Origin of the sequence: Actinoplanes sp. NPDC049265 (genome assembly GCF_043197135.1) — a bacterium.
Taxonomy (GTDB): domain Bacteria; phylum Actinomycetota; class Actinomycetes; order Mycobacteriales; family Micromonosporaceae; genus Actinoplanes.
Window position 1 is genome coordinate 698,051 of sequence record NZ_JBICSP010000001.1, and the last position, 53,020, is coordinate 751,070.

The 53,020-nt window shown below is 71.5% G+C and carries 59 protein-coding genes and 2 pseudogenes (2 of these 61 cut by a window edge); 24 read left to right on the plus strand and 37 right to left on the minus strand.

Going from position 1 to position 53,020, the window contains the following annotated elements:
• Positions 1-569, plus strand: partial view of a TetR/AcrR family transcriptional regulator gene (locus ACGFIO_RS03375; protein WP_392821383.1) — the 3' portion only. The gene continues 22 nt to the left of window position 1, outside the view; the window shows 569 of its 591 coding nt (coding positions 23-591); its start codon lies off the left edge, out of view; the stop codon is at positions 567-569.
• Between the two features lie 86 nt (positions 570-655).
• Here the strand turns inward: ACGFIO_RS03375 and ACGFIO_RS03380 are convergent, their stop codons facing one another.
• A complete protein-coding gene (locus ACGFIO_RS03380) occupies positions 656-1,051 on the minus strand; it encodes a hypothetical protein (RefSeq protein WP_392821386.1) in 396 nt (131 codons plus the stop codon).
• 153 nt (positions 1,052-1,204) lie between these two features.
• On the opposite strand from ACGFIO_RS03380, the gene ACGFIO_RS03385 reads away from it, so the two are divergent.
• Complete coding sequence (locus tag ACGFIO_RS03385; RefSeq protein WP_392821389.1) at positions 1,205-1,729, plus strand: hypothetical protein; 525 nt, start codon at positions 1,205-1,207, stop codon at positions 1,727-1,729.
• On the opposite strand, the gene ACGFIO_RS03390 is transcribed toward ACGFIO_RS03385, so the two are convergent.
• The 3 genes from ACGFIO_RS03390 to ACGFIO_RS03400 all read right to left on the minus strand — a co-directional run bounded on the left by ACGFIO_RS03390 (position 1,684) and on the right by ACGFIO_RS03400 (position 4,116).
• Complete coding sequence (locus tag ACGFIO_RS03390) at positions 1,684-2,553, minus strand: N-acyl homoserine lactonase family protein (RefSeq protein ID WP_392821391.1); 870 nt, start codon at positions 2,551-2,553, stop codon at positions 1,684-1,686. The two genes, ACGFIO_RS03385 and ACGFIO_RS03390, sit on opposite strands and share 46 nt — an antisense overlap.
• Complete coding sequence (locus ACGFIO_RS03395) at positions 2,550-3,122, minus strand: carboxymuconolactone decarboxylase family protein (RefSeq protein ID WP_392821393.1); 573 nt, start codon at positions 3,120-3,122, stop codon at positions 2,550-2,552. The genes ACGFIO_RS03390 and ACGFIO_RS03395 overlap by 4 nt, the downstream gene beginning before the upstream one ends.
• Positions 3,123-3,222: 100 nt before the next feature.
• Entirely contained in the window at positions 3,223-4,116 is an 894-nt protein-coding gene (locus ACGFIO_RS03400; protein ID WP_392821395.1) for a DUF6282 family protein, read from the minus strand.
• Positions 4,117-4,162: 46 nt separating this feature from the next.
• On the opposite strand from ACGFIO_RS03400, the gene ACGFIO_RS03405 reads away from it, so the two are divergent.
• Positions 4,163-4,885: an SDR family NAD(P)-dependent oxidoreductase gene (locus ACGFIO_RS03405; RefSeq protein WP_392821397.1), complete on the plus strand. Its 723-nt coding sequence runs from the start codon at positions 4,163-4,165 to the stop codon at positions 4,883-4,885.
• A 69-nt stretch (positions 4,886-4,954) separates the two neighbouring features.
• Here the strand turns inward: ACGFIO_RS03405 and ACGFIO_RS03410 are convergent, their stop codons facing one another.
• Together ACGFIO_RS03410 and ACGFIO_RS03415 are read right to left on the minus strand one after the other, a co-directional pair.
• Positions 4,955-5,431: a hypothetical protein gene (locus ACGFIO_RS03410; protein WP_392821400.1), complete on the minus strand. Its 477-nt coding sequence runs from the start codon at positions 5,429-5,431 to the stop codon at positions 4,955-4,957.
• Positions 5,432-5,600: 169 nt separating this feature from the next.
• Complete coding sequence (locus ACGFIO_RS03415) at positions 5,601-6,185, minus strand: TetR/AcrR family transcriptional regulator (protein WP_392821401.1); 585 nt, start codon at positions 6,183-6,185, stop codon at positions 5,601-5,603.
• Positions 6,186-6,217: 32 nt separating this feature from the next.
• Here ACGFIO_RS03415 and ACGFIO_RS03420 point away from each other — a divergent pair, with 32 nt between their 5' ends.
• Positions 6,218-7,105 carry an alpha/beta fold hydrolase gene (locus ACGFIO_RS03420; RefSeq protein ID WP_392821403.1) on the plus strand — a complete coding sequence of 296 codons (888 nt, stop codon included), beginning with the start codon at positions 6,218-6,220 and terminating at the stop codon, positions 7,103-7,105.
• 105 nt (positions 7,106-7,210) lie between these two features.
• Here the strand turns inward: ACGFIO_RS03420 and ACGFIO_RS03425 are convergent, their stop codons facing one another.
• The 3 genes from ACGFIO_RS03425 to ACGFIO_RS03435 are packed head-to-tail and all read right to left on the minus strand — an operon-like array spanning position 7,211 to position 9,585.
• Entirely contained in the window at positions 7,211-7,345 is a 135-nt protein-coding gene (locus ACGFIO_RS03425) for a hypothetical protein (protein ID WP_392821405.1), read from the minus strand.
• A 14-nt stretch (positions 7,346-7,359) separates the two neighbouring features.
• Positions 7,360-9,312 carry a beta-galactosidase gene (locus tag ACGFIO_RS03430; RefSeq protein ID WP_392821407.1) on the minus strand — a complete coding sequence of 651 codons (1,953 nt, stop codon included), beginning with the start codon at positions 9,310-9,312 and terminating at the stop codon, positions 7,360-7,362.
• Between the two features lie 9 nt (positions 9,313-9,321).
• Positions 9,322-9,585, minus strand: coding sequence for a hypothetical protein (locus ACGFIO_RS03435; RefSeq protein WP_392821408.1), 264 nt, complete (start codon positions 9,583-9,585; stop codon positions 9,322-9,324).
• A gap of 125 nt (positions 9,586-9,710) precedes the next feature.
• Here ACGFIO_RS03435 and ACGFIO_RS03440 point away from each other — a divergent pair, with 125 nt between their 5' ends.
• Positions 9,711-11,213 (plus strand): protein kinase, encoded by a 1,503-nt coding sequence (locus ACGFIO_RS03440; RefSeq protein WP_392821411.1) that lies wholly within the window; start codon positions 9,711-9,713, stop codon positions 11,211-11,213.
• Here ACGFIO_RS03440 and ACGFIO_RS03445 read toward each other — a convergent pair whose 3' ends face one another.
• Entirely contained in the window at positions 11,214-12,443 is a 1,230-nt protein-coding gene (locus ACGFIO_RS03445) for an MFS transporter (protein ID WP_392821413.1), read from the minus strand.
• 62 nt (positions 12,444-12,505) lie between these two features.
• Between ACGFIO_RS03445 and ACGFIO_RS03450 the strand changes: the two genes are divergently transcribed.
• Positions 12,506-13,540, plus strand: coding sequence for an ArsR/SmtB family transcription factor (locus ACGFIO_RS03450; RefSeq protein ID WP_392821416.1), 1,035 nt, complete (start codon positions 12,506-12,508; stop codon positions 13,538-13,540).
• Here ACGFIO_RS03450 and ACGFIO_RS03455 read toward each other — a convergent pair.
• Both ACGFIO_RS03455 and ACGFIO_RS03460 read right to left on the minus strand, forming a co-directional pair.
• Positions 13,528-14,754, minus strand: coding sequence for a LysM peptidoglycan-binding domain-containing protein (locus tag ACGFIO_RS03455; RefSeq protein ID WP_392821418.1), 1,227 nt, complete (start codon positions 14,752-14,754; stop codon positions 13,528-13,530). The two genes, ACGFIO_RS03450 and ACGFIO_RS03455, sit on opposite strands and share 13 nt — an antisense overlap.
• A 5-nt stretch (positions 14,755-14,759) precedes the next feature.
• Positions 14,760-15,440, minus strand: a complete 681-nt coding sequence (locus tag ACGFIO_RS03460) for an SDR family oxidoreductase (RefSeq protein WP_392821420.1) — start codon at positions 15,438-15,440, stop codon at positions 14,760-14,762.
• Positions 15,441-15,527: 87 nt separating this feature from the next.
• On the opposite strand from ACGFIO_RS03460, the gene ACGFIO_RS03465 reads away from it, so the two are divergent.
• The gene (locus tag ACGFIO_RS03465) at positions 15,528-16,070 is read left to right on the plus strand and encodes a TetR family transcriptional regulator (protein WP_392821422.1); all 543 of its coding nucleotides are present in this window, start codon (positions 15,528-15,530) and stop codon (positions 16,068-16,070) included.
• An 82-nt stretch (positions 16,071-16,152) separates the two neighbouring features.
• Positions 16,153-17,589 carry an MDR family MFS transporter gene (locus tag ACGFIO_RS03470; protein WP_392821425.1) on the plus strand — a complete coding sequence of 479 codons (1,437 nt, stop codon included), beginning with the start codon at positions 16,153-16,155 and terminating at the stop codon, positions 17,587-17,589.
• Positions 17,590-17,622: 33 nt separating this feature from the next.
• On the opposite strand, the gene ACGFIO_RS03475 is transcribed toward ACGFIO_RS03470, so the two are convergent.
• The 6 genes from ACGFIO_RS03475 to ACGFIO_RS03500 form a co-directional block, all read right to left on the minus strand.
• A complete protein-coding gene (locus ACGFIO_RS03475) occupies positions 17,623-18,351 on the minus strand; it encodes an SDR family oxidoreductase (protein ID WP_392821427.1) in 729 nt (242 codons plus the stop codon).
• Positions 18,352-18,393: 42 nt separating this feature from the next.
• Complete coding sequence (locus ACGFIO_RS03480) at positions 18,394-18,603, minus strand: hypothetical protein (protein WP_392821429.1); 210 nt, start codon at positions 18,601-18,603, stop codon at positions 18,394-18,396.
• Between the two features lie 112 nt (positions 18,604-18,715).
• The gene (locus ACGFIO_RS03485) at positions 18,716-19,693 is read right to left on the minus strand and encodes a LacI family DNA-binding transcriptional regulator (protein ID WP_392821432.1); all 978 of its coding nucleotides are present in this window, start codon (positions 19,691-19,693) and stop codon (positions 18,716-18,718) included.
• Between the two features lie 23 nt (positions 19,694-19,716).
• Entirely contained in the window at positions 19,717-20,607 is an 891-nt protein-coding gene (locus ACGFIO_RS03490; protein WP_392821434.1) for a tagatose-bisphosphate aldolase, read from the minus strand.
• Positions 20,604-21,914: an L-fuculokinase gene (locus tag ACGFIO_RS03495; RefSeq protein WP_392821437.1), complete on the minus strand. Its 1,311-nt coding sequence runs from the start codon at positions 21,912-21,914 to the stop codon at positions 20,604-20,606. Before ACGFIO_RS03495 ends, ACGFIO_RS03490 begins: the two co-directional genes overlap by 4 nt.
• Positions 21,915-22,230: 316 nt before the next feature.
• The gene (locus ACGFIO_RS03500; protein WP_392821439.1) at positions 22,231-22,455 is read right to left on the minus strand and encodes a hypothetical protein; all 225 of its coding nucleotides are present in this window, start codon (positions 22,453-22,455) and stop codon (positions 22,231-22,233) included.
• On the opposite strand from ACGFIO_RS03500, the gene ACGFIO_RS03505 reads away from it, so the two are divergent.
• Positions 22,444-22,824: a hypothetical protein gene (locus ACGFIO_RS03505; protein WP_392821442.1), complete on the plus strand. Its 381-nt coding sequence runs from the start codon at positions 22,444-22,446 to the stop codon at positions 22,822-22,824. The two genes, ACGFIO_RS03500 and ACGFIO_RS03505, sit on opposite strands and share 12 nt — an antisense overlap.
• 174 nt (positions 22,825-22,998) lie before the next feature.
• Here ACGFIO_RS03505 and ACGFIO_RS03510 read toward each other — a convergent pair whose 3' ends face one another.
• Positions 22,999-23,898 carry an alpha/beta hydrolase gene (locus ACGFIO_RS03510; RefSeq protein ID WP_392821445.1) on the minus strand — a complete coding sequence of 300 codons (900 nt, stop codon included), beginning with the start codon at positions 23,896-23,898 and terminating at the stop codon, positions 22,999-23,001.
• Positions 23,899-24,073: 175 nt separating this feature from the next.
• On the opposite strand from ACGFIO_RS03510, the gene ACGFIO_RS03515 reads away from it, so the two are divergent.
• Positions 24,074-25,231 carry an FAD-dependent oxidoreductase gene (locus ACGFIO_RS03515; protein WP_392821447.1) on the plus strand — a complete coding sequence of 386 codons (1,158 nt, stop codon included), beginning with the start codon at positions 24,074-24,076 and terminating at the stop codon, positions 25,229-25,231.
• Here ACGFIO_RS03515 and ACGFIO_RS03520 read toward each other — a convergent pair.
• Positions 25,207-25,941 (minus strand): SDR family oxidoreductase, encoded by a 735-nt coding sequence (locus tag ACGFIO_RS03520; RefSeq protein ID WP_392821450.1) that lies wholly within the window; start codon positions 25,939-25,941, stop codon positions 25,207-25,209. The genes ACGFIO_RS03515 and ACGFIO_RS03520 overlap by 25 nt on opposite strands.
• Before the next feature lie 246 nt (positions 25,942-26,187).
• On the opposite strand from ACGFIO_RS03520, the gene ACGFIO_RS03525 reads away from it, so the two are divergent.
• From ACGFIO_RS03525 to ACGFIO_RS03535, 3 genes are read left to right on the plus strand one after another with little or no spacing between them, the layout of a single operon-like run.
• Positions 26,188-26,808: an NAD(P)-dependent oxidoreductase gene (locus ACGFIO_RS03525; protein ID WP_392821452.1), complete on the plus strand. Its 621-nt coding sequence runs from the start codon at positions 26,188-26,190 to the stop codon at positions 26,806-26,808.
• Positions 26,809-26,817: 9 nt separating this feature from the next.
• The gene (locus ACGFIO_RS03530; protein WP_392821455.1) at positions 26,818-27,243 is read left to right on the plus strand and encodes a hypothetical protein; all 426 of its coding nucleotides are present in this window, start codon (positions 26,818-26,820) and stop codon (positions 27,241-27,243) included.
• Between the two features lie 33 nt (positions 27,244-27,276).
• The gene (locus ACGFIO_RS03535) at positions 27,277-28,152 is read left to right on the plus strand and encodes a DUF1963 domain-containing protein (protein ID WP_392821457.1); all 876 of its coding nucleotides are present in this window, start codon (positions 27,277-27,279) and stop codon (positions 28,150-28,152) included.
• 44 nt (positions 28,153-28,196) lie between these two features.
• Here ACGFIO_RS03535 and ACGFIO_RS03540 read toward each other — a convergent pair whose 3' ends face one another.
• From ACGFIO_RS03540 to ACGFIO_RS03555, 4 genes are all read right to left on the minus strand, one after another.
• Positions 28,197-28,763, minus strand: coding sequence for a TetR/AcrR family transcriptional regulator (locus ACGFIO_RS03540; RefSeq protein ID WP_392821460.1), 567 nt, complete (start codon positions 28,761-28,763; stop codon positions 28,197-28,199).
• A 156-nt stretch (positions 28,764-28,919) separates the two neighbouring features.
• Complete coding sequence (locus ACGFIO_RS03545; RefSeq protein ID WP_392821462.1) at positions 28,920-29,486, minus strand: hypothetical protein; 567 nt, start codon at positions 29,484-29,486, stop codon at positions 28,920-28,922.
• A complete protein-coding gene (locus ACGFIO_RS03550; protein ID WP_392821464.1) occupies positions 29,483-30,217 on the minus strand; it encodes a hypothetical protein in 735 nt (244 codons plus the stop codon). The genes ACGFIO_RS03545 and ACGFIO_RS03550 overlap by 4 nt, the downstream gene beginning before the upstream one ends.
• On the minus strand, positions 30,214-30,921 hold the full coding sequence (locus ACGFIO_RS03555; protein WP_392821466.1) for an ABC transporter ATP-binding protein: 708 nt from the start codon (positions 30,919-30,921) through the stop codon (positions 30,214-30,216). The genes ACGFIO_RS03550 and ACGFIO_RS03555 overlap by 4 nt, the downstream gene beginning before the upstream one ends.
• Before the next feature lie 98 nt (positions 30,922-31,019).
• Between ACGFIO_RS03555 and ACGFIO_RS03560 the strand changes: the two genes are divergently transcribed.
• Both ACGFIO_RS03560 and ACGFIO_RS03565 read left to right on the plus strand, forming a co-directional pair.
• Positions 31,020-31,898: a sensor histidine kinase gene (locus tag ACGFIO_RS03560; RefSeq protein WP_392821469.1), complete on the plus strand. Its 879-nt coding sequence runs from the start codon at positions 31,020-31,022 to the stop codon at positions 31,896-31,898.
• Complete coding sequence (locus ACGFIO_RS03565) at positions 31,895-32,593, plus strand: response regulator (protein WP_392821471.1); 699 nt, start codon at positions 31,895-31,897, stop codon at positions 32,591-32,593. Before ACGFIO_RS03560 ends, ACGFIO_RS03565 begins: the two co-directional genes overlap by 4 nt.
• Here ACGFIO_RS03565 and ACGFIO_RS03570 read toward each other — a convergent pair.
• The 3 genes from ACGFIO_RS03570 to ACGFIO_RS03580 form a co-directional block, all read right to left on the minus strand.
• Positions 32,554-33,768 (minus strand): serine/threonine protein kinase, encoded by a 1,215-nt coding sequence (locus ACGFIO_RS03570; protein WP_392821473.1) that lies wholly within the window; start codon positions 33,766-33,768, stop codon positions 32,554-32,556. The two genes, ACGFIO_RS03565 and ACGFIO_RS03570, sit on opposite strands and share 40 nt — an antisense overlap.
• 108 nt (positions 33,769-33,876) lie before the next feature.
• A complete protein-coding gene (locus ACGFIO_RS03575; protein WP_392821476.1) occupies positions 33,877-34,560 on the minus strand; it encodes a response regulator in 684 nt (227 codons plus the stop codon).
• Entirely contained in the window at positions 34,557-35,759 is a 1,203-nt protein-coding gene (locus ACGFIO_RS03580) for a sensor histidine kinase (protein WP_392821478.1), read from the minus strand. The genes ACGFIO_RS03575 and ACGFIO_RS03580 overlap by 4 nt, the downstream gene beginning before the upstream one ends.
• 110 nt (positions 35,760-35,869) lie before the next feature.
• On the opposite strand from ACGFIO_RS03580, the pseudogene ACGFIO_RS03585 reads away from it, so the two are divergent.
• From ACGFIO_RS03585 to ACGFIO_RS03600, 4 genes and pseudogenes are all read left to right on the plus strand, one after another.
• Positions 35,870-36,499, plus strand: a pseudogene (locus ACGFIO_RS03585) (ATP-binding cassette domain-containing protein); the annotation flags it as partial.
• Between the two features lie 74 nt (positions 36,500-36,573).
• Positions 36,574-37,356, plus strand: a complete 783-nt coding sequence (locus tag ACGFIO_RS03590) for an ABC transporter permease (RefSeq protein ID WP_392821481.1) — start codon at positions 36,574-36,576, stop codon at positions 37,354-37,356.
• Positions 37,357-37,530: 174 nt separating this feature from the next.
• Positions 37,531-37,821 carry a hypothetical protein gene (locus tag ACGFIO_RS03595; RefSeq protein WP_392821484.1) on the plus strand — a complete coding sequence of 97 codons (291 nt, stop codon included), beginning with the start codon at positions 37,531-37,533 and terminating at the stop codon, positions 37,819-37,821.
• Positions 37,779-38,462, plus strand: a complete 684-nt coding sequence (locus tag ACGFIO_RS03600) for a VTT domain-containing protein (protein ID WP_392821485.1) — start codon at positions 37,779-37,781, stop codon at positions 38,460-38,462. The genes ACGFIO_RS03595 and ACGFIO_RS03600 overlap by 43 nt, the downstream gene beginning before the upstream one ends.
• Positions 38,463-38,672: 210 nt before the next feature.
• On the opposite strand, the gene ACGFIO_RS03605 is transcribed toward ACGFIO_RS03600, so the two are convergent.
• Both ACGFIO_RS03605 and ACGFIO_RS03610 read right to left on the minus strand, forming a co-directional pair.
• The gene (locus ACGFIO_RS03605; protein ID WP_392821487.1) at positions 38,673-39,332 is read right to left on the minus strand and encodes a 4'-phosphopantetheinyl transferase; all 660 of its coding nucleotides are present in this window, start codon (positions 39,330-39,332) and stop codon (positions 38,673-38,675) included.
• The gene (locus ACGFIO_RS03610; protein WP_392821489.1) at positions 39,329-40,162 is read right to left on the minus strand and encodes a metallophosphoesterase family protein; all 834 of its coding nucleotides are present in this window, start codon (positions 40,160-40,162) and stop codon (positions 39,329-39,331) included. Before ACGFIO_RS03610 ends, ACGFIO_RS03605 begins: the two co-directional genes overlap by 4 nt.
• A 38-nt stretch (positions 40,163-40,200) precedes the next feature.
• Between ACGFIO_RS03610 and ACGFIO_RS03615 the strand changes: the two genes are divergently transcribed.
• Positions 40,201-40,566, plus strand: coding sequence for a hypothetical protein (locus ACGFIO_RS03615; protein ID WP_392821491.1), 366 nt, complete (start codon positions 40,201-40,203; stop codon positions 40,564-40,566).
• Positions 40,567-40,793: 227 nt separating this feature from the next.
• On the opposite strand, the gene ACGFIO_RS03620 is transcribed toward ACGFIO_RS03615, so the two are convergent.
• From ACGFIO_RS03620 to ACGFIO_RS03635, 4 genes are read right to left on the minus strand one after another with little or no spacing between them, the layout of a single operon-like run.
• Entirely contained in the window at positions 40,794-42,404 is a 1,611-nt protein-coding gene (locus ACGFIO_RS03620; RefSeq protein WP_392821494.1) for an AMP-binding protein, read from the minus strand.
• The gene (locus tag ACGFIO_RS03625; protein WP_392821496.1) at positions 42,404-43,615 is read right to left on the minus strand and encodes an acyl-CoA dehydrogenase family protein; all 1,212 of its coding nucleotides are present in this window, start codon (positions 43,613-43,615) and stop codon (positions 42,404-42,406) included. The genes ACGFIO_RS03620 and ACGFIO_RS03625 overlap by 1 nt, the downstream gene beginning before the upstream one ends.
• 40 nt (positions 43,616-43,655) lie before the next feature.
• The gene (locus ACGFIO_RS03630; RefSeq protein ID WP_392821498.1) at positions 43,656-44,417 is read right to left on the minus strand and encodes a MaoC family dehydratase; all 762 of its coding nucleotides are present in this window, start codon (positions 44,415-44,417) and stop codon (positions 43,656-43,658) included.
• Positions 44,417-45,715, minus strand: coding sequence for a 3-oxoacyl-ACP reductase (locus ACGFIO_RS03635; RefSeq protein WP_392821501.1), 1,299 nt, complete (start codon positions 45,713-45,715; stop codon positions 44,417-44,419). The genes ACGFIO_RS03630 and ACGFIO_RS03635 overlap by 1 nt, the downstream gene beginning before the upstream one ends.
• Before the next feature lie 44 nt (positions 45,716-45,759).
• On the opposite strand from ACGFIO_RS03635, the gene ACGFIO_RS03640 reads away from it, so the two are divergent.
• Positions 45,760-47,019 (plus strand): acetyl-CoA C-acetyltransferase, encoded by a 1,260-nt coding sequence (locus tag ACGFIO_RS03640; protein WP_392821504.1) that lies wholly within the window; start codon positions 45,760-45,762, stop codon positions 47,017-47,019.
• A 42-nt stretch (positions 47,020-47,061) separates the two neighbouring features.
• On the opposite strand, the pseudogene ACGFIO_RS03645 reads toward ACGFIO_RS03640, so the two are convergent.
• Together ACGFIO_RS03645 and ACGFIO_RS03650 are read right to left on the minus strand one after the other, a co-directional pair.
• Positions 47,062-47,397 (minus strand): annotated as a pseudogene (locus ACGFIO_RS03645) (DUF6114 domain-containing protein); the annotation flags it as partial.
• A gap of 1 nt (position 47,398) precedes the next feature.
• The gene (locus ACGFIO_RS03650; protein ID WP_392821506.1) at positions 47,399-48,079 is read right to left on the minus strand and encodes a DUF6230 family protein; all 681 of its coding nucleotides are present in this window, start codon (positions 48,077-48,079) and stop codon (positions 47,399-47,401) included.
• A 237-nt stretch (positions 48,080-48,316) separates the two neighbouring features.
• On the opposite strand from ACGFIO_RS03650, the gene ACGFIO_RS03655 reads away from it, so the two are divergent.
• Positions 48,317-48,985, plus strand: a complete 669-nt coding sequence (locus ACGFIO_RS03655) for a Tat pathway signal sequence domain protein (protein WP_392821508.1) — start codon at positions 48,317-48,319, stop codon at positions 48,983-48,985.
• Positions 48,986-49,100: 115 nt separating this feature from the next.
• Positions 49,101-50,525: a diguanylate cyclase domain-containing protein gene (locus tag ACGFIO_RS03660; protein WP_392821510.1), complete on the plus strand. Its 1,425-nt coding sequence runs from the start codon at positions 49,101-49,103 to the stop codon at positions 50,523-50,525.
• Between the two features lie 89 nt (positions 50,526-50,614).
• On the opposite strand, the gene ACGFIO_RS03665 is transcribed toward ACGFIO_RS03660, so the two are convergent.
• Positions 50,615-51,820 (minus strand): FAD-dependent monooxygenase, encoded by a 1,206-nt coding sequence (locus tag ACGFIO_RS03665; protein WP_392821513.1) that lies wholly within the window; start codon positions 51,818-51,820, stop codon positions 50,615-50,617.
• Between the two features lie 105 nt (positions 51,821-51,925).
• Between ACGFIO_RS03665 and ACGFIO_RS03670 the strand changes: the two genes are divergently transcribed.
• A complete protein-coding gene (locus ACGFIO_RS03670; RefSeq protein WP_392821515.1) occupies positions 51,926-52,819 on the plus strand; it encodes a TetR/AcrR family transcriptional regulator C-terminal domain-containing protein in 894 nt (297 codons plus the stop codon).
• An 18-nt stretch (positions 52,820-52,837) separates the two neighbouring features.
• Here the strand turns inward: ACGFIO_RS03670 and ACGFIO_RS03675 are convergent, their stop codons facing one another.
• A protein-coding gene (locus ACGFIO_RS03675) for a class I SAM-dependent DNA methyltransferase (RefSeq protein ID WP_392821517.1) crosses the window boundary here: on the minus strand, positions 52,838-53,020 show its end. It continues 426 nt past the right edge of the window; only the last 183 of its 609 coding nucleotides appear in the window; its start codon lies beyond the right edge, outside the window — the gene reads right to left on this strand; it ends in the stop codon at positions 52,838-52,840.

The window sequence follows — 53,020 nt, forward strand, 5'->3', positions numbered from 1 at the left end:
ATCTGACCGCCCGCCGGGAACAGATCCTGGCCGCGGCCCGCGCCTGCTTCCTGCGCAACGGGCTGCACGCCACGACCATGCAGGACCTGATCCGCGAGGCCGACCTGTCGATCGGGGCGGTCTACCGCTACTTCAAGTCCAAGAACGAGATCATCAGCGCCATCGCCGAGCAGGTCGCCGGGGGCATCACGGTGCGGATCCAGGAGATCGCCGCCCAGCAGCCGCCGGTGCCGCTGGCCGACGCCATGGATCAGGTCCTCGACCTGATCGAGGCCCAGGTCGGGCCGGGCGGCAACTTTCCGCTGGGCGTGCAGGTGTGGGGCGAGGCGACGATCGACCCGGCGATCGGTGACATCGTGCGCGAGCGCTACGCCGGGATGCACCGCGCCTTCGAGATCATGGCCGAGCGGGCCGCCGGTCGCGGCGAGCTCCCCGCCGGCAGTGACCCGGCGGCCGTGGGGGCGGTGCTGTTCAGCATGGTCCCCGGCTTCGCCCTGCAACGCATGATCATCGGTAAACCGGACAAGGAGACGTTCGCCGCCGGCGTGCGGACGATCCTCGCCCGCTGACTAGCGTGGGGTGGTGGGGGGGGGGGGGGGGGGGGGGGGGGGGGGGGCCCCCCCCCCCCCCCCCCGCCCCCCTTTCCGAGCGCTGGTCAGGCCTGGGTGCAGACCGACGGCGCGGTGAAGTCGGTGGTGCTCTGGTAGCTGCCGCCGGGGAAGTCGGTCCACACGGCGATGTACTGCAGGTGGGCGCCGGTGCTGTCGCCCGGGATGCGCTGGATGGCGTGCGCGGTGGCGCCCGCGGTCGGGGCCGGGACGCTGGTCAGGGCGTGGTCGGACGGGGTCGACGAGGTGAGGATCGTCAGGGCGTTGGTGTCCGAGTTGTTGGTGATGGCCCAGTCGACCACCCACTCGCCGGCGGTGGTGTCGCAGGTGCCGGAGACCGTCGTGGTGAACGTGCGGGGCGCGGCGGCCAGGGCGGGAGCGGCCGAGGCGGTCAGGGCCACGAGTCCACCGAGGACGGCTGCGGCGACGATGCGAGACTTCAAAATAGATACCTTTCTACAGGTACGGACGGAAAAGCTCGTGAATGCGAGCTGCGGGCCAATGTAGAGGATCCGGGCGAAGAGTGGCTCGTAACGCGTTCCTTGTCACATCATCACCAAACGTGATCTTGGCGCGGCGTCGCTACTCTCCGATGCATGGGGAATGCGCTGCGCGGGCTGATCGTGCTGACTCTCGCGCTCGCCGTCGCGGGGTGCGGCGGCTTCGACCCGGGCGAGCAACGGCCCTGCGACTTCGTGCCCAACAAGGAGCTGAAGGAATACCAACTGCATCGCGCCGTCAACCAGGACGACAGATGTGTGTGGAACAAACCCTCCGGGTCTGAGGACACCCTCGACGGGATGGAGATCGTCTATCTCGACGAGAAGCCGGGGGCGGTCGCCCAGCGGATGGGCCTGCAGCCGGTGACGCTGGTCCCCGCCGACGACACCCGCATCGAGTTCCAAGGGTCCAAGATGGACAACGGGCCGGACGGCAAGCCCGACCCCAGCCGCGGCCACTGCTGGCTCGTCGTCCCGCGCGGCGACGACCGCACCATGCTGCTCGACCTGGCCATCGACACCAGCTGGGTCCGCTTCTACGTCGAGCGGGTCACCGAGCCGTGCGCGTACATCGCCTACGACAAGTTCCACCTGGGCAAGCTGCTGGAGAAACTGGAGTGACCGCCGGCCAGTGACACCTCGGCCACGTGCAGGCCGTCCTCGAACGCGATCGACGGGAAGCGTTCCCACACGGCGGCCTCGTGGAACGGCAGGATTCGGCGCGTGTCGCCACCGACGCTGGTGAGCATCTCGTCGGCGAAGTCCAGCCACCGGGTGGCGCTGCCGGTGCTCATCGCGATCGGGGCGAGCACGCCGTCGCCGCGCAGGCCCTCCAGGTTCTCGTAGCTGTAGACGTTGTCGCCGGCGAACACCCACGTCCCGTCGGTGTCGTTGGTGACCGCGACCAGTTGCGAGCCGGCGGTGTGGGTGTCGTGCGCGGGGCGCAGCTGCAGGCCCGGCGCCACCTCGGCGAAGCCGTCGGCCAGGGTGGCCGGGCGAGCGGCGAGCTGGGCCGGCAGGTCGGCCTGGCACGAGCGGGTGAGGAACTCGAAGCGGGACGGCCGGTCCACGGCGGCGACGTACGAGGAGATCTCGCGCTGTTGGATCCAGACGTGCGCGTCCGGGAACGCGTCGACGCAGCCGGCGTGGTCGAAATGATTGTGGGTCAACAGGATCGTGTCGACGTCGGTGGCCCGCACGCCGACCCGGGACAGTACGTCGACCGGGGCCAGCCAGCGCGTTTCGCCGTACTTGGCGGTCAGCCGCTCGTACACCGAAGGATCGGCGAAGCCGGTGTCGACGAGCACGCAGCGGTCGGCCGAACGAACCAGCCCGAAACAGTAGGGCATGCGGCGGTGGCCCTCGTTGGGCTGGGCGGCGAACAGGTTGCTGGCCGGGAAGCGGTCGACGTAGCCGTACTCGAGGATCCAGATCGACCAGTTCACGCGTCCTCCGCCGGCGGCTGGACGTCGAACACCGCGAGCTGCCAGGCCACCATGTTGTAGTAGCCGACGATGGTCACCAGCTCCAGGAGGCCCGGCTCACCGAGCGTGGCGGCGGCGTCGGCGTACTCGTCGTCGTCCAGCGTGCCGCGGTCGAGGACGGCCCGCGTGGCCCGGAACATGCACGCCTCCACGTCCGACAGGCCGGTCGGCTCCTTGCCGTCGGCCAGCGCGGCCAGGTCGGCCTCGGTCAGTCCCGCCGCCCGGCCGGCGCGGGTGTGTGCGTACAGCTCGAAGGCGCTGCGGTGGTGGTGCCCGACCAGCAGGATCGCGATCTCGCGGCCGCGTTCGGGCAGCTCCGATTCGTACCGGACCGCCCCGCCGATCTTCTGCAGCGCGTGCCCGAATTTCGGGCTCAGAATCCACACGGCCGGTGGCCCCTGCAACTTGCCGGAGGGCGTGGACAGCTGGAACGGGCTGTCCGGCGACGCCCGCCGCCCGGTCGTGTACCACTCGTACAGCGACCGTTGCTCGTCGCTGAGCGCGGCCGGATCGACGTCGTCGGCTCTCATGCGGCAACCCCATCCACTGCTCTCATGCGGTAACCCCGTCGTCGGCTCTCATGCGGTAACTCCGTCCTCTGCTTTCATGCGGTAACCCCGTCGTCGGCTCTCATGCGGTGACCCCCAGGAAGGTACGCGGGTTTTCGGCCACCATCATCGCCAGCTGTTCGTCGCTCCAGCCCAGGTAGGCCAGCTGCTCGACGAACATCCGCAGGCACTCCGGCTCGGGCGGCACCCAGCGCGAGAACACGTCGGAGCTCAGGATCGCCCGTTCGGGCCCGACCGCGGTCAGCGCCTCGTGCACGTCCCGGATCGTCAGATGAGCATCCGGGTGTACGAGCGGCGCGTTCGCGAACTCGACGAACGCCCCCGTCGCGGTGAATTCGCGCAGCTCGGCCGGATCCTGGGTGTAGTGCAGCGGATGGGTGATCAGCAGCCGCTGCCCGATGTCGGCGCAGTAGGCGGCCACCGCCCGGCTCTCGGCCGGCGAGGCGTGACCCGTGGCCAGGGCGAGACCGAGCGCGTGGCAGGCGTCGATGACTGCCCGCGCCCGGCCGGTCAGGGTGCCCGCCGGATCCAGCAGGGCGATCCGCGAGCGGTCCTGGTAGTCGGCGAACGCCGGCGAGACCCGCCGCATCAGCATCGCGATGTAGCCGTCCCGCTGGACGTCGGCCGCGTTGCCCCAGGTCGGCAGGAAGACCACGCGGGCGCCGTGCGAGGCCGCGAGCTCGACGACGCTGGGTTCCAGGCCACCGGTCGGCGGATTGAGCGTGATGCTGCCGTACGCCTCGAAGCCGGTGCTCTCGCGCACCCGTCGCGCCCGGTCCATGGTCGCCCACAGATGCGACTTCAAAACCCAGCCGCTCATCCCGTACGCCTGGGCCAGCCGCGCCACCGCCACATCGTCGCCGCGTCCCTCGATCACATCGGGACGACCGTGGACATGCACGTCGATCGCCCCCCGTAACAGGCGGTCGAAGCCCTCGGGCTGCGCGTCGATCATGCCGTAGATTGTATGACTGTATGACCAAGCGACGGAAGGAATCGCGATGGATTCGACCGCTGTGGTGACGGGCGCGGCCCGTGGGATCGGCAAGGACGTGGTGACCCGGCTCCGGGCGGCCGGCTACCGCGTTGTCGCGGTCGACATCGCCCCGCTTCCCTTCCAGGACGACGGCGTCGTGCCCCTGATCGCCGACGTCACCGCGCCCCGCACACCGCAGGCCGCGATCGACCTGGCCCTGTCCTCCTTCGGCCGCCTCGACCTGCTGGTCAACAATGCGGCCCGGTTCCTGCGCCGCCCCATCCTGGAGACGACCGACGACGACTTCGACACCTTGTTCGCGACCAACGTGCGCCCGGTCTTCCGCCTCAGCCGCGCCGCCCTGCCCGCCCTGGTCGAGACCCGCGGCTGCATCGTCAACACAGCCTCGATCTCCGGCCTGATCGGCGTCCCCAACCAGAGCGTCTACGCCATGACCAAGGGCGCCATCGTCCAGCTGACCCGCCAACTGGCCATCGAATACGCCGCCCGTGGCGTCCGCGTCAACGCCGTAGCCCCGGGTGCCGTCGACACCGAGTTCATGGCCGAGGCCCGGGCCTCCGACCCCGACCCGGCCGCCAGCCTGGCCGTAACCTTGAGCAACCACCCTATCGGCCGCATGTCGACCCCCGACGAGGTGGCCCGCGCCATCGTCTTCCTGGCATCCCCCGAGTCCGCCGGCATCACCGGCACAATCCTCAGCGTCGATGGGGGCTACATCGCCCGCTGACCCGCCGCCCGCGTCTGTAGCGAGCCCGCGCCCGTCGTGAGCCCGCGCTCGCAGCGAGGGCCGCCACGCTCAGGTGGCCAGCGGCCCCCGCGAACCGGCCTCGACGGCTTCGCGAACCTTGCCGATACCGCTGCGGATCATCGCGCCGTAGTCGTCGTCGGGCAGTGCGTCGACGTGCTCTACGGCCGTCGCGAGATAGCGGCGCGCCTCGGCGAAATCGCCCGAACGCCGATGGGCGTCGGCCAGGTTGAGATGGAGCGACGGCAGGAAGGCGCGCACCTGGAAGGAGTCTCGGTATCGCCGCGCTCGTTCGTCGCTGAGGTCGGTCACGGCGGCCAGGGCGCGCTGATCCCACCGCAGTTCGTCGGCAATCTCGTCCTGCAGGTCGGCCAGATAGTGGGCGATGCTGCACCGATGCAGCGCGTCCCCCTGGTCACCGACCGTGTCCCACAACTCGGTCAGAGCCCGCCGGGCGCCGGCACGATCGCCTGCCCGGCCCTGCTCCACGGCCGTACCCATGGCCGTCATGACCTCGTCCTCGACCATTGCTCCCGCCTTCCCGCGATCCGACGGGTCGAAGAATGGGCCCTCAACCTGGTCGAGGGTCAAGCCACCCGGAGCGAAACGAAGCTGTTTCGTTCACACGCACACACGCGGGTCTGGTCGATGCCGGGTCGCGGGCGCCTCCGGCGAGGAGCGGCATCGGCTGCCGGCCCTAACGGCCGGCGAAGACCCGGTCCAGGTGCAGGCGCAGCACGGCCTCCGCGGCCTCGGCGTCGTGCTGACCACCGAGGATGCTCGAGGTGAGGCCGTTGGTCAGGGCGAGCAGCCCGGCCGCGGTCAGGTCGGGCTGGGCCACCTCGGCCGCGCGTAGCTGGGTGGCGAGCAGGCGTTCCAGCCGGTCCGGGTGGTCGGTGCGGTGCCCGCGGCCCAGTTCCGGGTCGGCGAGGGCCACGCTGTAGAACGCCGCCCAGGCGCGTGCGGACCGTACGCCGTCGGGGTCGGTCGGCAGCGCGGCGAGGAGGGTCTCGGTGACGAACTCGCGCGGCGGGGGTGGGGATCCCAGAGATTCGAGGCGCTGTCGTACGCGTACGCCCAAATCCTCGGCCAAGTAGCCCAGCGCGCCCATCAGCAGCTCTTCCTTGGTGTGGAAGTAGTACTGCACCAGCCGCACCGAGACGCCCGCCTCGGCCGCCACCTCCCGCATGCTGGCCCGTTGCAGGCCCTGCTGTTCGGCGATGCGCAGCAGGGCGCCGGCGATGTGCCGCTTCCGTTCGTCGTGGTCGACCCGCTTCGGCATCCGGTCCCTCTCTTTTATGGTACGTTCGTATCATGAAAGCCGCGCCGAGGATCAGCGACTTCACCAATGACAATGCCCGGCAACGTTTCCAGACCGTCTACCAGGGCGCGATGACCCGGCTGTGGCCCGCGCCGTTCACCACGATCACGGTTCCGACGACGTACGGCGAGGCCGTCGCCTACCGCACCGGCCCGGCCGAGGGGACGCCGGTCGTCCTCGTCCCGGGCGCCGGCGGCAGTGCCGTGACCTGGTACCACTACGTCGCCCGGCTGGCCCGGCACCATCCGGTGATCGGCCTCGACCCGGTCGGTGAGCCCAGCGCGTCCCGGCAGACGCGGCCGATCGCCGACGGCCACGACGCCGCCGTCGCCCTGTCCGAAGTGCTCACCGGCCTCGGCCTCGACCGCGTGCACCTGGTCGGCATGTCCTACGGCGCCTGGGCGGTGCTGCGGCACGAGCTGGCCTTTCCGGGTCGTGCGGCCGGCCTCACCCTGCTCGACCCGGGTGGCTTCGGGCGGCTCGGCGCACGCTTCTGGCTCTGGCTGGCCGCGGGCGGGCTGGCGGGGCTGACCCCGCGACCGGTGCGGCGGCGCCTGGCCGGCCCGGTCCGCAACGCGACGCTGCGCGAGGACGAGCTGATGCCGCTGTTCCCGCTGACCATGGCGTTCCGTCGCCGCCTGCCCGTACCGGACACCGTCGCCGACGCCGACCTGGCCCGCATCACCACGCCGACGTTGATCCTGCTGGGCGAGCGCAGCGTCCTCTACCGCTCGGCCGACCTGGCCGTCCACCTGGGCGAGGTCATGCCCGCGGCCCGCGTCGAGGTGATCCCGGGCGCGTCGCACGACCTCCCGGCCCACTCACCCGACGTCGTCGCCACCCACCTCGAGCAGTTCCTGACCGCCCCCGGCCACCACTGACCACGGCTGGTAGAGCGGGGCCGACGGCGCGGCCGCGGAGGCGCCCTCGAACTGCGCGTACTCAGCAGCCCGGCCCGGCCGATCTACGGCGGGACGCACACCTTCTCACCGACCACGTACTCGGTCGTCCACGGCCCGGCCGAGATGATCCTGGTCGACGCGCCGATCGTGGCCGACGATGTCGCCGCGGTCGAACGGCGACTGGGTGAACTCGGCCGCCGCCTGACCCACAGCGGCCATGAAACTCGCACGCCCTAGCGCGCCGCGACGATGACGACCCCGGTGCCGGGCAGCTCGGTGCCGTCGTCCAGCTCGACCGGCGACGCCGTGCGGTTGATCAGGAAGCGGTACCCGCCCCGGACCGCCAGCTCGACGCGGCCGCGCAGCCCGGGCGGCAGTTCGCTGGTGACACCGGCCCGCGCCAGCAGGTCGCCGAGCACCGGTGCCAGACCGGCCGGGCCGAGCCGGGTGGAGACGTAGGACGCGCCCCGCCGCCAGGTCACCGCCGGCCGGCCGGCCTGGTCACCGCTGGTGTAGCGGGCGAGCACCTCGACGTCCGGGGCGGTGACGTCGATCCGGTCGGTCCAGAGCGTGCCCGTGGCGCCGTTGTCCAGCGTCACCGCCTCGTCGTCGAGCAGCGGCCCGAACTCCTCGATCCGAAGGCCCAGCAGGTCGCGCAGCGGCCCCGGGTAGCCGCCGAGCCAGACGTGGTCGTTCTCGTCCACGATGCCGGAGAAGTAGGTGGTGACCAGGTGCCCGCCGGCCGCCACGAAACCGGTCAGCCGGGTGGCCAGGGCGCCCGGCAGCATGTGCAGGATCGGGGCGACGACCAGGGCGTACCCGTCCAGTGCGGCGGCCACCGGCAGCACGTCGACGCGTACGCCCAGGTTCAGGAACGCGGTGTACCAGTCCAGCGCCTCCTGCCGGTAACGCAGCCGCGACGACGGGTGCGAGTCGGCCTCGGTCGCCCACCACGACTCCCAGTCGAAGAGGATCGCCGCCCGGGCCGGGGTCCGCGGCGTGCCGGCCAGCGTGGCCAGGTCGCCCAGCCGCCGGCCCAGGTCGGTGACCGCGCGGAACAACGCGCTGTCCTCGCCGGCGTGCGGGATCATCCCGGAGTGGTACTTCTCGGCGCCGGCGGCCGACTGCCGCCACTGGAAGAAACAGACCGCGTCGGCGCCGTACGCGACGTGGGTCAGCGAGTCGCGGGCCAGCTCGCCGGGGCGTTTGGCCCGGTTCACCGGCTGCCAGTTGACCGCGCTGGTGGAGTGTTCCATCAGGAACCACGGGCGCCCACCGGCCAGGCCGCCGGTCAGGTTGGCCGAGAACGACAGCTCGTCGCGGCCCGGGCCGGGCTGCACGTAGTGGTCGTTGCTGACGAAGTCGACCTCGGCCGCCCAGTCGGCGTAGTTCATGCCCCTGGTGTCGCCCATGACCATGAAGTTGGTGGTCACCGGCACGTCCGGGGTGACCTCGCGGAGCACCGACCGCTCGGCCCGCAGGTGCTCCTTGAGCGCGTCCGACGAGAACCGCCGGAAGTCCAGCTGCTGGGTCGGGTTCGGGAAGGACGCGGCCCGGCGCGGCGGCAGGATCTGTGCCCAGTCGCTGATGTGCTGCGACCAGAAGGCGGTGCCCCAGGCCGCGTTGAGCGCGTCCAGCGTCTCATAACGGGTACGCAGCCACGAGCGGAAGGCCGCGGCCGCGTCGTCCGAGTAGTCGTGGACGTTGTGGCAGCCCAGCTCATTGCTGACGTGCCAGGCGACCAGCGCCGGATGGTCGCGGTAGCGTTCGGCCAGGGCTCGGGTCAACCGCAGGGCATGGGTACGGAAGACCGGCGACGTCGGCCGCCAGTGCTGCCGGCCACCGGGCCCGAGGGTCACGCCGTCCGCGTCCACCGGCAGGATCTCCGGGTGCCCGGTCGCGAGCCACGGCGGCGGGGAGGCCGTCGCGGTGGCCAGATCGACAGCGATCCCGTTGCGGTGCAGCAGGTCCATCGCGTCGTCGAGCCAGCCGAAGTCGTACTGGCCCTCGGCCGGCTCCAGCAGCGCCCAGGAGAACACGCCGAGCGTCACGATTGTCACGCCGGCCGTACGCATGGCCCGGACGTCGTCGTCCCACACCGCCCGCGGCCACTGCTCCGGGTTGTAGTCGGCGCCGTACTCCAGGCGGGCCGGCCCGGTCCGGCGCAACCAACGTGACTGCTCCACCGGCCGAGACTAGATCAGATCGACGAAGACGGGGTTGGTGCAGAGCTCCGGATCGTCGTCCGGCGCCGCCGCGGCCGGCTCGGCGGCGCCGGCGCTACCCAGGCCGCACGCCGCGCCGAACAGGCCGGCCGGCTTGAGGACGCCGTGCCGGCTCAGACCCTGGCGGCCCAGGGTGGAGTCGGGCCCGGCCGGGCCGGCCCAGCGGGGCGGCTCATTCGTGGCGTCCGACCGTAGGGCCCGCGGACGACCGCACGGTAGCGAAACAGTGATCAACCGATGATCGGCAGGGCGTTCGTCAAGAGTGCTCCAGGGCAGACTTCGGGTGGCTGGACGTTCTCCCGGGCGGGTGCACGGTATAACCGGACGTCACAACTGGACCGGCGAGGGAGTCGACTCCGATGAGCGGCGGGCGGCACGTGGATGCACTGGCCTCGTCGGACCCGGAGCGGCTCGGGGACTACCGGCTGCTCGGCCGGTTGGGGGCCGGCGGGATGGGTGTGGTGTTCCTCGGCGCGGGCCCGGACGGCACCCGGGTGGCGATCAAGCTGGTGCACGCCGGGCTGCTCAACGATCCCGAGGTCAGGGGGCGGTTCCGCAGCGAGGTCGGCCGGGCGCGGCAGGTGCCGGCCGGCTGCACGGCCGCGTTCCTCGACGCCGACCTCGACCACGAGCCGCCCTACCTGGTGGTCGAGTACGTCGACGGGCCCAGCCTGGCCGAGGTGGTCGCCCGGTCCGGCCCGCTCGGCCCCGAGGCGCTGCGCCCGCTGGCCACGGGGGTGGCGACCGCCCTGGCCGGCATCCACGGGGCGGGGGTCATCCACCGCGACCTCAAGCCGGGCAACGTGCTGCTGGCCGCGGACAGCCCGCGGGTCATCGACTTCGGCATCGCCCGGCCGTTCGAGCTGACCAGCCAGCACACCCGCACCGACATGATGGTCGGCACCGTCGCCTACATGGCGCCGGAGCGCTTCTCGGCCGACCCGGACACCCCGATCACGCCGGCCGCCGACGTCTTCGCCTGGGGGTGCCTGATCGGGTACGCGGCCGCCGGGCGCACCCCCTTCCGCGGCGACTCACCCCAGGCCACGGCGGCGCGCATCATGACGCAGCCGCCCCGGCTCGACGGCATCCCGGACGACCTGCGGGAACCGGTGCTGCGCGCGCTCGCCAAGGATCCGGCCCGGCGTCCGACCGCGGCCGAGCTGCTGGCCCTGCTCAACGGGGAACGGGTCGCCGGCGGACGTGCCCGGGGCCGGCGCGTCGCGGTAGCCGTGGCCGGGGTGGCGCTCGTGCTGGCCGCCGGGGCCACGGCGTGGGTGGTGAACCGTCCCAAGGTGAAGGAGCAGGTCGTGGCGCCTGCGGTCACGCCGTCGGTCCGGGAGCCGGCGCCGCCCGCGATCACGCCGGCCGGGGAGCAACTGTCGCCCGCACCGGTGTCGTCACCGCGTACCCGATCATCAACATCGGCGTCGCCGGCACCGAGCCGCACCCGCCCGGCGGCCGCGGTCAACCCGGGCCGGCGCAACCTGGCCCTCGACCGGCCGGCGTCGGCGTCCAGTGTGGAGAGCGACGGGTGGGCGGCCGGCCGGGCCGTCGACGGCGACGCGGACAGCCGGTGGAGCAGCGGGTTCGCCGAACCCGAATGGCTGAAGGTCGACCTCGGTCAGAGCTGGCGGATCACCGGCGTCACGCTGCGCTGGGAGCACGCGTACGCCGTCTCCTACCGGGTCGAGCTCTCGGCCGACGGCCGCAAGTGGGCGCCGATCTACGCGACGACCTCGGGCAGCGGCGGAGTGGTCAACGTCGCGGCCAAGGGCGCGGCGGCCCGATACGTGCGCGTCTACTGCCTCGAGCGGTCCAACATCTACGGCTTTTCGCTGTACGAGCTGGAAGTGCGCTGATCACTCGTTCTTGCCGGGTGAGCCGGTGGGCCTGCCCGTTCGGGTGTGGACGGTGCCGCCGTCCGGCTGATGGGAGCGCCGGAGCCCCGGAATCAGCGCCACGGTGACACACAGCGAGGCGACGCCCAGCGCGCCGATCGCGTAGGTCGCCCCGATCCAGGTCGCGATCAGGCCGCCGAGGGTCGCGCCGACCGCCTGCCCGACCATCAGCCCGGTCGAGAAGAGACCGAAGGCCTGACCGCGGCTGTCCGGCCCGGCCGCCCGGACCAGCCTTTCCTGCAGCGGCAGCGAGGCGGCGTACCCGGCCGACGCCACGAACCCGAGCACCAGCGCGACCACCGGCGGCGGCGAGAGCAGGAAGCCGAGGTACGGCACGGCCAGCAGCATCCGCAACGGCTCGATCATCCGGTCCCGGTGCCGGGGCGGGACGACCCGGCCGACGACGACGTCGCCGAGGAGCATCCCGGCCGCCGTGGCGGCGAACAGGTAGCCCGCGCCGGCCTGACCGGCGTACGGGACGAACAATGCCTCGCAGCCGACGACCAGCCCGTTGGGCACCCACATGGCCAGGTAGAGCGGCCGGGTCACGGGCGAGCCGAGCAACTCGCGGTTGACCTCCCGGGTCCGCGCCACCAGGCCCTGGCCCGACTTCACGCCCGGCCGTTCCCGGAGCCCAAAGCGGAGGATCAGCGCCGCCACGGCCGCTGCGACCCCCGCGACCAGGAATAGCGTGGCCGGGGCGAACCAGACGAGCAGCAGGCCGCCGAGCCCGTACCCGGCGATCTGCATCACGCCGGTGGCGATGTTCAGGGTCGCCCGGCCCAGTACGAAGCCCTCCGGCGGCAGGATGTCGTGCAGCAGGCGCATGACCGAGCCGCTGGTCGCCGAGCCGGCCAGGTAGGGGATGGCCAGGATGACGAACCGCCACCACCAGGAGAGATGGGGCAGGGCCAGCAACGCGTAGGCGACGGCGTACGCCACCGGCATGATCGTCGCCGCCCGCTGCGGGCCCACCGAGTCCGACGCGCTGAGCACGGTGGCCGACCCCAGCAGCGTGATCAACGGCCCGCCGAACATCGCCAGCGCGGTCAGAATCGGCGAACCGGTGCTGGCGTAGGTGGTGACACCGAGCGCGAGGCCACCGATCGAGATGGCGGCCATCGTCACACACCGGACGACGAACAGGACGCGGAATTCGGGCCGGGCGAAGACCTCGCGGTAGGTACGCACGTCGAGAGTGTGGGACAGTCGGCGCCGGGGAACCGAATGATTCGCGTGGAGGCGAAACGTCGATGGGCTCGTGGCGCGTATCGGCCGACCTGCTCGCCGAGAGCCGGTTCGTGCTGTCGCCGATGGCCGAGACGGTGGCCGCGCTGACCGTGCTGGAAAATCCCCGCGGCCCCTGGCAGCAGGCCTTCCACGCGGCCAACCGGGACGCCTACGACGAGATGATGGCCCGCCACCCGGTGCGACGCGATCTCCTGCGGCGCTCGTGGCGGCCGCGCCGCGGCGACCAGCCCGGCTGGATGGCCGACTTCCTCGGCACCGTCCCGGCCTCGGCCGGTCTGTCCTTCGACGACGAGTTGGAGCAGCTCGGCGGCGAGTGGGACGACGACCGGATCCGGTCCGAGCTCTACACCGTCCGGCCCGGCCGGCTCGCCGCCGCGCTGTTGCGCCCGGGCCTGCGCGCGGAGTTGTTCGAGCTGCTGCGCTGGGTCTGGACGGTCACCGTCGCCGCCGACTGGCCGCGGCGCCGCCGGGTCCTGCAGGCCGACATCGTGTCCCGGACGACCATGCTGGCCACCCAGGGCTGGGCCGGCGTGATACCCACGCTGGGCGTGAGCCGGCAGTGGCTCGGCGGGGGACGGCTGCGGATCAACCGCTTCGACCTGCCCGATCGCGATCTTTCGGCGGCGCGGACGCTGCTGTTCATCCCGGCGCACAGCAACGGCTCGTGGGTGGCCTGGCACGAGCCGATCCGGTACGCGCTGATCTACCCGGTCACTGGCGCGCTCGCCCCGATGGCCGGCGCGCAGGCCCGGGGACTGGCTCGGCTGATCGGCGCGAACCGGGCCCGGCTGCTGCGTACCCTCGACGATCCTCGCTCGACCACGCAGCTCGCGGCGTTCTCCGGCCTGCCCCTGGGCGCGGTCGGCAATCACCTGAGGGTGCTGCTCGACGCCGGTCTCGTGCTCCGTCGCCGTGCCGGTCGCGAGGTGCTCTACTGGCGTACCGCGCTCGGCGACTCCCTGGTGGCGACCACCGGCGATCAGCCCACCGGCCGCGTCACCTCACCGGCGGCGACCGGCGGCGATCAGCTCGCTTGACGCGCCACCGTCAGGCCGAGGACGCCGGTGTCCAGCCGGCCGTCCGGGTGGGCGGTGAAGTTCCACCCGCCGCGGCCGGAACCACCCGGCACGATCACCACCCAGGGCTCGTCGGGGCGCGTGGCCAGGTGGTTGGCCCGGCCGAGATCCCGCCCTTCCGGTTCGGTGCCGAGGATCAAGACGCCGGGTACGCCGTGAGCGGCGTCCGCCGCGTCGAGCGCGGGACCGACGCCGCTGAGGACGGTCAGCTGTTCGCCCCGGACCCGCACCCACACGTCTCCGGTGATCACCCGCACCCGGTCCGACCACGGGCTGCTGATCAGCTCTTCGGCCCACCCGGTGACCAGCTCGCGGGCGGCCGTCTCGTCGCCGCCGACGCTGATCAGGCCCGGGCTCCGGCCCAGGTCGACCAGTTCCCGGGTGGCGCCGGCGGTGCCCAGCGTGACCAGCCGCGGGCACGGGCTCGGCACGTCGCCGGTGCCGGGCTGGGCCTGCAGATCGCGCAGCGACGCGGTCCAGGTGCGGCCGTCGGCGGCAGGGGTCCACGGCCCGGCCGGGGTGGTGGCGGGGCCGGCCAGCCGCAGCACCATCCGCTCCTCGTCGAGGGACACGCCGAGGATGGCGGGAGCGCCGGCCAGCCCGCGCAGGGCGCGGTCGATGATCCAGTCGGCGGCGGCGTGCAGCGTCCGGGTGGTCGAGGTCGGGTGGTCGAAGGAGGGCGGCACCGGGGGTTTTTGTCGCCTCCGCCGCAGGATGACGATCACCGCGCCCGCCACCACCAGGACGGCGACGACCAGCAGGATGGGCAGCAGCATCGGGGTCCCGCCCGACTTGTCGGCCCGCGGGGTGGTGGCGGGCGCGGTCGAGGGCGGGGCCGCGCTCGACGGGGCCGGCAGCGGGCCGGTGCGCACCCCGTCGCCCGCGGCGTCCGGCGGCAGGATCAGGATCCAGCCGGCCTCGATCTGCTCCGGATCGTCCAGGACCATGCCGTCGGCCTGCACCCGGCCCTTGTTGAGGTCGAAGATCTCGGTGTACCGGTCACCGTCGCCGAGGAAGCGTTCGGCGATCTCGTACAGGAATTCTTGCTCTCCCTGGTATTCCGCCCGGACCTCGTACCACTTGGTCTCGGCCCGCGCCGGCGCCGGCAGCACCGTGGCCGCGACCAGCAGGGCCGCCACCAGCAGAACAGCCCGGCGAAGGTGAGAGACAGTCATGATCTTCAGTATGACGGACGGCCGAGTGAACCTTTCACCTGGCGGGTGACCTCGTCGGCCAGGACCTCGGAGGCACCGGACCGGATGGCGTCGAGGGCCTGGACGGCGACCAGGGCCGGGTCGATCTTCTCTTCGGCCGGGATGTGCGCGGCCATGTCGGTGTCCATGTAGCCGACGTGCAGCGCGGTCACCGTGATCCTGCGCGGGGCCAGCTCCTCGCGGATGGAGTTGGTCTGGGCCCAGGTGGCGGCCTTGGCCGAGGCGTACGCGCCCGCGCCGCCCGGATGCCACCAGGACAGCACGGACAGCACGTTGAGCACCGCGCCGCCGCCGTTGCGCTCGATGATCGGGGCGAAGGCGCGGGTCATGGCCAGCGTGCCGAAGTAGTGCGTCTCCAGGTCGAGCCGGATGTCGGCCAGGTCGCCGCCGAGCAGCGTGGCCCGGGTCAGGCTGCCGGCGTTGTTGATCAGCAGCGTCACGTCCGGCGCGGCCGCGGCGGCCTCCTCGACCGAGGCCGGGTCGGTGACGTCGAGGCGCAGGGGAGTGGTGCCCGGCAGGTCGACGGTCTCGGGTTTGCGGGCGGCGGCGTAGACCTTGGCGCCGTGCTTCAGCAGCTGCTCGGCGAGGTGGCGGCCGAAGCCACGGTTGGCGCCGGTCACCAGCGCGACGGAGTTCTCGATGTCCATGGCAAATAGATTATGGGCGTCAGCTATTCGCCTCAACGTGATAGATGACACGCGTCATCTATCTGTGATTTCCTCTACGCTGCGGTCATGGGACGAGTGTCACGGGCGCGGGCCGAAGAGAACCGGCAGCGGGTCGTCGAGGTCGCCGCGCGGCTGTTCCGCCAGCGCGGAGTGGCCGGCACCGGCGTCGCCGACGTGATGAACGAGGCCGGCCTGACCCACGGCGGCTTCTACCGGCAGTTCGCGTCCAAGGAATCGCTGCTGGCCGAGGCGGCCGGGGCGGCGATCGAGGGCCAGGGCGAGCGGCTGGCCGCGATGGCCCGCGAGTCGGCCGGCCGCGACGAGGCCAGGCGACGACTGATCGAGACGTTCCTGTCACCCGCGCACCGCGACGAGGCCGCCGAGGGCTGCCCGCTCACGGCCCTGGCCACCGACGTCGGACGCGAAGACCCGGCCAGTCCGGTCCGCGACCGCTATGCCGACGGCGTCGAGGCGTTCGCCCACTGGCTCGGCGACGACCTGGTCACCCTGTCCACCCTGATCGGCGCGCTCACCCTGGCCCGGGCCACCAGCGGGACCGAGCTCTCCGACCGCATCCTGGTCCAGGCGGCCGCCGCGCTGAAGGAATGACCCGATCCGTGAACAGGTGATCTCGCCCTCTTCTGCCCGCGCGGGTGCGGCGGACCCGCCCCTGATGGGGTAGGCCAGGTAGGTGACGGAGAAGAGTGTGGGCCTGCGCTCGGAACGCGGGCCGGTCCTGGCCGCGGTGATGCTGTCCACCGGCCTGGTGGCGATCGACTCGACGATCATCGCGACCGCGGTGCCGTCGATCGTCAAGGACCTCGGCGGCTTCACCGAGTTCCCCTGGCTGTTCTCGGTCTACCTGCTGGCGCAGGCCGTGTCCGTCCCGCTGTACGGCAAGCTCAACGACCTGTTCGGCCGCAAGCCGGTGATCCTGTGGGGCATCGGGCTGTTCCTGCTCGGCTCGATCCTGTGCGGGGTGGCGTGGAGCATGTGGCCCCTGATCATCTTCCGGGTGGTGCAGGGTCTCGGCGCGGGCGCGATCATGCCGACCACGATCACCATCGTCGGCGACCTCTACTCGGTCCGCGAGCGGGCCAAGGTGCAGGGCTACGTCGCCAGCGTGTGGGCGGTCGCGTCGGTCGTCGGGCCGACGCTGGGCGGGATCTTCTCCGAGTGGATCTCCTGGCGGTGGATCTTCTTCGTCAACATCCCGCTCTGCCTGCTGGCCGCGACCATGTTCGTACGCGGATTCAACGAGCGCGTCGAGCGCCGCCGCACGGTCGTCGACTATCGCGGCGCCGTACTCCTGAGCGCCGGTCTGATCCTGGTCATGATGGGCGTGCTGGAGGGCGGCCAGGCCTGGGCCTGGAACTCCCCGATCAGCGTCGCGGTACTCGGCGCCGGGCTGGTCCTGTTGATCGCCTTCGGGCTCGCCGAGCGTACGGCCGCGTCGCCGGTGCTGCCGCTATGGGTCTTCCGCCGCCGGCTGCTGGTCACCAGCGGTCAGATCTCGATCGGCGTGGGCGCGATCCTGCTCGGCCTGAGCTCCTACGTGCCGACGTTCGCCCAGGACGTGCTCGGCTCCGGCCCGCTGGTCGCCGGACTCGCCCTGGGCGCGCTGACCATCGGCTGGCCGATCACGGCGAGCCAGGCCGGCCGGGTCTACCTGCGCGTCGGCTTCCGGGCGTGCGCCCTGATCGGCACGTCCGTGGCCACCCTCGGCATCGTCCTGCTGCTGTTGCTCGACGAGCACTCCTCGGTCCTCGAGGTGGCCGCGTTCTGCCTGGTCGTCGGCCTTGGCATGGGTCTGACGGCCGCGCCCACTCTGATCGCGGCTCAGTCCAGCGTCGGCTGGGCCGACCGAGGCGTGGTGACGGCCAACAACATCTTCCTGCGCTCCCTGGGCAGCGCCCTGGGCGCGGCGGTCTTCGGCGCCCTGGCCAACGCGGTGATCGGCTCCGGCGCGGTCGACCCGTCCCGCCTGACCGGCGCCGTCCACCGCATCTTCATCGGCATGCTGATCGTCGCGGCCGCGATGGTCGTCCTGGCCGCCCTGATCCCGCGCTCGGCCGACAGCGTGACCACCGACCAGCCGGCCGCCGCGCCGCCCGTCCCGGCCGAGTAACACCCGGGCTGGGCTGGTCGGCCGCCGGCGCTGTCAGCGAGCGGTGTAGCCGCCGTCCACCGGCAGCGTCACGCCGGTGATCATGGAGGCGGCGTCGCTGAGCAGGAAGGCGACCGGGGCGGCGATCTCCTCCTCGGTGGCGTAGCGGCCCAGCGGCATCGCGTCCAGGAACGGGCCCTGGATCTCGTCGCGGCCCCAGTAGAAGGCCGACATCGGCGTCATGACCACCGTCGGGTTGACGCTGTTGACGCGGATGTCGTATCGGCCCAGTTCCAGCGCCGACACCCGGGTGATGCTGTCCAGGGCGGCCTTCGACGCGGCGTACGAGATGTGACCGTGCAACGCGACCAGGGCGGCCTGGCTGGACACGTTGACAATCGATCCGCCTCGCCCGGCGGCGATCATCGTGCGGGCGGCGTACTTGGTCACCAGCAGCGCGCCGCGGGTGTTGACCGCGATGACCTCGTCGAAGACCTCGACGTCGGTCTCCTGGGGCGTGGCGATCTCGCCGCCGAACCCCGCGCAGTTGACCACACCCCACAGCGGCAGGTCGTGCAGGGCGTCCCGGATGGCGTCCTCGGAGTGCAGATCGAAGGCCAGTGTGCGTACGCCGGTCTCCTCGGCGATCGCGGTCAGATGGTCCTGGGAGGCCCCGGCGGCGATGACGTCGGCCCCGTGCTGGACCAGCAGCCGGACGGTCGCGCCGCCGATCCCGCCGGAGGCGCCGGTCACGAGGATGGTGCGGTTGTCGAACTCGAACATCGGATTCCCGTTCTGGTCGCCGGCCGGAGTACTACCTGTGTACTACTTGTGCTTGGCCGCCACGGCCTCGGCGAGTTTCTGTCCGTCGTCCAGGGCCTGGTCGACGGTCGTCGGCCCGGTCAGCGCCGCGCTGATCTCCTGCGACACCTTGGTGCCGAGGTCGGTGAACCCGGGGATGGCCACGAACCGCGCGCCGGCCGCGGCTGCACGCCCGGGTTCGACGCCGGGGGCGGTGACGACGGCCGGGCGCATACGACCTCCGTTGACTCGGTCGAAACGCAATCTAGGTCATGACACCGGTGTTTGTCACCGGTGTCATGACAAGAATCGCGCGGCCCATGTCATCGGTGACATGGAGACCGGGTCAGATCCGGCAGGAATCCCGCTCGACCAGCGTGACGTCGAGGATGTTGCTCTTGCGCAGCCGCCGCTTCGGATGGTCGACCCGGTCGAACACACGCCGCGCGGCCAACCGGCCGATCTGATCCGGGTCCTGGTCGATCACGGTCAGCGCCGGACGCACCAGATCGGCCATCGGGAAGTCACCGAAACCGACGACGGCCAGCTCACCGGCCGGCAAGGCGTGCAACAGCAGCATCGAGCTGCGCGCGTTGGACGAGAACACCGCGGTCGGACTGTCCGGCCGGGCCAGCAGCCGGGCCACCGCGGCCTCGGCCGACCGGCGGTCGCCGACGTCGGGGGCGACCAGGGAGTCGTCCGGCGCGATGCCGGCCTCGGAGAGCGCGCGGCGGTAGCCGGCCAGGCGATTGGCCTCGGTGGACAGTTCCAGCAGGTCGCCGACGTACGCGATCCGGCGGTGCCCGTGCTCGATCAGGTGCCGGGTCGCCAGGTGACCGCCGGCCTCGTCGTTGTCGGTGAACGTGTCGGCCGACAACCCGACCGGCGCCCGGTCGATGAACACCAGCGGCGTGCTGTCCTGCCACCGCTTCAGCCACGAGTGCTCGAGGCCGATCGGGGCCACCACCAGCCCGGCCAGCCGCCGGCTGAGCAGCGACTCGAGGATGTCGCGTTCCCGGGCCGGGTCGTCGCCCAGGTTGGTCAGCAGGGTGGCCACCCCGCGCTGGCGGGCCAGGTCGTCGATCGCCCGGGCGATGACGGCGAAGAACGGGTCGACCACATCCGGCACCGCGACGCCGATCGCCGACGACCGTCCGTTGCGGAAGGTCGTGGCCAGCACGTTCGGGACGTAGTTGAGCTCGCGCATGATCTGCTCGACGTGCAGCCGCGTCTCGGGCAGCACATGCGGGTCGTCGTTGAACACCCGCGACACGGTCTTGGCGCTCACACCCGCGCGGGCGGCAACATCGCGCATCGTCGCCATGGCTCACCTCCGCGGGCAGTTGATCAGCGCCCGGGCAGCATACCGTCCACCACCTCGCGAAGCTCGGACAGACGCGGCAGCGCCCGCTTGGTCAGGTAGTCCGCGCGCAGGTCGGCCGAGATCGACAGACTGTCCTTCCACAGCGACCGGCCGGCCATCGCCCCACCGGCGCCGTTGGCCATCGCCGTGCCCACCTGACCAAGGAACGTCTCGTGGTCGACACCGGCCGACAACACCGCCCACGGCACCCCACCGGCCGCCGCGGTGACCGCCGCGCAGCCCTCGGCCGAGCCCGGGTACTGCAACTTCAGCACCTTCGCCCCGCACTCGGCGGCCAGCCTGGCACCCCCGGCGACCAGGTCCGGGAACGCGGCCGCGTACTCCTGCTCGCTCTCGCCCTCGAGCCGGTAGGTGAGGATCTCGACGATCAGCAGCAGCCCCTCGCCGGTGCACGCCTCGATCAGGTCACGCATCTCCACGCCGGCCCGGGACCGGCCGTCCTGCCGGTCCGGTCGCAGATACCACAGCATCTTGGCGACGTCGCCGCCCAGCTCGCGCACCCGCCGCGGGGTGACACCGTCGACGTAGCGTGTGTAGCGCAGGCCGTCCACGGTCTCGTAGCCCGACGCGTCCATGCCCACGACCAGGGCGGTGTTCCCGGTCAGCACGCCGTCGTCGACCACGGCCGGCAACGCCACCTCGGGGTCGAGCAAAATCGCCGGCGCGTTGTTGCCCAGGTGCCGGACCAGGTCGGCCTTGGCCGCGGCGAGCTCCCCGATGCTGATCGCGCCCGGTCCGCCCGGCGCGTCGGTCATCGCCTGCTTCATGCCGTTGCGCTGGTCGGCGGCGACGATCAACATCCGGCCGGCCGGAGTGGAGATCGCGGCGAGACCGCGACGCTCGAGGGTGTTCACTGTGGGGTTCCAATCATTGAGGGGGGTACGGAGGACAGCAGGCGGGCGGCGACTCTCGTGGCGCCGTACGCGGTCTCCTGATCGCGCTGCGAGACCGACAGGCCCGGCAGTACGCGGGACCGGGCGCGACGCACCGCCGCCATGCCGGCCCAGCCACCGGTCAACGTGGCCGAGATCGCGGGCGGCAGCTCACGGTCCATCGCCCGGATCAGCTCGGCGATCTCGTCGTTGCTGTGCCGCAGCACGGCCCCGAACACCTCGGCCGGCCCCGCGCCGTCGCCGCGCAGGGTCAGCTTGAGCACGCCGTCGTCGTTGCGGGCGCCGGCCACCTCGATCGCGCCCGGCGGCAAAGCGCCCTGGTAAGGCAACGCCATCACCGCGGCGTCGAGCGCGTCGCGGCCCGCGCGGTCGGTGATACCGGAGCTCCGCAGGGCCCGGCGCAGCAGCAGACCGGTCTTCACCCCCGCGACCAGAACATGCTTCCCGGGTACGACGTGCCGGACCTCGTTGATCAGAAAGGTGGCGAGCCGGCGCCGAGCCTCGAAACCGAGCGGCGCGTCGATCACCCGCAGCAGCACCTCGGCCGTGCCCATCGACACGTGGTAGTGGTCGGGCGGCAGGCCTCCACCGGCCTCGGCGGCGACCAGATGGTCGTGCCCCGCCACGGTCAGCAGGGCACCGTCCTCGGTCTCGCCCCACGGCCGGCCGGCGTCGGCCAGCGGCGGCACGAAGTCGTCGCCGACGCCCAGGGCACGCAGCATCGCCGGCCACGGACGGCCGGTGTCCTGGTCGATCAGGCCGGTACGCGAGGCCAGCGAGTGCTCGGCCGCCACCCGCCCGCCGAGCGCCGCGGCGACGAACTCGGGCAGGTTGAGCCAGCGCAGCCCGGCCAGGTCGATGCCTTGGTCGCGGAGATGGGCCAGCTTCGACACGCTCACCTGCGCGCCCAGCGGCAGCCCGGTGCGCCCGGCGAACTCGGCCCGGATCCGGTCCGGGAAGGCGGCCGCCTGCACGGCGCCGCGCGGGTCGAACCACGCGTAGGCCCGGGCCACCGGCCGGCCGTGGTCGTCGATCAGCATGCCGGTCTCGCCCATGCCGGCGATCGCGATGGCGTCCAGCTTCGCGCTGGTCCGGCCGAGCAGCTCGCGTACGCAGGCCATCAGCTCGTCGGCGTCCAGCTCGGCGGTGCCGCCCGCCCCCGGCCGCCACGGCGTCGGCACCTGGGCGCTGGTCAGCTCGCCCCCCGCCGCATCGGTGACGAGCAGCTTGATGCCGGTGCTGCCGAGATCGATGCCCGCGACCGCCACTGAAGGTCTCCCGCCCGGAGGGAAGTGGTCATGTCACCGGTGACGTAGATGACCATGACACCGGTAACATGGATTCATGATGTGGCGCTCTTCCGACGGTTGTCAACCGACCGCCATCGGCGCGATCGCCGTCGCCGGGGCGGCCGGCAGCGGCAAATCGACCCTGGGCCGGGCCCTCGCGGCCGAGCTCGGGGCGGCGCTGCTCGACCTCGACTCCCTGACCAACCCGCTGCTCGACGCGCTCCCCGCCGAAGCGTTCGGCGGCCCGAGGCTTCCTCAGCCTGTGGATACTTTTCCGGACGTTCACAAACGCGCGCTACGGTTCCCGCCCACCCACCGGGGCGGGGGTGGTGGCGGGGGCGGCCGCGGCGTTGTTGTTGGTGGCGGCGTTGGCGGAAGCGGTGTTGGTGGTGGTGGCGTTGGCGGAGGTGGCGCACGCCGTGAACGGCCCGAAACCAGCGACGCGGCGGTTGCGGACGCGCCAACCGGCGAGGCGGCGGAGCCGGGCGTAGCGGCTGGAGGGGAGCCGGTGGGCGGGCACTGGCTGTCGTCGCCGCATGGGGCGGCCATTCGGGATGGGCGTTATGCGGCGTTGCGGGCGGTGGCGGCCGACATCATGGCCACGGCCGGGCGAGTGGTGCTGGTGGCGCCGTTCACGGCCGAGTTGCGGGGCGAGGCGGAGTGGGACGCGTTGCGGGCGGCGGTCGGCGAGCCGCGGGTCGTGCACCTCAGCGGGGACGACGAGTTGCTCGCGGCGCGCCGGGCGGCACGCGGTGAGCGGCGGGATCGGCACCGCGTACCCGAGGCGGTACGGGCTCCCTGCGTACCCGTCATCTCGATCGAAGCCGGACTCCCCACCGAGCAGCAACTGTTCCGCGTGCTTGTCGCCCTTGGGCTGGTCGACGGCTGATTGGTTTCGTCGGGTGGTGATTGCTTCGTGTGTTTGTCGTCCTTGGGTTGGTCGACGGCTGATCGGTTCCGTCGGGTGGCGATTGCTTCGCGTGCTTGCCGTCCTTGGGCGGGCCGGCGGTTGATGGGCCCCGCTGAGCCGCACCGGCGTGGGTGAGGCTCAGCGCGTGGGGCGTCAGGCGGCGAGGTGCTGGCGCAGGAACAGCGCGGCCCGGTCGAGGGACTGGTCGGACTCGTCGAGCGTGCCGACCCAGGACTGGAAGACGTGCGGGGCGTTGGCGGTGACGTCGAGGATCACGTCCACGTTGGCGTCGATGGCGCGCCGGGCCAGCCGTACCGAGTCGTCCAGAAGCACCTCATTGCCGCCGACCTGCAGCAGCAGCGGGGGGAAGCCGGTCAGGTCGGCCGAGACGGCGGGCGACGCCAGCGGCTGGGCCGGGTCCGCGCCGCCCAGGAAGGTCTGGAACGTTCCGGTCAGCCCCTCGCGGTTGAAGAACGGGTCGATACCGTCCTTGGTGTCCATGCTGTCGCCGGTGAGGGTGGCGTCCAGCCCGGCCGAGAAGGTCACGATGGCGGCGGGCAACGGCAGGCCGGCGTCGCGGGCCCCCAGCGTCGCGGCGATCGACATCAGGCCGCCGGCGGAGTCGCCGGCGAAGGCGATCGAGGCCGGGTCGGCGCCGTCGTCGAGCAGCTGGCGGTACGCGGCCAGCGCGTCCTCGGGGCCGGCGGGGAACGGATGCTCCGGTGCGAGGCGGTAGTCGACCGAGTAGGAGCGGAACCCGGTCCGCACGACCAGGTTGGCGGTCAGGCCCATGGCCGTCTCGGGGGAGCCGAGGGCCCAGGCGCCGCCGTGGAAGTACAGGATCGTCCCCGGGCGGCCCTCGCCCCGCGGCTCGACCAGCACCGCCGGCCGGCCGCCGAGGGTGGTGGTGGTCTTGCTGATTTCCGGCGGCACCGGGAAGTTGGCCATCAACGCGGCGAAGTCCGCGCGCATCTCCTCGATCGGCTTCGGCTCGAAACCTTTCGGCCCGGACCGGAGCATGGCGTCGACGTTCTCACGTTGCTTCTGGCTCATGGCACGAAGATTCACATGCCGTGCGACCTGCCGGTAGGGATGAGGCGGGTAACGTCCCTACCCCTTTGCGGAGACCGTGTCGGCGGCGTGTGGCTGCCGTGTCGGTGCCGGAACGCAACCTCGGTGGCGAGACGCGAGGAGCCCCCACGCGTCGGGTATCACCGAGGGAGTAATGATGAACGAGCCGATCACCATCATCGGCGCCGGCCTGGCCGGTCTGACCCTCGCGCGTGTTCTGCACGTGCACGGCATCGCCTCGGCCGTCTACGAGGGTGAATCTTCGCCGAGCGCGCGTACCCAGGGCGGCCAGCTCGACATCCACGACTTCAACGGGCAGGTCGCCTTGAAGGAGTGCCGGCTCTTCGACGAGTTCCGGGGAATCATCAATATGGGCGGCGCGGCCATGCGCTTCCTCAGCCCCGGCGCCGAGGTTGTCGGCGAGCTCCCGGACGACGGAAAACTGCAGAATCCCGAGGTTCTCCGGGGTGACCTGCGCCGGATCCTGATCGAATCGCTGCCGGCGGGAACGATCCGCTGGAACCACCGCGTCGAGAAGGTGGAGCCGGCCGGCTCCGGGCGGCATGTCGTCACCTTCGCCAACGGGACGTCGACCGAGACCGCGGTGCTGGTCGGCGCGGACGGGGCCTGGTCGAAGGTTCGAGCGTTCCTCTCCGGCGCCCGCCCCGAGTACACGGGCAACGTCTGGATCGAAACCTTCCTGTTCGACGTCGAGAAGCGCCACCGGGCCAGCGCCGAACTGGTCGGCGCCGGGGCGATGCTGGCGATGATGCCGGGCCGGGGCATCTTCGGCCATCGCGAGGCCAACAACGTGATCCACACCTACGTCGTCCTGAAGAAGCCGCAGGACTGGGAGCCCGCCGTCGATCTCTCCGACCGGAGCCGGGCGCTCACCCACGTCGTCGAACAGCTGGGGGAGGGGTGGGCGCCCGAGCTCCTCTCGCTCGTCACCAGCGGCGAGACCGATCCTGTGGTCCGTCCGATCTGGGGCCTCCCGCTCGGCCACACGTGGGACCACGCGCCGGGCGTCGCGCTCATCGGTGACGCCGCGCATCTGACACCGCCGGACGGCGACGGGGCGAACTGGGCCCTCTACGACGGGGCCGAGCTGGCCAAGGCCATCGCCGCCGATCCCGGCAACGTCGAGGCGGCGATCCGAGCCTTCGAGGCGGAGATGCTGCCGCGCAGCGCGGCCTCCTCGGTCGAGGGATACCAGTCCTTCGAGCGGACGTTCGGGTTCAACGCTCCCGAGAACCTGCGGCAGATCATGGCCGACGTCCTGGCCACGTCTCAGCCCGCCAGCCACTCGCGGTAGGTGGTCTTGACGATCACCGTGTCGTCCTTGGCGATCAGGGCGTCGCCCTTGGCCGCGGCGAACATGCCCGCGGTCTCGTCGGTGACGACCGTCCGGTGATCGCTGGCCGCCGCCAGCGCGATCCGCCCCAGCTCGCGCAGCGCGAACACCTCGGGCCCGGCGTAGCTGCGCGTCCCGTTGAGCGGTGCCCCGGCGCTGACGTCGGCGACCGCCCGGGCCACCTCGGCCGAGGCCATCGGCTGCACCAGCGTCGAGGGGAGACGCACGGTGGTCTCGTCCGAGGTCCAGGAGAGTACGGCCTTGACGAACTCGAAGAATTGCGTGACCCGTACGACCGAGTACGGAACCGGACCGCCCTTGAGCAGGTCTTCCTGCACCACCTTGGCCCGGTAGTAGTCGAGCTCGGGCACCTGCTCGACCCCGGTGATGGACAGCACGACCGCGTGACCGACGCCGGCCTTCTCAGCGGCGGCGAGCATGTTCGTCATCGACGTGCGGAACCAGTCGATCGAGGCATCGTCGAAGGTGGGCGAGTTGGTCAGGTTGACCACCACATCGGCGCCGGTCAGGGCCTCGTCCAGGCCGGCGCCGGTGATCAGGTCGAGGCCGCTGGCCGGCGAGTGGGGCACGGCCTCGTGCCCCCCGGCGGCCAGGATGCCGACGACCTGCGAGCCGATGAGCCCGGTCCCACCGAGGACTGCGATCTTCATGGGTAGTGCCTTTCTGGCGTGGGTGACGTGCGTTCGCCAGCTATGACCGGACAGCCCCGCGGTTTGTGACAGCGGGCGTCAATTCGTGGTGAACGCGAAGGGCCGGCCGCGCGTGGGTCACGCGGTAGTGGGCGTTCGGGCGGACCGTCCAACGGGCGGGAATCGGCCAGCCCCTCGGTCGACCAAGGGGATCCCATCTGTGAGACAGCTTGACTCATAGAGTATCTGTGGGACATGATGTCTCATATGCGAATCGCCATTCTGGGTGCCACTGGCGCCACTGGCCGGGAAGTACTTGCGGCCGCACTGGACCGGGGGCATGAGGTGGTCGCGTTGGCGCGGCGGCCCGAGGCACTCTCGGATGTCCGGCATGACCGGCTTGACGTCAAGCGGGCCGACGTCGACGAGCCGTCCAGCGTGATCGACGCCGTGCGGGGCGCTGATGCCCTGATCAGCGCGCTCGGCATCAGCAAGGGCGGCTCCTCGACCACGCTGTCGGCCGGGGCTAAAGCTGTCGTCGCGGCGGACGTGCCGCGCATCGCGTGGATGGGGACGTTCGGTGCGGGTGCCTCGCGGCGTCGGGCGGGGATGCTGTACGACCCGATTCTGCGCATGGTCCTGCACGAGGGCCTCCGCGACAAGGCGGACGCCGAGACGCTGATCGCCGGCCCGAGTACGACGATCTTTCATCCCGCGATGCTCGCCGCCGGGCCACCGACCGGCCGCGCTCACATCGTCGCGCTCGACGATCTCGATCGGAACTTCGTCTTCATGCCGTCGAAGGTCGCTCGCACCGATGTCGCCGCGACCATGGTCGGTGAGGTGGAGGCACCCGCGTACGCCGGACGCACCGTCGCCATCCTCTGAGGACCGGGCATGCTGCTCACCTATGCACTGCTGTCCGCCTACTGCTTGGCCGCCTGCCTGATGGAGCACTTCGCCGTCTTCGCGGGCTGGCCGGCGGTCGGGGCGGCCGAGTTCGGCGCCGTGCAACGCGCGCAGGGCCGCGGCAGTGGTGTCATCTACGTCATTCCCAAGACGATCTTGACAGTTGTGCTGGTCATGGTGCTGGTCGCGCAGCCGGCCGGCGTGACGCCGTTGTTGCTGTGGGCGGCGTTGGCCGCACTCGCCGCATCCTGGATATCGAGCCTCACGATCCAGATCCCAATGCACGCGTACGTTCGCCGCACGGCGGACGCCCAGGCCATTCGTCGCCTGCTCCGCATCGACTGGATCCGCCTCGTGGCGATGCTGGCCCACGGCGCCTTCGCCCTGGCGGCCGTGACACCCGTGCTGTCTTGACCGGAACGTGCGGCCGTTTGAAACACTGAGCCGGTGCTGAGCCGGAAGATCGAAGAGTTCCGAACCGCCGCCGCCGAGCGGGACATCCCCGGGCACGAGGTGGACAACCTGCTGGCGGTGGTGCGTTTCTATGCCCACCTGGCCGTCGAAACCGCGGTCGGTGAGCCGGTGGCCGGTCGCAAGGGCGGCCTTCCACCGCTTCCGGAGGACGTCCCGTGGCCGGTGGGCCCGAGTGGCCGGCCGCTGCCGTTCGAGGCCCTGATCGACTGCGCCGCGCTGCCCCAGGACGAAGAGCTGGACCTGCGGCTTCCGAACGACGGCCAGTTGCTGTTCTTCCTCGACTACTGGACGACGTCGGTCCACCCCTACGGTGGCTATGAAAACCTGCAGAAGGCGGGGCGCGCCTTCTACTTCCCCAGCACCACGGCGCTGGTGGAGAGGCCGGTACCGACCATCGACGGCGAACCGGCGCACACCCCCTATCCGCGCAGCGAACTCGTCGCCCGGACCGGCATCTACTACCCCCAGTTCCTCGAGGTCGAGGACGAGGATGACGAGGAGTACACCGACTTCGTCGACGAGAACCCGAACGTGGACGACCTGCGGGAGCTGGCCGGCAAGTTCTGGACCACGGGCGGGATCGCGAGCCGCGACGTCATGATCGGCGGATTCGCGCTGACCCCGCAGATCCCGCCCACCGACACCATCGCGCGGACCGAGTACGACACCGACGGCGCCGATCTCGACGAACTCGAGGAACGCGCCGAGCGTGAGTGGCTGCCGCTGGCGCAGTTCGGTCTCGAGGACCGGACGCTGACCGACACCGTCGCCCGCTTCCTCGCACGCCGGACCGATCTGGAGGCCGGCGATTTCACCAGGGTGGTGTCGTTGCCGGAGTTCATGAGCTGACCGGCAGACACACGGTGACTGGGCTGGCCACTCGCCCGGAAGCTTCAGTCCCGCCAGGTGCCGATGCCGGCGATCAGCCGGTCGAGAACAGCGTCGCTGACCCGGCTCTGCTGCATGGCCGTGTGGTACACGATCGGCCCGATCAGCATCGAGGTGATCTCCGGGCGTTCGGCCGTCGTCTCCACCTCGCCACGGGCCACGGCCGCGGCGACCGCCGCACCCAGACGCTCGTTGATCGTGCGCACCGAGGCATCCCGTCGTTCGGCGATCTGCGGATCCCAAATGGCCGCCTGCATCAGCGTCAGCGCGACGGCGGCGACCGGCGGCGCCAGGAGCTCGTCGGCCATCGCCCGCAGCTGGGCGTGCAACCACGGGCGAAGCGGGGCGGCGGGCTCCTTGAAGTAGGGCAGGTCTGCCCCTGACATCACTTCGAGAAGCAGCGACTCGGGGCGGGTCCAGTGCCGGTAGACGGTCGCCCGCCCCACCCCGGCCTGCTGCGCCACCCGCTGGTGTGTCACCGCTCCGGGACCCTCGCCGACCAGCAGCTCCCGTGCGGCACCCAAGATCGCCTCTCGGCTGCGCGCCGCCCGCGGATCGGTCGAGTAACTCACTGTCACATCGTACGTCCGGCCCGCCGCCGCCCAGCGCCGGAGCTGTGGCGACACGGTCTTGCGGCGGTGACGCCAGAAAGCCGGCCGGCGCGAGGCCGATGGTGGCGCCGTCAGAACGCGACAGCTCACGGAACGCGGTGGCATAGCGTGTGGTGGTCATCGGGCATCCCGGCGTTGAAACGCGTAGGCCGAGATGGCGAGCGCGCTGACTGTCCAGAGGACGGTTGCCGGGAGGCCATGCTCCGAACGCCAGGCCGGGGTGTCGGGTAGGTAGACCGACGCTGTTTCGTAGGCGCTGCGCAGCAGGGGACCCGCTATGACATGGCTGGCCAGCAGCGCCAGGACCGATGCCAGCGGATGCCGGATCAACGTCCCGACGCCGAAGGCCAGCTGGGTCGTCAGGATCAGATAGGCGGCGGTGGCCGCGGCGGTGGCCGCGGCGGTGGGGAGTGCGGCCACCACGGCGATCGGGGCGGTCACGGCGGTCAGCGCGACCAGCTTCGCCACGTGCAGGGTCAGGCGGCGAGGCATGGCCAGCAGCGTCGTCCGTTGGCTCTCCGTCGCGGCCAGCGCGCCCAGCACCAGGAAGCCCACCTGGGTGTACGCGATCGGATCGGCGTCCACCCAACTCAGGAACACCGTCGCCGCCAGGGTCAGCGCAGCGGTTACCCGGAGCGCCGGCAGGGTCAAGAGCTTGCGCACCTCGGCGTGGACCCATCTCACGCGTCCCGCCGGAGGAAGATGAAGGCCCCGACCGCGAGGAACGCCGCTATCCAGGCGCTCATCACCAAACCGGCCGTCACGGGCGGGATCCGCACCGGGAAGTCGGCCCCCCGGATGAACATCTGCGCACCGACGATGTCCGGAAGGTAGGCGGCTGCCTTCGTGACCTTCGTCAGCAGGTAGGAGAACGAGACGAAGGTGCTGTTCACGATCAGGAACGTGAGCGGGACGATGCCGTTGTGGGCGATCAGAGTGATCGCATATGCGAGAAGTGCGAGCAGCACCCAGTAGACGACGACGGCCGCCAGCCGCGCCCATGCCGGGACCGGGACCTGGTCGCCGTGCAACACGTGGGTCAGCCCGACCGTCGCGGCCGTCGCCACTGTCGCCTGCGCGGCCACCAGCAGCATCAGCGCCGCCGTCTTGGCCGTCAGCAGGCGCAGCCGGCGCGGTGTGGCGAGCAGCGTCGCGGTGAGCTGGCGGGCGCGCGGGGCCTCGTCGCCGGTGGAGGTCAGCTCGCTGCTCACGATGACCACGCCGAGGATCATCGGGCCGATCAGGCCGACGCCCAGCTCGACCAGGCCGGTGTCGCTGTCGGCGTAGCCCCCGCGGCGTACGGCGGGCGCGTTGATCAGCACCACCAGCGGCGACAGCAGAACGCCCAGCACCAGGCCGATCCGTGCGGTCGGCAGGCCGAGGACCTTGCGCAGCTCGGCGCCGATCAAGCTCACCACGGCCCACCACCGGTGGTCAGCGCGAAGAACGCGTCCTCCAACGTGTGATGGTCGCCGACCACCTCGGCGAGCGTGCCCTGCGTGACCACCCGCCCCTTGTCGATCACCACGACGTCGTCGGCGGTCTCGGCCAGCTCACCCATCAGATGACTGGAGAGCAGCACGGTGTGCCCACGCGTCGCGCGGTCGCGCAGGAAGTCACGCATCCACCGGATGCCGCCCGGGTCCAGGCCGTTCACCGGTTCGTCGAGGATCAGCACCTCGGGGTCGCCGAGCAATGCCGCGGCCAGGCCCAGCCGGCGACTCATGCCGAGCGAGAACTTGCCCGCCCGCTTGCGCGCCTCGTCGGTCAGCCCGACGAGCTCGAGCACCTCGTCGGCCCGGGCACCAGGCAAGCCGTTGCTGGCCGCCACCCAGCGCAGATGCCCTCGGGCACTGCGGGCACGGTGTGCCCCACTGCCGTCGAGGAGGGCGCCGACAGTCGTCAAAGGACGGTCGAAGCTGTGGTAGGGACGACCGCACACCAGCGCCGCCCCCGAACCCGGCCGGTCGAGGCCGAGCAGAACACGCAGTGTCGACGTCTTGCCGGCACCGTTGGGACCAAGGAACCCGGTGACCCGGCCGGGCCGGGCGACGAAGCTCACGTCGTACAAGATCTGGGTCCTGCCCTTGCTCTTGCTGAGCCGTTCGATCGAAATCATGGGAAGAGTCAAGCTGCTCAGAGGCGGTCGCGCGTCGGACCGTGATCCGATTTTCGGCGGCGCTATCAGACCCTGGTCCGAGAACTACAGTCGGTCGCGTGAACGCCCGAACCCGACCCACGTTGCGCTCCGGCGCCGTCCCCCTGCTGGCCATGATCGCCGCAGGGCTCATCGTGCTGCTCTGCACGGTCGGCGGCAGCGGGCCGGCGGTCGTCGTCATCCCTTCGGTGCTGGCCGGGTGCGCGACCGCGGCGGCGGTGTGGGCGATTCGGCGCGCGCGGGCCGAGCGCCGCGACTACGAGAGACGGCTGACCGAGTGGGCGGCCACCGAGGCGGTGCTGGCCGAGCGATTACGCATCGCCGGTGATCTGCACGACGTCGTCTCCCACGCGTTCGGGCTGATCACCGTGCGGGCGGCGGCCGGGCGACATCTGAACCAGGCGGGCGTGATGGCCGCCGCACTCGCCGACGTCGAGCAGGTGAGCCGAGAGGCGACCGGTGAGTTGCGGCAGATGCTGACCCTGCTGCGCTCGCCCTCGGCCACCGAGCCGGTCGGCAGCCTCGATGACCTGCCGGGCATCGTGGCAAGTGCCAATCGTGCGGGGCTTCGGGCCACGCTGGAGATCAAGGAGGAGTTGAGTGGGCTCTCACGGGGGGTTCAGGTCGCGGTCTGCCGTACGGTGCGGGAGGCGCTCGCGAACACGGCCCGGTACGCGGGACCGGCCGACGTGCGGGTGCGGCTGCACCGCGCCGACGGGCACCTGGTGGTGACGGTGGCCGACAGTGGTCCCGGCGAGTATGGCTGGCGGTCGTCACCGGGCGCCGGGCATGGCCTCCCCGGGTTGCGGGAACGGATCGGCAGCCTCGGAGGGACGTTGCACGCCGAGCGGGTGGACGGCGGGTTTCGGGTGGTCGCCCGAATACCGGAGGCGCCCGGCCGAGATCGTGGAGCGGCGGGCGCGGACGGGCCGGCATGACTCGGGTTCTGCTGGTCGACGATCAGCCGTTGCTACGGCAGACCCTCGCGATGGTGATCGACAACGAGCCCGACCTGGAGGTGGTGGGTGAGGCGGACAACGGAGCCGAGGCGGTGTTGCGGGCTCGCGCCACCAAGCCCGACGTGATCCTGATGGATGTTCGTATGCCACGGGTCGACGGGTTGGAGGCCACGCGGCGGATCTGCGGCGACCCGATGCTGAGCGGGTCGCGAGTGGTGGTGCTGAGCATGTTCGAGCTGGACGAGTACGTGTACGGGGCGCTGCGCGCGGGTGCCTCGGGGTTCCTGCTCAAGGATGCGCCGCCGACGGATCTGATCGAGGCGATCCGGCGTACCCACCGGGGTGAATCGCTCTTCGCGCCTTCGATCCTGACCCGTCTGGTGGAGCACTACGTGTCGGCGCCGCGGCCGGAACGCGGCACACCGGAAGCGCTGCGCGGGTTGACCGGGCGCGAGGTCGAGGTCCTGACGCTGATCGGTGGCGGGAAGTCGAACGACGAGATCGCCGCCGGACTGGGGATCTCGGTGAAGACGGTCAAGACGCACATCACGCATGTGATGGCCAAGCTGGGCACGCGGGACCGGGCTCAGCTGGTGATCGTCGCGTACGACGCGAGTCTGGTCCGGCCGCGATGTCAGGGGAGGTTGTCGAGCCCGCCCTCGATCAGGAAGTAGACGGTGGCGGTCAGGATCGTGCCGAGCATGCCGGTGAGCACCATCAGGATCACGAAGACGCGGGTGAAGGTACGAGAGTCCTTGGCGGGGACATCGTGCCGGACCGGCGCCGGCGTCGAGGAGGAGCGCCTGACCGGATGCGCGCCTTGCGTCGAAGGGGGGCGTCCGGGCAGGGGCGTGGACCGCTGATCTGGAGGAGGGGTAGGACGTAGGGCGGCTGAGGGTGAGACGCGCTGGCTCGGAGAGGGGGCTGAGCGCTGGCTCGGGGAGGGGGCCGGGCGCTGGCTCGGGGAGAGGGCCGGGCGCGGGCCCGGTGCGGGAGTGGGGTGCGCGGCAGGGGGAGGGGCGGTCGGCGGAGTCTGATGTCCTAGGAGGACGTCCAGAAGTTCGCGGGCGGTGGGGCGGTCGGCGGGACGCTTGGCGAGCGCCCGGCCGACCAGGGAACGCAGCTGGCCGTTGAGACCGGTCAGGTCCGGTGGCTGGGTCGCGATACGCATTGCGGTGGCCGGGGCGCTGTGTGCGCCGAACGGTGTGCGGCCGGTTGCCGCGAAGGCGACCAGTACGCCCCAGGCGAAGATGTCCGCTGCGGGGCTCACCGGGCTGCCTGAGGTCGTGTCGAAGCATTCGGGGGCCATGTACTCGACCGTGCCGACCATCTGGCCGGTCAGCGTGTGCGCGCTGGTCACGTCGAGCGGCCGGGCGATACCGAAGTCGATGACCTTGACGCTGCCCAGGGAGATCAGGACGTTGTTCGGCTTGAAGTCGCGGTGCACCACGCCGGCGCCGTGGATCGCGGCCAAGGCTGCGGTCGCGCCGATGATCACGCTGTGCAGCAGGTCGGGGCCGAGGGGACCGTTCGAGCGGATCTCGTCGGCCAGGCTGGGGCCGGCTACGTACTCGACGACCAGGTAGGGCGGCTCGTGGTCGGGGTCGGCGTCCAGCACCGCCGCCGTGCAGAACGGCGGGACCTCGCGCAGGCGGTTGACCTCGCTGCGGAAGCGGCCACGGAGTTCGCTGTCCCAGACGTACTCGGTGCGGAGGGTCTTGACCGCGACCTGGCGGCCACCGGGGGCGCGGCCCAGATAGACCGTGCCCATCCCGCCCGAGCCCAAGCGGCTGACCAGCTCGTAGGCGCCGAGCCGGGCAGGATCGCCGGCGCGCAACGGCGTGCTCATCGGTCCTCCGACGCGATCGCTGGGGAGAGCGTTCGAACGCGACACTAGCGTCGGGGGCCGGACCAATGCCAACGCCGTCACGGCTGGTTTCGGTGCGGGTGCGGAGGGTCAGATTTCTGGGCCGCGCGGGGTGACCAACCCGGTCTCGTACGCGGTGATCACCAACTGCGCTCGATCCCGGGCGCCGAGCTTGCTCAGCAGCCGGGTGATGTGGGTCTTCACCGTGCCGAGGCCGACGTGCAGGTGCTCGGCGATCTCCGTGTTGGACAGCCCGCGGGCGATCTGTTCGAGCACGTCACGCTCACGCGCGGTGATCGCCTCCAGCACGGTGATCGCCTCCGGTCCGCGCTGGGAGCCGGGGCCGGTGAACGTGGAGATCAGCCGGCGGGTCACCCGGGGTGCCAGCAGTGCCTCCCCGGCGGCGACCAGCCGGATGCCGCTGAGCAGGTCGGCCGCCGTCGTGTCCTTCACCAGGAAGCCGCTCGCGCCGGCCCGGAGCGCGGCGTAGACGTACTCGTCCAGGTCGAAAGTGGTCAGGATGAGCACGCGCACGGCCGGCGTCTCGGCGCCGGCACAGATCTGCCGCGTCGCCTCGATGCCGTCCATCCCGGGCATCCGGACATCCATCAGCACGACGTCCGGGCGCAGCCGCCTGGCCGAATCGACCGCCTCGACGCCGGTACCAGCCTCACCGACGACCCGGAAGCCTGGCGCCGTCTCGAGCAAGGCCCGGAAACTCTCGCGGATCAGGGCCTGGTCGTCGGCCAGAAGCACGGCCACGTCCGTCGTCATGCCGCCCCGATCTCGGCCGCCGTGGCGTACGGAAAGTCGGCGATCACCTCGAACCCGCCCTCGCGGCGCGGCCCGCACGCCAGCGTCCCGCCGTACATGCTCACCCGCTCACGCATGCCGACCAGGCCCCGCCCGGGTGGGTGCCGGCCGGGCGGCCGCCGTGCCCGGCCGTCGTCCACCACCTCGATGTGCACCTCGCCGTCACCGGCCCGCACCCGCACCCGGCACCGGCGCGCGTCCGCGTGTTTCAACGCATTGGTCAGTGACTCCTGCACGATGCGGTAGACGGTGAGGCCGACCGCTGCGGGCAGGCCCGCTACGTCGCCGAGCTCCAGTTCCACCGGCAGCCCGGCCGATCGCACCCGTTCCGCCAGCTCGGACAGGTCGGTGATGCCGGCAGTGTCGCGAGCGGGCGGCGGATCGTCCTCGGCGCGCAGGATATCGAGGAGGTGACGCAACTCGGTCAACGCAGACCGGCTTGTCTGCTCGATGGTCAGCAGCGCGGCGCGCGTCTCGGCCGGCCGTTCGTCGGCGATGTGGTTGGCCACAGTGGCTTTGACCGCGATCAGGCTCATGCTGTGCCCGACGATGTCGTGCAGCTCGCGGGCGATCCGCAGCCGCTCGGCCGCGACCGCGTCACGAGCCGAACGACGGGCCAGCTCGGCCCGCAGCGTACGCCGCCAGCGGACCAGCCGACCGGCGGCCCACGCCGCTGCCACGCCGACCGTGATCACGCCCAGCTCGACCTGCCACCACAGCGGCGCCTCGCTGGCCGGCGCCGAGGCGGGACTGATCCCGGCGCGCGCGTAGAGCCACGGGACCGTGATCGCCGGGGCGGTCAGGCCGGCGACCAGGGCAAGTGCCGCCGCCGCCGCCGGGGCGCTCGCGGCGGCCACCGTGTAGAGCGCGACCGCGACCGGCACCCACGTCGTGAAGATGGCCCCGGGACCGACCACCCCGAACCCGGTGGCGAGCGCGGCGGCCAGCAGCACGAACACGAACACCGGCACAGGCCACCGGCGGCGCACCACCAGCGGCACGGCGACCGCGACACCGGCCAACCAGGCGATCCAGGCGGGGCCGGTGAACGCCGGGCCCGGCGGATCGAGGGTGGCGGACACGGCGAGCCAGGCGAGCACGACCGCGGCCGCGGCGTCGATGACGGAGCCGCGTACGTCGGAAATAGACGGTCGTGTCACGCGGCTCACGCTATCCGGCGCGGCGGGGCGGCGCGTCTGACCCAGGTCGTATTTCAAGTTCCGACCTCGGTCCGACGCGCCGGCCACCGCCCGCTGCCACTATTCCTCGCATGATTCAGGCAAGAGCACTGACCAAGCGGTACGGACCCAGACTCGTGGTCGACGACCTGTCATTCGAGGTACGCCCGGGCGTGGTGACCGGCGTCCTCGGCCCGAACGGCGCCGGCAAATCGACCACGCTGCGTATCCTTCTCGGCCTGCACCGGGCAACCTCTGGCGAAGCCCTGATCGGCAACCGTCGGTACGACCGGATCAGGCGCCCCATGCACCAGGTCGGCGCGGTGCTCGACGCCGGTGCCGCCCACCCGGGTCGTAGCGCCTTCACCCATCTGCACTGCCTGGCCCGCAGCAACGGCATCGGCCGGTCACGGGTCGCCGCTGTGCTCGAGCGGGCCGGTCTGCAGAGCGTCGCCCACCGTCGGGTCGGTGGCTTCTCCCTCGGCATGCGCCAGCGTCTCGGAATCGCGGGTGCGCTGCTCGGCGATCCCGCGGTGATCGTGCTCGACGAGCCGGTCAACGGCCTGGACGCGGCCGGCGTCCGGTGGATGCGCGCCACCTTGCGGTCGCTGGCGGCGGAAGGGCGCACGGTGCTGCTCGCCAGCCACCTCATGAGCGAGATGGCGATCACGGCGGACCGCGTCCTGATCATCGGCAAGGGTCGGCTGCTCGCGGACACCCCGGTCGCCGGCCTTCGCGACGGCACCATGCTCGAGGACTTCTACCTGGCGACGACCGACGAGGCGGTCGAGTACCGATGACCACGGACTTCTGGGACGCGGTCGCGGCCGAGCTGATGAAGGTGCGGAGCCTTCGTTCGACCTGGGCGTTCCTGGGCGGCGGCGTGATCGCCACTGCATTCGGCGCGGTGATCCTGTTCCTTCTGGTCCGTTCGTACGACGCGGCCGCCGCGGCTGACCGGGCCAATTACGAGACTGCCGACCCGACCGTCGTCACCATGCCATTCGTGATGTTCTTCGTCGGCGCGGTCGGCGCGATGCTGATCACCAGCGAGTTCAGCACCGGCTCGATCGGGCCGGCCCTGCTGGCCGTGCCGCGGCGGCGAGCCCTGATCGGCGCCAAGGCGGCGGTCGCGGCGCTCTTCGGGCTGGCCTGCGGCCTGGTGTTCGCGTTGCTCGCCTTCGCTGACGCACGGCTGCTGCTCGGTGATCGACCTAGGCCGATCAACCCGTGGCCGCGCTGGACCGACGCGATCCCGACGGTGCTGTGCGCCACGCTGATCGTAATGGTCACCTGCCTGGTGGCGATGGGACTGGGCGCGATCATGCGATCCACCGCGGCGGCGCTGACGACGCTCGGGGCGCTGGTCCTGGTGTCGCCGGTCTTCGCTCATTTCCTGCCCGAGGTGTGGCAGTTGCGGTTCGGCTCCATCCTGCTGCCGAACCTCACGCCTCAGCTGGCCGGCTCCCATCACCCATACGTGCTGTCGCAGGGCGGCGCGGTCGTCGTGACGATCGGTTACCTGATCCTGACAGTCGGCCTCGGCGCGGTCAGTTTCGGCCGTCGGGACGCCACGTGACGGGCTGCGCGTTCCGCGCACCCGGCTTCGGTCGCGCGGACCAACTGACGGGCCGCGAGCTTTCCGCACTCGGCTTCGGTCACCGCAGGGGCCAAGTGAGCGGCTGCGAGCTCGAAGCGGTGGGCGCTCCCTGACCGGGTGCGACCGAGGGGCAGGGCATGCCGTGTTGACTGGGTGGAAGGCGGTGGGAATGTCAGTCGAGGACGAGCGAGACTTCGACCCGTTCTACCGGGACACCTCGCGCTGGTCCTGCACTACCTGCACTACCTGCACTACCTGCACTACCTGCACTACCTGCACTACCTGCTCGACCGGTCGGTCGCCGAGATCGCGGTCGAGACCGGCCATGCTGCTACGCGAATCCGGCGTTCGTCAACTACTGTCGGCGGCCGGTGGGGCATCGACAACGATGAGGCGGGCTCGTGGCGGGTGCGGACGAGGACAAGGACGGGCGGCGTCGCCTGATCACCGTGATGGTGGTCGTCACGGTGATCTCGCTGGCCGGGTTCGCGATCGTCGAGTGGATCAATCCGCCGTTCCTCGCCGAGGACGTCTGGATGAGCGGGGAGGCACGGCCCTGGGTCGCGCTGGTCGGGGTGGGGCTGCTGCTCGCCGATCTGGTGCTGCCGGTTCCGTCCAGTGTGGTGATGATCTTCCTGGGGCGGGTGCTCGGGTTCCCGGCCGGTGCGGCGCTGTCCTGGCTGGCCACGATCGCGTCGGCGCTAGTGGCGTTCGCGATCGGGCGGCGGATGCGCCGGGGGAGCGTGCCCGAGGGGCTCGACCGGCGGCTGCGGGCCCACGGTGTGCTGGTCGTCGCGATCACCCGGCCGGTGCCGGTGCTCGCCGAGACCACCGCGGTCGCCGCGGGCATGGTGCCGTCCATGACGTGGCGGCGGATGGTGATCGGCACGGTCGCCGGGACCGCGCCGCCGGCGCTGCTGTTCGCCGCGGCAGGGGCGTACGCGCACGGCACCAGCGGTGCGCTCCTGATCGGGGCGTGCCTGCTCATCGACATCGCCGTCTGGTACGCCGAACGCGCCTTCCGCCGCCGGCGGGAGGCGCTCAGCGCGAGGCGCTCGGCGTCGTCGTCGCCCGACCCCGTGTGATGGGGCGCGGTCACTCGACCGCTTGGCCGCGTGAGGCTGGGGTGGTTGTGCGGTCCGCGAGTGATGGGGCGCGGTCACTCGACCGCTTGGCCGCGTGAGGCTGGGGTGGTTGTGCGGCCTGCGAGTGATGGGGCGCGGTCACTCGACCGCTCGACCGCTCGACCGCGTGAGGCTGGGGCGGTTGTGCGGTCCGCGAGTGATGGGACGCGGTCAGCTCAGTACGGTCACTGCCGTCGTGACCAGGCCCTGAGTGACCTGGTAACGCCCGGTCAGTGTGGTCAGCGGCGGCCCGCCGTCGGTTCGGGTTGCGTCGATCAGGATCGCGGCGGTGAAGGTGGCGGCGCCGGGCTGGAAGTCCAGTTCGGCGTCCTCGAAGCCCAGCCACCGCCCGGTCAGGGGGAACCAAGCCTTGTAGACCGACTCCTTCGCGCTGAACAGCACCCTGTCCCAGTGCACCGACGGGTCGTGCCGCCACAGGTCGTCGAGGCGGGCCGGCTCGCGGCCGGTGGTCACGGCCTCGGGGACCTCGGGTGGGAGCGGGCCGTGCGGTTCGGCGTCGATGCCGAGGGACGCCACGTCGGTCGTCCGGGCGACGGCCGCCGCCCGGAAACCGGTGCAGTGAGTGATGCTTCCGGCCACGCCGGACGGCCACTGCGGGGCGCCACGTGGGCCGCGGGGAATGGGCGCCGGGGCGTACCCGAGCTTGGCCAACGCCTCGCGTGCGCATCGCCGGGCCGTGACGACCTCGCGTCGCCGGCTCTCCACCGCCCGGGCGACCAGGGCCTCCTCGCCGGGGAAGACACGTTCGCCGGCCAGGTCGGCGAACGTCTCGACCACCACGGCGGCCGGCGACAGCAGGAGCTCGATCACGCGTCGCCGCCGAGGATGACGCGCATGGGTGACGGTTCGGCGCCCCGTCTGCGCCACTCGCGCGGGTAGCCCAGTGACACCTCTTCGAAGCGCACACCACCATATTCAGTGGTGCGCGGGATGTGCAGGTGGCCGTACACGGCGACCTCGGCCCGGAAGCGTAGATGCCAGTCGGCGGTCCGCTCGGTGCCGCACCACTGCGCGAACTCCGGGTACCACAACACGTCGGTCGGCTCGCGACGCAGCGGCCAGTGGCTGACCAGCACCGTCGGCATCGTCGGGTCGATCGTGGCCAGACGGCGCTCCGTCTCGGTCAGGCGGGCCCAGCACCAGGATTCCCGATCGGGATACGGGTCCGGATGCAGCATGTGCTCGTCGGTGCAGACCACGCCGGTGTCGTACGCCCGCTGCAACGACTCCGCCTTGGTGCGCGTGCCGGGGGCTCGGAACGAATAGTCGTACAACAGGAAAAGCGGAACAACCGTGACCGGACCGCCGGGCCCGCGCCAGACCGCGAAGTCGTCCTCGGGTGTGAGCACGTCGATGTCCCGGCACATGCGGACCAGCTCGCGGTAACGTTCCTCGCCGCGCGCGGTCACCGGATCGGCCGGCATCGTCCACAACTCATGGTTGCCGGGCGCCCAGATCACCTTGGCGAACCGTTCCCGCAGCTGCCCGAGCGTCTTGGCGATGTCGGCGAAGATCTCGCCCACGTCACCGGCCACGAGCAGCCAGTCGTCCTCCGACCGCGGGCGCAGGCCGTCGACGACGCGCCGGTTCTCTTCGTATGACACATGCAGGTCGCTCACCGCGAGCAGCGCACCGGGCATGACCGAAGTCTGCCATCTAGGCTGAGATCATGTGTTCCGTGCCGGTCTCATGTGACTATTGTCCCGATGGTCACACGGCCTCGTTCCACGAGACGATCCGGAACGGGCTCCTGCACTGGTTGCTGACCTACGACTGTCCGCGTGGGTGGACCGAGTCCATCGGCTGGCACCGATCGCCCGAGCCGTTTCGGCAGGCCGTGCTCGCGCAGGAGGGCACCTATCGGCTGGAGTTGCCGGACGGAGCCGGGTCGCACCGGGTGGCGTTTCTCAAGGCGCTGCGTGACGGCGGGGTGCCGAGGTCCGCGCTCGACCGTGTGGCCGGCACGCGCACCGAGATGGAACTGCTGGCCGCCCGGGTCACGGCCGCCACGCCGGTGCGGTGCGAGGTAACCCGAGCCGGGTGAGGGCGTCCCCAAGGCGGGGCGAGGACCATCCCTCGGACGGCGGCGGCACCAGCGGGCGGGTTGGGGACCGTCACTCGGGTGGCGGCACCAGCGGGCGGGTTGGGGACCGTCACTCGGGTGGCGGCACCAGCGGGCGGGTTGGGGACCGTCACTCGGGCGGCGGCACCAGCGGGCGGGTGGGGACCGTCACTCGGGCGGTGGCGGCACCAGCGGGCGGTTGGGGACCGTCACTCAGGCGGCGGCACCAGGAGGCGGGTGAGGATTTTCCCGGTGGTGGTGCGCGGCAGTGCGTCGAGAAAAACCACATCCCGGGGTACGCAGAACCGCGCGCGATGTTGCCTCACATGCTCGCGGATCCGGTCGGCGTCGAGGTTCGTGCCGTCGTGCAGGACGACGAAGGCGGCGAGGCGCTGACCGAACTCGTCGTCCGGGACGCCGACGACGGCCGCCTCGCGGATCTCGGGCAGGTCGGCCAGGAGGTTCTCGACCTGGGAGGGGAAGACGTTCTCGCCGCCGGAGACGATCATGTCGTCCTCGCGGCCGTCGACGAAGACCCGCCCGGCATCGTCGATGTGCCCGAGGTCGCCGGTCGGCAGTCCACGAAAGTTGATCTTGCGAAGTCGCGGCCACCGCCCCCACCCCCGCCCTTGTGGGTGGGCGTGACCATACCGCTCACGCGGGACAGGATCGGGACTCTGTCCACAGGCCTCCCCGGCTGTGTACCCCTCGAACAACATGTCGTTGTGGACGAACAACCGCCCGGACACCCCAGAGGCCACCGGCCCGCCAGCCGCATCACGAACGGTGACGGTCGTGCCGTACGGCGGACGCCCGGCCGTCCCGGGAGCGGCCCGGAGATCGCGCGGCGTGGCGATCGACGCCCACGACACCTCGGTCGACCCGTACAGGTTGTAGAGCACATCCCCGAACCGGTCCATGAACCGATTGGCCAGCCCACCGGGCAGCGCCGACCCACTGACCGCGACCACGTCGAGCGGCGGCCTCCGGCCGGGCTCAGGCAGCTCCATGATCCGCTGCAACATCACCGGAATGGCGATGAGAGCGTCACATTTCTGCAGGTCGTCGACGATCAGCGCCGGATCGAAGCGCCGCCGCACCACGACCGTCGCCCGCAGCGCGAGGGCCACCTGTAGCGCCGCGAATCCCCAGGTATGAAACAGCGGCGCCGCGATCATCACCCGCGTCCCGCGCCGCAGCGGGATCCGCTCGATGATCGAGCACAGTGGACCGAACCCGCCGGGGGTCGGCCGCCTCGCCCCTTTCGGCGTCCCGGTGGTGCCCGAGGTCAGCACGATGGTGCGGCTGGGACGGGGCGGTGGCCGCAGCTCGGCCGGGGTGACGTCGGAAAGGCGCAGGGCCGACATCGGCAGCGAGACTTCCGGAGGTACGCCGGAGAACTCGTCGTCGTGGATGATCAGGCGGAGCTTCTGGGCGGCGGTCAGTTCGGCCAGCTGTGCCGCGGGGAGCCCGGTGTTGATGAGGACGGGGTCGGCTCCGAGTTGCGTCACGCCGATCAGGGCGGCCAGCATGCCGGCCGAGTTGCGGCACAGGATGCCGACCCGGTCGCCGGGGGCGGCGGGCAGGGCGTGGGCGACGCGGAGGCTGCGGTCGAGCAGTTCCGCGTAGGTCAGCGACTCACCGGTGTCGTCGGCCACCGCCACCTGCCGGGGTGAGCGGGCCGCCGCCTGCCGCAGCTCGCCGGCCAGCCCGAATCCCCAGGTGTGCAACGCCCCGAGCTGCCGCGCCAGTGCGGCGGGCGAGCCGGGCCTCAGCAGTCCGCGCCGCGCCATGGTGGCGCCGATGAACGCGGGGTTCATCAGCGGATCTGAACGCCGGAGATGGCCCGGGAGATGACCAGGCGCTGGATCTCGGAGGTGCCCTCGAAGATGGTGTAGATCTTGGCGTCGCGGTACATGCGCTCGACCGGGTGGTCGCGGACGTAGCCGGCGCCGCCGAGGATCTGCACCGCCTTCTCGGTGACGGCCACCCCGACCTCGCCCGCTTTGAGTTTGGACATCGAGCCCTCGGCGGCGGTGAACGGCTGCTGGTTGGCGCCCATCCACGCGGCCCGCCAGACCAGCAGGCGCGCGGCGTCGATCTCGGTGCGCATGTCGGCCAGGGCGAACGCGATCGCCTGGTTCTCGATGATCGGGCGCCCGAACGCTACCCGGTCCTTGGCGTAGTCGAGCGCGTATTCGTAGGCGGCCCGGGCGATCCCGAGTGCCTGCGCGCCGACGGCCGGGCGGGACAGCTCGAAGGTCCGCATGGCCGCCTGGCTCTGGGCGCGTTTGCCCTCGCGGGCGCGGGCCAGGCGCTCGTCCAGCGCCTCCTTGCCGCCGAGCAGGCAGCTGCCGGGCACCCGGACGTCGTCGAGGAACACGTCGGCGGTGTGCGAGGCGCGCAGCCCCAGCTTCTTGAGCTTCTTGCTGCCTTCCAGGCCGGCGGTGCCGGGCGGGACGATGAACGCGGCCTGCCCGCGCGAGCCGAGGGACGAGTCGACCGACGCGGTCACCACGTGCACGTTGGCGATGCCGCCGTTCGTGGCGTACGCCTTCTGGCCGGTCAGCATCCATTCGTCGGCGGCCTGGTCGTACACGGCCCGGGTGCGCATGGCGCCGACGTCGGAGCCGGCCGCCGGTTCGGTGGTGCAGAAGGCGCCCACTGACGGCGAGGCGGCGTCGCCGAAGCACTGCGGGACCCATTCGAGGAGCTGTTCGGGCGTGCCCGAGCCGTAGATCGCGGCCACCGCCAGCGAGGTGCCGGAGATGGCCATGCCGATGCCGCCGTCACCCCAGAACAGTTCCTCGTTGACGATCGGCAGGGACAGCCCGGACTTGTCGGAGTACGTGTTGACCAGGAACTCGAACCCGTACAGCCCGATTTTGGACGCTTCCTGAAGGATCGGCCACGGCATCTCCTCGCGCTCGTCCCACTCGGTCGCGGCGGGCCGGATCACGCTCTCGGCGAAGCCGTGCACCCAGTCGCGCAGCTCGATCTGGTCCTCGTCGAGTCCCAGCCAGAACTCCATGAAACAGCCCCCAAGCCCGTTACCGTTACCTCAGGTAACACTAAAACGGCGTGACGGTGCCCGCAAGATGGGGACCGGCCCGGAACTCCCACCGGCCGTCCGCCTCCGACACGCTGAAACTGACCCGGGCCGGGAGGAACAGGGGCTTTTTGAAGGCCACATCCACTGTGTACGCGGCGGGTAGGCGCGCCCCCAGCGCGGCCAGGCACCGGGCCATCGTCCACATCCCGTGCGCGATGGGCCGTTTGAACCCGAACATCCGCGCGCCCAGCCGCGACGTGTGGATCGGGTTGTGATCCCCGGATACCGCCGCGTAATCAGTCCCGACGCGGAGTGGAATCGGCCAGCTGGCGGTGGATTCGAGCTCGACCTTGTTGGAAGAGGAGGATCCACGACCGGAGACGCGCAGGTACGTCGAGACGCCGGTCCACGACGACGTCGAGGCCACCACGTCGAACTGCTGCCCCCGCTGATGTGGTCGCAGGTTCTCCGCCCGTACCGCGAGATCGAGCTCTTCACCGGTCAGCGGCCGGTGGACCGTGATCCGCTGCGCGACATGCACCAGCCCCACCACCGGAAACGGAAAGGCCGGCGCGGTCATCAGCCGCATCGCCGCCGGGAACGCCAGCACGTGCGGATAGGTCGGCGGCAACGTGTCGCTCAGCGGGAAACCGCAGACCCGGTCGTACGCGGCCAGATGCTCCCGATCCACCCGCGCGGCCACCGTCAGCGTCGTCGCCGGCAGCGTCGACGGCCGGTGGCGTGGCAGCACGGTCGCCGCCGCGCGAAGCATCGACGACATCAGGCCCCCAGCAGGCTCTGCCCGCACACCCGGACGATGTTGCCGGTGACCGTGCCCGACCCGGGCGCCGCCAGCCAGGCGATCGTCTCGGCCACGTCGACCGGCCGCCCGCCCTGGGCCATGCTGTTCATCCGCCGCCCGGCCTCGCGCAGCATCACCGGCATCCGCGCGGTCATCGCCGTCTCGATGAAGCCGGGCGCCACCGCGTTGACCGTGATGCCGCGGCCGATCAGCTCCGGCGCCATGGCCCGCACGAAGCCGATCACCCCGGCCTTGCTGGTGGCGTAGTTGGTCTGCCCGCGGTTGCCGGCGATGCCGGCGATCGACGAGACGCCGACCACGCGGCCGCCGTCGTGCAGCAGGCCCCGGTCGAGCAGCTCGGCGGTGATCCGCGCAGGAGCGGTCAGGTTCACCGCGATCACCGAGTTCCAACCGGCCGCGTCCATCTTGGCGATCGTGCGGTCGCGGGTGATGCCGGCGTTGTGCACCACGATGTCGACGCCGTCGGGCAGGTGCGTGGCCAGGCGCCCGGCGGCCTCGGGATGGGTCAGGTCGAGTTGCACGGCGCGGCCGCGGACCTCGTTGGCCACCGCGGCCAGCGCGTCGCCGGCGGCCGGTACGTCGAGCGCGATCACGGTGGCGCCGTCCCGGCCGAGGGTCGTGGCGATGGCCGCGCCGATGCCCCGGGCCGCCCCGGTGACCAGCGCGATCCGGCCGTCGAGGGGCCGGTCCGGGTGGGCCGGTGGCGGTGGGTGGCCGGGCCCGACCCGGACGACCTGACCGCTGACGTACGCCGAACGCCCGCTGAGCAGGAACCGCAGCGTCGACTCGGCCGCCGCCTCGGCGTCCGGGGTCACGTACACCAGCTGGGCTGTGATGCCCCGCCCGAACTCCTTGCCGATGCTGCGGGTGAGCCCTTCGAGGGCCCGCTGCGCGATCGCGTGCCCGGTCGTCCCGCAGTTCTCGGGGGCGGTGCCGAGCACGATCACCCGACCGCTGCGGTGCAGGGATCGCGCGTACGGATGGAAGAACTCGTGCAGCGCGACCAGCTGGGCCGGGTCGGTGAGGTGGGACGCGTCGAAGACCAGCGCGCCGTGCGGCGGGTCGGCCGTGTCGATGACGTCGGCGCCCAGCTTGGTCAGCGCGTCGCGGACCGCGGAACCGGGCCGACCGCCGAACAGGACCGGCCCGGCGAGCGCGGCGTCGCGGCGCAGCCGGGGCGGGTCGGGCAGCCCCAGGCGCTTGACCAGCGCGTGACCCGGCCCGGAATTGGCGAAACTCGCGTATCTGTCGCCCATGCGCGTAGCCTACTCGCCAGTAGCTTTCCCGGCAGGAGGATGAGATGCGCCGAGTCGCCGTGCTGGGCGGGAACCGGATCCCGTTCGCCCGCTCCAACGGCCGCTATGCCGCTGCGTCCAATCAGGACATGCTGATCGCCGCGCTGGACGGGCTGATCGCCCGGTTCGGGCTGGCCGGTGAGCGGATGGGCGAGGTGGTCGCCGGCGCCGTGCTCAAGCATTCACGCGACTTCAACCTCACCCGGGAGTCGGTGCTCGGGTCGCGGCTCGACCCGCGGACCCCGGCGTACGACATCCAGCAGGCCTGCGGCACCGGGCTCGAAGCGGTCACGCTGGTGGCCAACAAGATCGCCCTCGGTCAGATCGACGCCGGGATCGCCGGGGGAGTAGACACCACCTCGGACGCTCCGTTGCAGCTCAACGAGGATCTGCGGCGTACGCTGCTGCAGCTCAACCGGGCCCGGACGCTGGGCCGGCGGCTGCGCGTGGCGGCCCGGATCCGCCCCCAGCAACTGGTCCGGCCGGAGATCCCGCGCAACGCCGAGCCGCGGACCGGGATGTCGATGGGGGAGCACACCGCGATCACGGCCGAGCGCTGGGACATCTCCCGGGCGGCGCAGGACGAGCTCGCCCTGGCCTCGCACCAGCGGCTGGCCGCGGCGTACGAGCGCGGGTTCTTCGACGACCTGATGACCCCGTACCTGGGTCTGGACCGTGACCAGAACCTCCGGCCCGACACGACCCTGGAGAAACTGGCCGGGTTGAAGCCGGCGTTCTCCGCGACGATGACCGCCGGTAACTCGTCGCCGCTGACCGACGGTGCGGCGACCGTCCTGCTCGGACACGAGGAGTGGGCGGCCGAGCGGTCACTGCCGGTACTGGCGTACTTCGAGGACTGCGAGACCGCCGCCGTCGACTACGTGCACGGTGACGAGGGGCTGCTGATGGCGCCCGCGTACGCCGTGCCGCGCCTGCTCGCCCGCAACAACCTGACGTTGCGGGACTTCGACTACTACGAGATCCACGAGGCGTTCGCGGCCCAGGTGCTGGCCACCCTGGCCGCGTGGGAGTCGCCGGAGTTCTGCGAGGATCGCCTCGGGCTGGACGCGCCGCTCGGCCCGATCGACCGGGCCAAGCTCAACGTCACCGGCTCATCCCTGGCCGCCGGGCACCCCTTCGCCGCCACGGGTGGGCGCATCGTCGCGACGCTCGCCAAACTGCTCGCCGAGAAAGGATCCGGTCGGGGCCTGATCTCCATCTGCGCGGCCGGTGGGCAGGGCGTCGTGGCGATCCTGAGCCGGTGACGCCGATTTCGGCTTCCGCTTCTTGTTCGGCGACCAGGCGAAGGCGAACGCGCTGCCGAGCAGGCCGAGGACCATGCCGAGGATGAAGCCGCCCAGGTTCGAGGTCAGCCACGAGGACAGCGTGAGCAGGGCGGCCACGATCGCGTAGAAGGTCTTCTGCTGCGGGTTGACCAGCAACAGGATCCCGCAGAGCAAAATGACCATGGGTACGAGATAACCGGCCACGCCCTGCATGCCGACGTGCAGGACCACCGGCAGCGGCGCTTTGACGACGGCCAGGATCTCCAGGCCGGCCAGAATGACCAGGATCCCGCCCACGAGTGGACGGGTCTGGTACCAGGCCGGCCCCGAGGGTGGCTCCGGTTGGTGGTGCGACATCTCAGCAGTCGTTGCGGGTGAACGACATCCGCAGGTGCGGAAGCGTGAACCGGGACGCCGTGGTGGCGTAGTTGGTCTGCCGCAGGCTGTCGATGTCGACGGTGTCGGCCTGCTGGCTGAAGACGCCGGGGCCGCCGACGACGTGCCCGCCGCCGCCCCGCCGGTCGATGACCTTGTCGACCGTGCTGGCGTCCTGGCCGATGTCGATGTTCTTGAAGTCGGTGTCCCCGTTGATCGAGATCGAGTCGACGACCAGGCTGTCCGCCTTGACCGGGGTCTTGTTGTCGCCGGCCGTGATCTTGAGGAACGAGCCGCCCAGCGACACGCTCTGGCACAGGTTGGTCAGCTCGGCCTTGTCGATCGCCGAGACGATCACCACCCGCTGCCCGCCGGTCTGGCCGTCCGGGCCGGGCTGCTCGGCGTTCGGACTGTCCTCGATCATGCTGTCGATGGTCGCGAATTGCTCGAAACCGTCGCCGTGCAAATGGGTCGCGGCAACCGTGAAGGGCATGCCGGAGATGGAGAAATTGGCGGCGAGCACGCCCTGTGCGGTCAGCGTGACGAGGCCGGCGGTGAGCACACCGGTGACCGCCAGCATGCCGCCGAACTGCCGCCAGCGGATCCCCGACCCGGTCGTGGTCTCCGCTTTGGATTCGGGTCTGACCAGCTCATCCGTGGACATGGCCTTGCCCCTATCGGTTCGTGTCGATGAGATGTCGGGCGTAAGTTACCGCTCGGTACGGTCGCGGTCAAGACACTGAGCGTGGCCTGTTCAGGTGCCGCGATGTTACATCCCGGCAACCTTGACGCTACACAGCGGACCGGTCTATAAACCGTCGAAGCTGACCGATCTCATCGATCCCCCTGAATACGCGGCTCAGCTTTTCGCGCCTTGAGACTTCCGTGAAGGAGAACAGTCATGCGCGCAATCCGTCCCCTCGTCCTCGCCTCGGTGGCGGTCCTCGCCCTCGGCCTGGCGGCGTCGCCCGCCCGGGCCGACGACGCCGGCGCCGTCCTCACCACCGGTGCCGCCGACGGCCCCGACGTGGCCGTCGGCGACGTGCTGACCGCGTCCGTCGCGGCCGGCACCACCGCCAACTTCGCCACCGCCTCCGGCGGCTCGACCGGCATCAAGTGCGGTCAGTCGGCCTTCACCACGACCGTGGCCGACAACCCGGCCGCACCGGGCGTGGCCACCGAGTCGACAACCAGCCACACCTTCGCCTCGTGCACCGCGAACATCCTCGGGGTCACCCGGGTCAACAGCGTGACCGTGAACAACACGCCGTTCGCCACCACGGTCGACAGCAACGGCGTGGTCACCGTGTCGGGCACCGCCGCCCTGCCGATCAAGACCACGATCAGCCTCGGCACCATCCTCGGCGCCGTGACCTGCGTCTATACCGCCAACGGCGGCAGCATCACCGGCGCCGTGGACAACACCGACAACGCCATCGCCTTCGACAACCAGGCCTTCACCAAGTCCTCGGGCCCGATCACCTGTCCCTCCAGCGGCTTCTTCACCGCCCGTTACGCCCCGGTCGTCGACACCTCGGCCGAGGGCAGCCCGGCCGTTTTCACCAACTGACCGGCTCGCTTTTTCGCTAGAGTCACCCGGGCCGCCGCCACCGGACGGCCCGGGGGACAGGTCGTGTCTCGACCTGATCCTCAACCCGGAGGTTCGCCCGCCGAAGAGGACCAGTGTGCCGTCCCCGTTGAGCCGCACCCGGCTGGTCTCGTACTGCGCCGCGTCCGCGGTCGTCGTCGCGCACGTGGTGCCGGTGCTCCTCAGCGACGACCGGGCCGGCTGGACCGCGGCCTCGCTGGGCGGGATCGCCGTCCTGCTGGGCATCCTGGCCTGGACCACGTTCCGGGAGCGGACGGTGCCGGGCGAGCCACTGCTCACGCCCGCGCTGCTGGTGCTCATCGGCGGCTCGCTGAGCGGGCCGGTCCGGATCATGACGATCAGCATCGCCGTGTTCGCGGTCATGTCCCTGCACGGCTCGGCGCGGGCCTGGGTGATCCGTACCGTGCTGGGTCTGGCCGTGCTCCCGGCCGGGACCGCCCTGGCCGCGGCGACCGGCGCCACCACCGTGTCCTGGCGTACCGCGGACGTGCTCGGTCTGGTGCCGTTCGTGGTGCCGGTGGGCCTGGTGATGCGCAACATCCTCCGGGTGCTCCGGCAGCAGGAGATGATGTCGGCCCGGGACGCGCTGCTGTCCTCGGCCGGCGGCCGGCTCCTGGCCGCCGCCGACGTCGACGAGGTTCACCGTGTCGGCATCGACCTGACCAACCGCATGATCGCGCTCGCACCCGGCCTGACCCTGCTCATCGTCCGCCGGCAGAACGAGACCTGGTACGTCAGCCGGGCCATCGGCGTCGACCCCGGCCTCGGGCTGGTCGGCCGCCCGATGACGGCCGAGGAACTCGCGCGCCCGGCGGCGGCCCTGGCCGAGTTGGTGCCCGCCCACCACCACTGGCACGGTGAGCTGGTCGGCGACCGGCACGTCCTGCTCGGCGCCGTCCGGCCGGTGTCGGCGAGCGAGGTCGACGCCTTCCGTACCCTCGTCCACCAGGTCGTGCTGGCCGAGCACAACCTCGCCTCTCGGGCCGAGCTGCAGCACCGGGCCCACCACGACTCGCTGACCGGGCTGGCCAACCGCGAGCTGTTCTACGACACGCTGACCGGCGCGGTGACGCGCGGCGGCCCCGGCTCGGTCGCCGTGATCAGCGTCGACCTGGACGACTTCAAGCAGGTCAACGACACGTACGGGCACGGCGGTGGCGACGAGCTGCTGATCGAGGTGGCGGCCCGCCTGCGCGCCGGAGCCGGCCCCGAGGGGATGGCGGCCCGCCTCGGCGGCGACGAGTTCGTCGTCCTGCTCACCGGGCTCACCGACGAGGGCGAGGCCGAACGTGTCGCCCTGCGGCTGCGCGAACGCATCCTCACCCCGATCCTCGTCCTCGGCCAGTCGGTGCGGGTCGGCGCCAGCATCGGCATCAGCGGCGCCGCCCCCGACCCGGCCGACCTGCTGCGCCGGGCCGACGTGGCGATGTACACGGCCAAGGCGGCCGGCAAGAACCGGGTCGAGCGCTTCACCGCCGCCGACTTGCCCACACCGCGCTGAGCTACCGGCGCCCTGGCGGTGACGCGAGGTTCGGGTCGCGCTGAGCTACCGGCCTCCCGGCGGTGACGCGAGGTTCGGGTCGCGCTGAGCTACCGGCCTCCCGGCGGTGACGCGAGGATCGGATAGCCGGGCAGCGTGATCGCGTCGGCCTTGCCGAACTGCCTCGCCAACATCTGACGGGCCGGCCAGCGGGTCATCATCCCCATCGTCCGGGCCCGCAGCCGCACGACCGCGCGCGACCGCGGCGCGAACAGGCCGATCCCGCCGGGCGGCAACCTCAGGCCACCGGCCACGTAGTCGGCCATCACGTGCTGGTAGGCGGCGAAGGCCCGCTCCGGGTCGATGGCGGCGGCGAGCTCGCCCGCCAGCACGTAGGCGCCGACCAGGCTGAGGCTGGTGCCCAGCCCGGCCAGCGGCGAACCGCAGTAGCCGGCGTCGCCGAGCAGCACCACCCGGCCGCGCGCCCAGCGGTCCACCCGCACCTGACTGATCGCGTCGAAGAAGAAGTCGCCGGCGTACGGCATCGCGGCCAGCAGTTCGTCGACGCGCCAGCCGGCGCCGGTCATCCGCTCGGTCAGCAGGCGCTGGGCGTCGGGCCGGGACAGCCGGTCGAAGCGGGGCTCGCGCTCGCGGAAGGTCAGCGCCGCCTTGGCCTGGCCGGCCCGCTCCGGGCGCAGCGTGGCGACCCGGCCGCCCGGGGCGTTGTACATCAGCAGCCACCGGTCCAGGTCGCCGGGGTCGGGGACGCTGAAGTACGCCCCGTACGCGCCCAGGTGACGCACGAACCGCTCGTCCGGTCCGAAGGCGAGGCGCCGGACCCCGGAGTGCACACCGTCGGCCCCGACGACCAGGTCGTACCGCTCGCGGGTGCCCCCGTCGAACACCACGTCCACGCCGCCGAGGTCCGGGCCGAGGGCGACGACCCGGTCGCCGAAGCGGTAACGGACGTCGCCGGCCGTGGCGTCGAGCAGGATCCGGGCCAGGTCGCCGCGGGCGATCTCGATCTCGGCGACGAGACCCTCACCGCCGAACGCGCCGGCCGGCATCTCGGCCGTCCGGCGGCCGCGGTCGTCGACCATCGCGAAACCGCGCTCGTCGACCTGGTCCTCGCGGATCCGTTCCCGCAGCCCCATCGGCTCGACCACCACCCGGGCGACGCCCCGGACGTCGACCGCCTGACCGCCCGGCCGTGGCCGGGCCGCCCGCTCGACCACTGTCACGTCGGCGCCCGCCCGGTGCAGCCACAGTGCCAGAGCCGGCCCGGCGATGCCGGCACCGGAGATCAACACGCGCATGTCCCCGCTCCTCTGCGTACCCTGTACATCGATGCGCCGGACACTAGGCGGGCCAGGCCTTTTGAGGCCAGAAGCGCACTAGTACGCGACGAGGGGTGTACTACCGTGGAGGCTCCGTACCGCCGGATCGTCGCCGACATCCGCCGCCGCATCGAGGACGGCTCGCTGCGGCCCGGCGACCGCGTCCCGTCGGCCCGGGCGATCACCCGGGAGTGGGGCGTCGCCATCGCCACTGCGACCAAGGCCCACGCCGCGCTGCGGGCGGCCGGCCTGACCGTCGCCCGGCCCGGCACCGGCACCGTGGTGGCCGGCCCGGCCCGTGACGCCGCCCTGAACCGGGACCGGATCGTCGCCGTCGCGGTCGCCATCGCCGACCGCGAGGGCATGGCCGAGGTGTCCATGCGCCGCATCGCCGGTGCGCTGGGCGTGGCCACGATGTCGCTCTACCGCCACGTGCCGGGCCGTGACGACCTGATCGTCGGCATGATCGACGAGGCGCTCGACGGCCTGCCGGCCACCACCCGGCGATCCGGTGACTGGCGGGCCGAGCTGGACCGATGCGCCCGCGCGCTGTGGGCGGTGTTCCAACGCCACCCGTGGCTCGCCCCGGCCATGTCGCTGACCCGGCCCCAGGCGTCGCCCAACGCGTTGCGCCTGGGGGAGTGGATGATGGGCGCGCTCGGGCGGACCGGCCTCGCCGTCACCGACCGGTTGCTGGTCCAGGTGCTGCTCTTCAGCTTCGTCCGGGGCGTGGCCAGCGGCCTGGAACCCGAGGCGCAGGCGGTCCGCGACACCGGCCTGACCGACGACGAGTGGATGGAACGCCAGAACGAGGTGTTCCAGCGCCTCGCCGCGCGGCACGAGGTGCCGCACTACGAGCAGCTGATGCGGCTGGACTCCGACTTCGAGTTCGACCTGCGGGTGCTGTTCGAGTTCGGGCTGGCGCGGCTGCTCGACGGGCTCGCCGTGCTGATCGAGCGCGACATCACCCTCAAGTAGAGGTTGAGGTTGAGGGTTTCAGGCCAGGCCCTCGCGCTCGGCCACCGACCGGGCCGGAGGCGGCGTCCGGGCGTACACCTCGAGCAGGAAGTCGTTTTCCTCGTGCCGGGCCGTGCGGGTCAGACCGGGCACGCCGGCCAGCGCGGCGTGCACCTGGTCGCCGGGGCGGGCGTGCTCGTCCACCGGCCGGCGCCAGTGCAC

Bases quoted from the DNA above. Each gene is read 5' to 3' on its own strand.
- ACGFIO_RS03385 (WP_392821389.1), top strand. From the start codon at position 1,205: ATGGGGAATGCGCTGCGCGGGCTGATCGTGCTGACTCTCGCGCTCGCC.
- ACGFIO_RS03395 (WP_392821393.1), bottom strand. From the start codon at position 3,122: ATGAGAGCCGACGACGTCGATCCGGCCGCGCTCAGCGACGAGCAACGG.
- ACGFIO_RS03400 (WP_392821395.1), bottom strand. From the start codon at position 4,116: ATGATCGACGCGCAGCCCGAGGGCTTCGACCGCCTGTTACGGGGGGCG.
- ACGFIO_RS03405 (WP_392821397.1), top strand. From the start codon at position 4,163: ATGGATTCGACCGCTGTGGTGACGGGCGCGGCCCGTGGGATCGGCAAG.
- ACGFIO_RS03410 (WP_392821400.1), bottom strand. From the start codon at position 5,431: ATGGTCGAGGACGAGGTCATGACGGCCATGGGTACGGCCGTGGAGCAG.
- ACGFIO_RS03415 (WP_392821401.1), bottom strand. From the start codon at position 6,185: ATGCCGAAGCGGGTCGACCACGACGAACGGAAGCGGCACATCGCCGGC.
- ACGFIO_RS03420 (WP_392821403.1), top strand. From the start codon at position 6,218: ATGAAAGCCGCGCCGAGGATCAGCGACTTCACCAATGACAATGCCCGG.
- ACGFIO_RS03425 (WP_392821405.1), bottom strand. From the start codon at position 7,345: ATGGCCGCTGTGGGTCAGGCGGCGGCCGAGTTCACCCAGTCGCCGTTC.
- ACGFIO_RS03440 (WP_392821411.1), top strand. From the start codon at position 9,711: ATGAGCGGCGGGCGGCACGTGGATGCACTGGCCTCGTCGGACCCGGAG.
- ACGFIO_RS03450 (WP_392821416.1), top strand. From the start codon at position 12,506: ATGGGCTCGTGGCGCGTATCGGCCGACCTGCTCGCCGAGAGCCGGTTC.
- ACGFIO_RS03455 (WP_392821418.1), bottom strand. From the start codon at position 14,754: ATGACTGTCTCTCACCTTCGCCGGGCTGTTCTGCTGGTGGCGGCCCTG.
- ACGFIO_RS03460 (WP_392821420.1), bottom strand. From the start codon at position 15,440: ATGGACATCGAGAACTCCGTCGCGCTGGTGACCGGCGCCAACCGTGGC.
- ACGFIO_RS03465 (WP_392821422.1), top strand. From the start codon at position 15,528: ATGGGACGAGTGTCACGGGCGCGGGCCGAAGAGAACCGGCAGCGGGTC.
- ACGFIO_RS03475 (WP_392821427.1), bottom strand. From the start codon at position 18,351: ATGTTCGAGTTCGACAACCGCACCATCCTCGTGACCGGCGCCTCCGGC.
- ACGFIO_RS03480 (WP_392821429.1), bottom strand. From the start codon at position 18,603: ATGCGCCCGGCCGTCGTCACCGCCCCCGGCGTCGAACCCGGGCGTGCA.
- ACGFIO_RS03485 (WP_392821432.1), bottom strand. From the start codon at position 19,693: ATGGCGACGATGCGCGATGTTGCCGCCCGCGCGGGTGTGAGCGCCAAG.
- ACGFIO_RS03510 (WP_392821445.1), bottom strand. From the start codon at position 23,898: ATGAGCCAGAAGCAACGTGAGAACGTCGACGCCATGCTCCGGTCCGGG.
- ACGFIO_RS03515 (WP_392821447.1), top strand. From the start codon at position 24,074: ATGAACGAGCCGATCACCATCATCGGCGCCGGCCTGGCCGGTCTGACC.
- ACGFIO_RS03520 (WP_392821450.1), bottom strand. From the start codon at position 25,941: ATGAAGATCGCAGTCCTCGGTGGGACCGGGCTCATCGGCTCGCAGGTC.
- ACGFIO_RS03525 (WP_392821452.1), top strand. From the start codon at position 26,188: ATGCGAATCGCCATTCTGGGTGCCACTGGCGCCACTGGCCGGGAAGTA.
- ACGFIO_RS03530 (WP_392821455.1), top strand. From the start codon at position 26,818: ATGCTGCTCACCTATGCACTGCTGTCCGCCTACTGCTTGGCCGCCTGC.
- ACGFIO_RS03555 (WP_392821466.1), bottom strand. From the start codon at position 30,921: ATGATTTCGATCGAACGGCTCAGCAAGAGCAAGGGCAGGACCCAGATC.
- ACGFIO_RS03565 (WP_392821471.1), top strand. From the start codon at position 31,895: ATGACTCGGGTTCTGCTGGTCGACGATCAGCCGTTGCTACGGCAGACC.
- ACGFIO_RS03570 (WP_392821473.1), bottom strand. From the start codon at position 33,768: ATGAGCACGCCGTTGCGCGCCGGCGATCCTGCCCGGCTCGGCGCCTAC.
- ACGFIO_RS03575 (WP_392821476.1), bottom strand. From the start codon at position 34,560: ATGACGACGGACGTGGCCGTGCTTCTGGCCGACGACCAGGCCCTGATC.
- ACGFIO_RS03590 (WP_392821481.1), top strand. From the start codon at position 36,574: ATGACCACGGACTTCTGGGACGCGGTCGCGGCCGAGCTGATGAAGGTG.
- ACGFIO_RS03610 (WP_392821489.1), bottom strand. From the start codon at position 40,162: ATGCCCGGTGCGCTGCTCGCGGTGAGCGACCTGCATGTGTCATACGAA.
- ACGFIO_RS03620 (WP_392821494.1), bottom strand. From the start codon at position 42,404: ATGAACCCCGCGTTCATCGGCGCCACCATGGCGCGGCGCGGACTGCTG.
- ACGFIO_RS03625 (WP_392821496.1), bottom strand. From the start codon at position 43,615: ATGGAGTTCTGGCTGGGACTCGACGAGGACCAGATCGAGCTGCGCGAC.
- ACGFIO_RS03630 (WP_392821498.1), bottom strand. From the start codon at position 44,417: ATGTCGTCGATGCTTCGCGCGGCGGCGACCGTGCTGCCACGCCACCGG.
- ACGFIO_RS03635 (WP_392821501.1), bottom strand. From the start codon at position 45,715: ATGGGCGACAGATACGCGAGTTTCGCCAATTCCGGGCCGGGTCACGCG.
- ACGFIO_RS03640 (WP_392821504.1), top strand. From the start codon at position 45,760: ATGCGCCGAGTCGCCGTGCTGGGCGGGAACCGGATCCCGTTCGCCCGC.
- ACGFIO_RS03650 (WP_392821506.1), bottom strand. From the start codon at position 48,079: ATGTCCACGGATGAGCTGGTCAGACCCGAATCCAAAGCGGAGACCACG.
- ACGFIO_RS03655 (WP_392821508.1), top strand. From the start codon at position 48,317: ATGCGCGCAATCCGTCCCCTCGTCCTCGCCTCGGTGGCGGTCCTCGCC.
- ACGFIO_RS03665 (WP_392821513.1), bottom strand. From the start codon at position 51,820: ATGCGCGTGTTGATCTCCGGTGCCGGCATCGCCGGGCCGGCTCTGGCA.